Source organism: Sorangium sp. So ce1335 (assembly GCF_051521615.1).
Taxonomy (GTDB): Bacteria; Myxococcota_A; Polyangia; order Polyangiales; family Polyangiaceae; genus Sorangium.
The window spans coordinates 3540172-3597842 of record NZ_CP150363.1 but is presented as its reverse complement, the minus strand read 5'-3'; the positions used below and the strand labels follow the sequence as shown (position 1 = coordinate 3597842).

Genomic DNA, 57671 nt, shown 5'->3' with positions numbered 1-57671 from the left:
CTACGTCACCGGCCTGAGGGGCCGCGGGGTGCAGAAGTTCCGGAGGGCGAGGTGAGCGGGGCGGCGCGCGCGCTCGCGCTGGCAGCGGCCGCGGGCGGCGCGCTGGCCACGGCGCCGAGCTGGGCGCAGGGGGCGGGCGAGATGCCCATGCGGCCGGCGGACCGCGGGTATGTCGCGCTCTACGGCGTCGTCTCGGCGTCGCCGCACGACAGCGAGCAGGCGACGGCGCACGTCGCCCAGCAGGCGGCGGCAGGCGTCCGCCTGAACGGGTGGCTGAGCGCGACCGTGGATGTGACCTCGGCCTTCACCACATTCCAGGTACAGGGCGAGGCGCGGCGCTCGTCGTTCCGGGTCGGCAATCCGTTCGTGACCGTGCAAGCGGCGCTGGTCGAGGAGGGAGAGCGCTCGATCCATGCCGGGCTCGGGGCTGCGCCGCCGCTCGCGACGTTCCCTGGAACGATCCCGGCGAACACGGAGGTCGAGTACAACTACGCGGTCGCGACCGCGGCGCGCGGGTTCGCGGATCCGTGGATGTGGGCGCCGAACGCGATCCCGGTCGCGCTGCTGCTCCGCACCCGGGCGGAGCTTGCGACGCGCGTGGTGGTCGGCGCCGCGCTGGAGCCAGCAGTGCTCGTCTCGGTGAACTCGAATCCGTCGCGCGTCGCGATCGTGGCCGCCGCGCACGGCGGCTTGCGGATCGGGCCGCTGACGCCGGGGCTGCGGGTGCAGATGTTCGCGCAGTCGGCGCCGCTCGCCGGGCGCAACTTCTCGCAGTGGTCGGCGGGCCTCTACGCGAACGCGGAGCTCGGGGTGGTCTTCGTGCGCGCGCAGGGCGTGGTCAACCTGGACGCGCCATTCGGCCTGGCCGGACAGCGAGGGGCGACCGTGTGGGGGGCGTCGCTGGGCGGCGGGGTCCGCCTGTAACGGGGAGCGCACCGCCGCGAGCCACCTCCTGCGGACGGCTCACCGAGGGTCTGCGGTTGATCGATCGATCGCTGGATCGATCGCAACCACGGTCGATCGATCGAACGCTCGAACGCAACCACGGTCGGTACGGCCGGTCCAGTCCCACAGTCCAGTCCGGCGCAACCACGGTCGGTACGGCGACCACGGTCGGTCCGGCGCCGGGGGTGGGTCACAACCACGGTCGCAGTCCGCGGTCGGCAGTCGGTGCCGGAAAGCAACCGACCCATGTTGAGCCCCAGCCCCTCTGCGCCCCAACCCTGGCGCGTTGCGCGACCGGCAAGTGATGGCGGCAGCGTGACGACATTGACTGGCGGAAGTGGCGGATGGGGTGGCGGCCGCCACCCGTGCGAACGCTATGAGCGCGTCAAGATCCCAGGAAATCAACATCCCTTCTCTCTGGCACGGGGCTTGGAACTCCTCCGACCATGAGTCAGCCCCGCGCAATCGTCCCCGGCGCTACCTACCTCCTCACGCGCCGCGTCCTGCGAAGGCACTTCCTCTTGCGTCCCGATTCAGCCACAACAAGGCTCATAATTTACACCCTGGCCATATCAGCTCGCCGCCATGGAATTCTCGTGCACGCGCTGTGCGTGATGTCCACGCACCTTCATCTCGTTGTCACTGACACCCGTGGCCAGCTACCACGATTTCTCCAACAGTTTCATCGACTTGTCGCGCTCGGCATCAAGGTTCTGCGCGCGTGGGAGGGCCCAGTGTGGGATCACGGGGCGACGAGCGTGGTACACCTGACAACAAGGGACGCCCTGGTGGAGAAGATAGCTTACACCCTCGCAAATCCAGCGATCGCTGGCCTCGTACAGCACGCACACGAATGGCCAGGAGCGAAGGTGCTCGTAGACGAGATCGGCAGCGGCACGCTGCGTGCAGAACGCCCCGGAACATATTTCAACCCGAAGAATCCCCAGTGGCCGGAGAGTGCCGCACTTCCGATCTCACTTCCGCCATCCGTACAGACCAGTGACGCCGACGAATTTCGCCGTGAGGTCGCGCGCATCTTGAAGCAGCACGAGGACCAGGCTCGCGCAAATGCACGCCGAAAGAAACGCGACTTCCTCGGTGCCGCTCGCGCGCGCGAGGTTTCACCCTACGAGCGCGCGACGAGCATCGAGCCGCTTCGTGAGCTCAATCCAACGTTCGCGGTGGGCCGAGGGCGCACAGAGGCACACAAGCATGCGATTGCCGCCCTGCGTGCCTTTCGTGCCGCCTACAGGCAATCACTAGAGCATTGGCGGGCAGGCGTACGTAGCGCAGTCTTTCCTGCTGGAACTTGGTGGATGCGTGTGTTTCACGGAGTTGCCGTCAATGGCGGAGAGCTCGAAGCGGCGTAGGCGCATCGCGAGCACTCGCGGCGATGATGGGCGCAAATCAGGCCAAGCTAACGCCTGGTTGAGTCTTGACATCGTCACGTTCTGGGCCGCGGAGCGGAGGGCCACGGTGTGGAGGTCTGGCTGGTCCGGTGCGCGGTCGCGGAGGTCGGTCAGCGGCCAGCGCAACCAGGGTCCGGTCTCCGCGGTGGGGTATCCGGCGCAACCAGGGTCCGGTCTCCGCGGGTCTCCGCGCGGTCTCCGCGGTCGGGTATCCGGCGGGTCGAAGGGTCTTGGCCCCCCTGGGCCCCACCTGCCTCCCGGTCCTGCCGGGGCGCGGCCCTGCGGGCGTGCGGGCGCCTTGACCAGGTCCGGCCCCTATTCGCTCCGCTCGTCCGCGCGCGTTCCACCACGGTCGGCTCGCGCCGCGCATGCTAGACCGCGCTCCGTCGATGCCTCCCGACCGCCCTCTCCTCGCCGCCTCGAGCCCCCCGCTGACCGCCACCATGGGCGAGCTCGCGGGCAACCTCGAAGAGCTCGCCTCGAACGACACTGCCGCCGACGCCCCTGCGTCCGCGCCGGCCGACCACGAGCCGCTCCCGTCGTTCGACCTGCCCACGGACCGCCGCGTCGTCACGCCCAGGGACGTCGCCGCAGAGCTGGCCGCTTCGCCGCCTCGCACGCTCCACGTGACGGGCGCGGCAGGCTCGGCCGGCGCCCTCGTGGTCCGTCGCCTCATCGCCGCCGCCCCCGGTCGCCGCGTCGTCGCCATCACCGCCGACGTCGACAGCGCCCGCGCCCTGGCCGCCGATGCCTCGTTCCTGCTCGCCGACCGGGACGCCGACGACGCCGAGGCCGCCGGCGCCACCGCCGCCGGCCGCGTCCTTCTCTACATACCCAACGAGGCCAGCCCCTACGCCGACGTCAACCCGGACCGCCGCGGTGCCCAGACCCGCCTCGCCACGCTTTTCCACCTCGGCATGGACCTACCGTGGTTGGTCCTGGTCTGCCCCATCGCCGCGCTCGCCCGCAAGGTCGTGCCGAGGGACGAGGTCACCGAGCACGCCGAGCTCGTCATCGCCGAGCAGGAGATGGACCGCGACGCGCTCTCCGCCCGCCTCGGCGCCGCCGGCTACGTCCGCAGCCCTCTCGTCGAGGATCCGGGGTCGTTCGCCGTCCGCGGCGCCCTCCTCGACGTTTGGGCGCCGTCCGCCGAGCTGCCAGTGCGCATCGACTTTTACGGGGACATCATCGCGTCCATCAAGACCTTCAACCCCGACGACCAGCGCACGGTCGCCGACGTCAAGGAGGTCTGGCTCCCGCCGGCGCGCGAGGCGATCCTCACCTCGGACAACGTCGAGCGCGCCCGCCAGCGCGTCCGCGCCGCCTGCGACGCCATCGACTTCCCCTCGTCGAAGGCGCGCGCCCTGGTCGACGACGTCGCGAGCGGTCGCGCCTTCTTCGGGGCCGAGGGCTACCTGCCGGCATACGTCGACCTCGCCTCCTTCACGGCGTACCTGCCCGACGACGTGCTCGTCCTGCTCGAGGATCCGGCCTCCCTCACCGCCGCCCTGCGCGACGAGCTCGGCCGCGCCGCTGCCGACCGGAACCACAAAGACCGCGAGCCGCACTTCCCGCTCGACGCCTTCTACGAAGAGGAAGCGCGCGTCGCCTCGTGGCTCGGGGCCCGCACCGTGGTTGCGCTGCACCGGACCGGGGTCGAGGGCGCCGTGGAAAATCAGGACTCGCTGGAGCGCTTCGAGGTCGTCCCCGAAGACGCCCCCTCGCTCGCCACGCGCGACCAGTCGGACCTCGAGCGCGCCATCAAGGCGGCCCGCACGTCACGCGGAAAGCACGGCGCCCTTGACCCGTTGGTGCGACGCGTCATCGCGTGGCAGGAAGCGGGCCTGCGCGTACTCATCGCTGCGCGCGCACAGACCCAGGTTGAGCGTCTCGTCACCCTGCTTCGCCACCGCGAGGTGCGCGTGAAAGCCAACCTGGGTACGTTCGACCCCGCCTTCCTCGACGGCGGCAGCTCGGCCGCCCCGCGCGACACCGCCCTCGTCGTCGCCGGCTCGCTCGCACGCGGCGTCATCGCGCCGGCCGAGGGGCTCGCGCTCGTCACCGAGGAGGAGATCTTCGGCGCACGCGCCCACCGCCGCGCCGCCCGCGCCGCCGCGTCCTCCACGAAGCCCTCGCAGGCCTTCCTCGAGGACCTCCGCAACCTCGGTGTCGGCGACTACGTCGTCCACGTCGACCACGGCATTGGCCGGTACCTCGGCCTCGTCCACAAGCAGGTCGGCTCAACCACGGTCGATCTGATCGCCGTCGAGTACGCCGGCGGCGACAAGCTCTACCTCCCCGTCTACCGCCTCAATCAGATTCAAAAATTCAGCGGCGGTGAGGGCGCCCCCAAGCTCGACCGGCTCGGCGGGCAGACGTTCGCCAAGACGAAGGCGCGGGTCGAGAAGAGCGTCCGCAAGATGGCCGACGAGCTCCTGCGCCTCTACGCCGAGCGCCGCGCCGCAACGGCCGAGCCCATCGCGCCCCCGGACGACGACTACCGCGCCTTCGAGGCCACCTTCCCCTTCGACGAGACCCCCGACCAGGCCCGGGCCATCACCGAGGTCGCGGCCGACCTCGAGTCCGGCCGCCCCATGGACCGCCTCGTCTGCGGCGACGTCGGGTTCGGAAAGACCGAGGTTGCCATCCGCGCCGCCTTCCGCGCCGCGAACGCCGGTCGGCAGGTCGCCGTCCTCTGCCCAACCACGGTGCTCGCGCAGCAGCACTACCTCAGCTTCAAGTCCCGCATGGCCTCCTACCCCATCGAGGTCCGCGCCATGTCCCGCTTCCAGACGAAGCAGGAGCAGGACGAGGTCTCCCGCGGCCTCCGGGACGGCAGCGTCGACGTCGTGATCGGCACCCACCGCCTCCTCTCCAAGGACATCCACTTCAAGCGCCTCGGCCTCCTCGTCGTCGACGAGGAGCAGCGCTTCGGCGTCACCCACAAGGAGCGCATCAAGGCCCTCAAGACCAACGTCGACGTCCTCACGCTCTCGGCCACCCCCATCCCCCGCACCCTCCAGATGGCGGTCTCCGGCCTGCGCGACATGTCGATCATCACCACCCCCCCGGTCGACCGCCGCGCCATCCGCACCGTGGTTACGCGCCACGACGAGGCCGTCCTCCGCGAGGCCGTCCTCCGCGAGCTCGGCCGTGGCGGCCAGGTCTTCTACGTCTACAACCGCGTCGAGGGCCTCTACGAGCGCGCCGCCCGCCTCGCCGAGCTCGTCCCGACCGCCCGCATCTGCGTCGCCCACGGCCAGATGAGCGAGCAGAACCTCGAGCAGGCCATGCTCGACTTCGTCGAGGGGCGCTACGACGTCCTCTGCGCCACCGCCATCATCGAGAGCGGCCTCGACATCCCCCGCGCCAACACCATCCTCATCGACCGCGCCGACATGTTCGGCCTCTCGCAGCTCTACCAGCTCCGCGGCCGCGTCGGCCGCTCCAAGGAGCGCGCCTACTGCTACCTCATCGTCCCGCCCCCCAACGCCATGACCGACGAGGCCCGCGCCCGCATCGAGGCCCTCGAGCGCCACACCGAGCTCGGCTCCGGCTTCCAGATCGCCTCGCTCGACCTGGAGCTCCGCGGCTCCGGCGACCTCCTCGGCGCCGAGCAGAGCGGCACCGTCGCCCAGGTCGGCTTCGAGCTCTTCTGCCAGATGCTCGACGAGGCCGTCCACGAGCTGCGCGGCGAGCCCGTCGTCCACGACGTCGATCCCGAGCTCTCGTTCGACACCGATGCCCTTCTGCCAGAGGAGTATATTTCCGATGTCGGCGTACGCCTCTCGCTCTACAAGCGGCTCGCCGGCGCGGGCACGGCCGAGGACGTCCAGGATCTCGCCGTCGAGATGGAGGACCGCTTCGGCCCGCCGCCCATCGAGGCGCGGCGGTTCGTGCACCTCATGCGGCTCAAGACCGAGCTGCGCCGGCTGAAGGCGCTCGCGTGCGAGGCGAGCGCCAAGGGGGTCACGCTGCACCTGCGCGAGGACACCCCGCTCGATCACGCCAAGGTGCTGCGGCTGGTGCAGCCCAAGGCCTCGCCCTACCGGCTCTCGCCCGACATGCGGCTCACCCGCCGCGCGAGGGACGGCGAGGCGTTCACGAGCGGGCTGGAGGCCACCGACAAGCTCCTCAGCGAGCTCGCCGGCTGCCTCAAGGACGGCGCGTGAGCGCGGCCCCTCAGGGCCCCGGCGTGATCACGACCGACGCCGCCGACCGCTGCGACGGCCCATGGTGGACGGCCTCGATGTTGTTCCCGTCCGGATCGAGCACGAACGCCGCGTAATACCCCGGGTGGTACTGCCGCTCCCCGGGAGCGCCGTTGTCGCGGCCTCCCGCGGCGAGCGCCGCCTCGTGGAAGCGGTGCACCTGCTCCCGATCCGCCGTCTGGAAGGCGAGGTGCACGCGCGACACCGGCTCGCCGTCGCTCGGCGAGACGAACAGCTCGTCCGCGGAAAAGTACCCCGGCCCCTCCCGGCTCAGGTCGCGCCCGAGCGCCTGCAGCACCGCGCGGTAGAAACGCTTGCTCCGCTCCAGGTCGGCGACGCGGAGATGAACATGATCGATCAACCTGCCCACGTGGAATTGCATGGAGAGAGTGCCTACTACGGCGCCTCGCACGGTGAAAGTCCACCGGGCCGAGGCGACGCGGCGCTCGAGCGGTGATAACCTTGCGTGACGGGAGGGAATGGATGACCGATCGGAGGACCGACCGCTCGGCGCGTGAGCGGCTCGAGGCGCTCCAGCAGAACATCATGACGTGCTGGTACAGCCCGTTCCAGCTCGCCCGCACCGCGCTCGACATGACCGTCTCCCGCCTGATGGGCGCGCGCGGCGACTTCCGGCTCCTCGAGGCGATCGCCGGGCCCCAGCCGCCCTTCGACTATGCCGTCCTCAACGGCGCCGCGCGCGACGAGCTCTGGCTCGACTACGTGGCGGACACGGGCGACGGCTTCAACCCGACGTACGCGATCGCGAGCCTGCTCGCCCGGCCGTCGCTCTCGCTCGGCGGGCGGGAGACGAGGCGCGGAGAGGTGCTGATCATGGGCGGGGACCAGGTGTACCCCTCGGCCACGCGGCAGGCGTACTGGACGCGCCTCGTGGAGCCTTATGCGGCCGCGCTCCCGAAGGCCGAGCTGAAGGACGTCCCGCACCTGTTCGCGATCCCCGGCAACCACGACTGGTACGACGGGCTGACGAGCTTCATGCGCCTGTTCGGCCAGAAGCGCACGCTCGGCGCGTGGAAGACGCACCAGTCGCGGAGCTACTTCGCGCTGAAGCTCCCCCACGGCTTCTGGCTGCTCGGCGTGGACATCCACCTCGAGGCCGACATCGACCAGCCGCAGATCGAGTATTTCTGCAGGCTGGCGCGGCACGAGATGCGCGACGGCGACCGCGTGGTGCTCTGCACCGCCGAGCCCGACTGGGTGAAGGGCGCCATCTACAACCCCGATCTCCAGAGCAACCTCGCGTTCTTCGAGAAGCAGCTCGCCGACGCGCGGCCCGGGGTCGAGGTCGTCGCGCGCATCGCCGGAGACCTGCACCATTATCGCCGCCACGAGTCGGCGGACGGCCGGCAGAACATCACCGCGGGCGGCGGCGGCGCGTTCCTCCACCCGACCCACGGCGAGCCGGTCGCGGAGGTCCGCTCCGGCGCAGGCGCGGACCAGCGGCCCTACACGCTGAAGGCGTCGTTCCCGTCGGTGTGGGAGTCGCGCCGGCTCGCCTGGCGTAACCTCCTCTTCGCCCGGTACAACCTCGGCTTCTGGCCCGCGGCCGCCTTCGTCTACATGCTCTCTTCCCTGACGCTGCCGCGGCCCGGGCCGGGCGCGGTGGCGTGGGTGCTCGTCGTCCTGCTCCTGTTCATCTTCTTCACCGACACGCACCGGGTCTGGTATCGCCGCCTCGCCGGCTCGCTCCACGCCTCCGCGCACCTCGGGGCCGCGCTGGGGCTCACCTACCTCGGCGGCGCGCTGCTCGACGTCGACGTGCAGAACCTCTCCTGCCTGGGGAGCATCGTCGGCGTGGCGCTCTTCGTCGGCGTGACCGGCGCCGTGGTCGGGTCGACGCTCATGGGCGTCTATCTCCTCCTGTCGCTCAACGTCGCGCGGCGGCACGGCAACGAGGCGTTCTCGGCGCTCCGGATCGAGGACTACAAGAACTTCCTGCGCATCCACGTCCACCCCGGGGGGCTCACGTTCTACCCCGTCGGGCTGAGGAAGGTGCCGCGCGCGTGGAAGGTGGCCGAGGAGCGCAAGCCCGGTGAGCCGTGGTTCGTCCCCGCCGGCGGCGCGCTCGAGCCGGAGCTCATCGAGGAGCCCATCACGATCCCGATCGCGCCGCAGCATCGCCGGCTCGGCCAGCCGGCGACGGGCGCGGCCCTCGCCGGCGCCTGCGAGCGCCCGCCCAGCGAGCCGCTGAGCCGCCCCGCCGCGGCAGGCGCGGCGGCGGCGGAGGCCGGCGCGCCGGATCCGTAGCGGGCGGGTGCGCCGGCGTGGCGGCCGGGGGCGCCGGCGTGGCGGCCGGGGGCGCCGGCGTGGCGGCCGGGGACACCCGGTGCATGCATGAGGCACATCGCCTCATGCCGGGACAATCTGCCTTCCTCGCGCCAGGCGCGACCGCGCCGGCGCCGGAGGGCGTCTCGACTGGCCTGCTCACGAAGCCCCCGAAGGTGTCCATGGCGAGCATGTCCAAGGTGTTCGGGGAGCCGCGCTGTCAGGGCGAGGCGGCGAAATTGGGCATCGTCGGTGCCGGGGGTCGCGGGCAGATGGCGCGCTGCTCTCCTGGGGGCGCGAGCGGATCCTGGCCCTCGCGCGGGCACGAGTCCGGGCCGTTGGCGATGGCGTCCTGCTCGCGGTCCTCGGGGGTCCACTCGCGGTTGATGCTGGGCGCGTTCGCGAGCCCCTCGGCGCACGCCGTGGAGGCGGCGACGAGGAGCAACGCGAGCACGGCGCGGATCGAGGGGCAAAGAGATCGTTTCATGGGCACATCCCATCTCCACCGTGGCGCCGACGCGGGCAGCGCCGGTGCACGGAAGCCGTCAGGGTTTCCCGACGGAGGTTCACGGTCCGTGCCAGGTCGAGGTTGCCGGGCCGTCCGGCAACCCGGGGCCGTCCGGCAACCCGGGACGGCCGCGGCGCCGCGGCCGCCCGCCGCGGCTGCCGGGCTCGGCCCGGCGAGGCGGTCGAGCCGAGCGCGACGAAGGCGGCCGCGGCCGCGGCGTGATGCGTCGCGCATGGCTTGCGTCCCTGCGCAAGGGCCCAAGGTGGTGGGCGCGGGGGTCTGTGCCCAGCGCGACCCCGGAAGGAGTGTCGATATGGCGAGAGACGTCATCGAGGTCCTCAACGACCTCATCCAGCTCGATCGCGACGCGATCGCCTCGTACGACCAGGCCATCGATGCGTGCGAGCACGCTCAGATCAGGGAGATGCTCGGGAGGTTCCGGGACGACCACGCGCGCCACGTGGTGGATCTGAGCGCGCACGTGTCGTCGATCGGCGGCGTCCCGGCGCAGACCCGCGACCTCAAGGGCAAGATCATCGAGGGGTTCACGGCGATCACGAGCATGGGAGACCAGAGCGCGCTCCTCGCGATGCGCGGCAACGAGGAGCTCTCGAACCGGCTTTACCAGGCGGCGTTGAACGAGGGGCTCACGACCGAGGCGCGGGCGATCGTCGAGCGCAACTACGACGACGAGCGGCGGCACCTCGCATGGATCAAGGACGCGCTGACGAGGAAAGTCTGGGATCAGGCCGCGTGAGCGGGCGCTCGGCCCGCGGCGGCGGCGAACACGACCTGAATCAGGTCTCACGGTGGGGGTAATATGAGATCGAGTCGGTACATCCATCTCGCGCTCGCCATGGGCGCGCTCGCGGCCGTGCCTGCGCTGTCGGCCGCGCAAACGGGCAGCACGGGCCAGCCGCAGCAACGAGAGTCGGGCACCCCGGGCGCCGCACAGGGCGGCGGCGCGCAGCAGCGGGGCGCGCACGGCAGCGCGCAGCAGGGCGGCAGCGCGCAGCAGGGCGGCAGCGCGCAGCAGGGCGGCAGCGCGAAGCAGCAGGGCGACCAGGCCAGCGCGAGCGGCGGGCAGCGCGCGCAGCAACAGGGGCAGGGCCAGAAGAAACAGGCCATAAAGCTCCACGAGCAGATCTCGTTTCAGGTCGAGGACGGGTGCACGTACACGGCCTCCGTGAACGGCCGGATCGAGCAGACCGCGGCGGGCAAATCGCAGCAGCCCTCGGGCAGCCAGCCTGGCGGCGGCAGCCAGGGACGCGGCGGCACGGGCGCGCAGGGCCAGACGGGCGGCGCCGCGCAGCAGGGCGGCAGCGACGCGCACGCCCACGCCGGCGGCGCTCAGGGCCGCGGCCAGGACACAGGCGGAAGCCAGGCACAGGCCGGCGGCGCGCAAGCGGGCAGCCACGCCCAGGCCGGAAAGCCCCAGGGCGGCAGCCAGGACCAGGCCGGCAGCCACGCCCAGGCCGGAAAGCCCCAGGGCGGCAGCCAGGATCAGGCCGGCAGCCAGGATCAGGCTGGAAGGACCCAGGGCGGCAGCCAGGACCAGGCCGGCCGCCAGGCACAGGCTGAAAGGACCCAGGGCGACAGCCAGGCCGGGCCAGGGGCCGCCGACAAGGAGAAGGTGAAGCCCAACCTGACGGTGTCCGCCTCGATGAGCTGCCCGAACACGCCGGAGCTGCGGGTCAGCGACACGCTGAAGACGGACTCCGCCGTGTCCCGCTCGGAGCTCGAGGAGATGATCTCGCGCCGCGCGAGCATCGCGACCGAGAAGGGCGGGCGCTTCTGCATGTACGTGCCGCAGTTCGAGCTGACGCGCGAGAAGCTGAGCGGGAAGGGCATCGCCCAGCTCTGCCGCGTGCCCGCGGCGAATCAGAGGCAGGGGATGCGGTAGGTAGCGGGGGTGGGAGAGGGCGGTCCCGAGAGCGCTGGCGCCCTCAGGACCGCCCGGCGACCGCGGCGCCGCGAGCGCGGGCGCCGCTGATGGTCACGGCTCCGGGTGGTCGTCGTGGCCCACAGCGCACTCGGTCGTCGTCAGCCTCGCGACCACGTAGGGCCGCTCCGTCTGCGAGTAGTAGCCGGTCGAGGAGGAGGTGACGCTCCAGGTGTGGCCCAGCAGATTTCCGGAGAGATCGCTGTATACACGCATCCACGCCGTCCCCGGCCCCTGGGTGAACACGCCGTTGACGCACCGGCTGTCGACAAAGCTCGTCGCGGTGCATGAGCCATGCTTCGAGCCGGTGGAGTCGATGATGGGCACCGCCCACTGCCTCGTCTGGGAGAATTTCGGATTCAGCTGCGTCGTGAGCTCCTGCGCCGGGCCGTTGATGATCGCGAGGTGCCCTGAGTACGTCATCGTCTTGTCGAGGACGAGCACGTCACCCGCAGCGAGCTGGGCGACGTTCGAGATGAGCGTTACATCGATGCCACCGGCCGGCGCCTTCGCCGGATCGGTGAATGCGTCATAGTACTGCTCCGAGCTCGGGCTGATCGAGCCCCAGATGAAATCGAGATCGTCCTCGTCCCATTCCTCTTCCACATTCGCGTCCCCGTGATCCCAGAGCTCGTTCTTCTGGACCAGCGAGAAGAGCACGGCGCCGTTCCCCATCGCAGGGTTGCTGGCGACGACGCTGAGCGCGCCGGCATGGATGACGGAGGGGAGATCGAGAGGGAGGTCGTCCTCTCCGCACGTCTCGTCGGCCTCCGCGCGGGTAGCGCCCAGGGCGACGAGAGAAGCAGCAGCAGACACCATCAGGAAACGAGCCACATTGCTGAGCATGAAGTACCTCGGTTGACGGTTACCACGTTGCCGTTCCGCAGGCCGAGCAGATTCGGTTAAGGAGGACGATCGTGTACAGCGAGGGAATCGCACCTGGTCGCGTCGAGCCTAGCATCCGATGTTTACTGTCCATACACGGCTTCCGTCAACACACTTCGAACACGACGCGAGTCAACGATTCATTTTCATGGGGTCATGTGGGACACAAGAGCTCTTCCGACGGCACTGCCGGACAGTGTCCACCGCTCGACGGACGCATCGACTCATCGACTCCGCCGTCACGCGACTCCGCCGTCACGCGACTCCGCCGTCACGCGGCTGACGCCGCGCGCCACGGTCGCCACGGACGACGGATGAGCACGTGGCGCGGTCGTTCCTGGCGACCCGTACTGCTGGAATCCAGCAGCACGCCACACGCTGGGTGCTGGAACGGAGTTGCGCAGCGGGAGCGGGGCCGCGGAGGGCCCGCCCAGAGAGGGCACAGCCGCGCTCAATGCATCGGGAGGAGTGCGGCAACGAGCCGCGCGGTCAGCGAGGGCGGTCGGGGAGAGGGCGCTGCGGCAGATGGCGGCCCCGAGGGGCACGGCCTGGCGCGGGGCGAGTCCCCGGCCGTCGACGCGCCTCGCGACGTGAGCGGCGGCGGGACGCCGGCTCGGGGAGCCCGCGAGGCGGCCTCGGACGGACGCCTCGCACTCCAGCGCTCCTCAATCCGCCTGGCCGCCTCGGTACGGCAGCTCGTCCAGCACGGGCGCCTCCGGAGGCCCCTTCGACGCGCCGTTCTTCCCGAGCTGCGCGGTGCTCGACGCCGCCGCCCGGGTTGCGTCGCCTCGCCGTCGTCCTCCAGCCCCGGCGGCGGCTGGCAGAGCCTCATCGTCGGTCCTCAGTGTCTGTAAACCTCGGCGAAGATCGAGCGACGCATGTCGCTGTCGGTCGTCGTCTCGCGAACCCACGCGGCGATCCCGGTCCCGTTCGGACCGAAGGCCACCGCCGGCTGCCAGTGCTCGGCAGCGTTGTCGTCCTCCAGCGCGTGGGCCTCCGTCCATCCCAGCGCCGGCGACAGCTCGCTGGCAAAGATCGACTGGACGGCGGCGGCGTCCTGTCCCCACACGGCGAGCGCACGCCCGGCCCCATCCACGGCGACATCGGGGCTCGTCACGCTGTCCTCGTCGATCGAGAGCTTGTCGGCTGGCTGGAAGCTCGTCGCCGAGAAGCGCCGCGCCCAGATCGCGCAGGCGGCGCCGCACTGCCGGAACACGACGACCCCCTGCCCCTCCGCGTTCATCGCGACCGAATAGCCGCTCGCGTGCTCGCCCGCGGTATCCACGCCGGTCGCGCCGGTCCACGCGCCCCCTGAATAGCGATTGGCGATCACGTGCGACTCCGAGCCGGTCGAGCCGCGCTGGAGGAAGACGACCATCGCGTTCCCGTTGCCGTCCATCACGACGCGCGGGCTCAGGTGGTCGAGCGTGTCATCAGCCTCCAGCGCCTGCGGGGTCCCCGTACTGCCGTCGTGCGTCGTCAGATCGTGCGTGACCACGTTGCCCATCACGTTGAGGCGCTCGTCGTCCGACTGGAACCACGCTGCCACGGCGCGCAGCGTCGTGCCCACGGTGGAGACGCCGACAGCCATGCTGCTGCAGCTCGTGGTGCTCCCCGACACCTTCACCGGTGTCCGCCAGCCCTGCCCGACCTCGTAGATGGCCACGTAGCCCTCGCTCGTCGCGTGGTCGGCGGTGGACACGTCGATCCCCACGGCGGCATGGCCGGCGGGGGTCATCGCGACCGACGTCGACTGTCGCAACATCCCCGGGGTGCCCGCGGCGACGGTCTCGATGGCGCCCCACCCGGCGGGCCATCCGAGCGACGCGGTGAACCGCCTGGCGAACACGGCGCCGCCCACCGAGTTCGAATACCAGACGACCACCCCGTCGCCGTCGGCGTCGATGGCGACCGTGGCGTTCACGCCGCGCGAGGCCGCGTCGTTGATCTGCACAAGCGAGTCCCAGCTGTCGCTCTCCTTGACATAGCGGCGCGCCCAGACGGTGTCCTGGTCATAGAACACGAGCAGCGCGTCGCCGTTGGCCGAGACAGCGATCTGCGGGAAGAAATTCGAGACCTGATTGGAGAGGTCGTCATGACCGACCCGCTCGAACGTACCCCACTGGGGCGACGTGGCTTCACCCCCGGCACCAGCGCCGCCAGCCCCGCTCCCGCCTGTCGCGCCGCCGCCTCCGCTGCCCTCGGGACCGCCGCCCCCGCCGCTGCCCGGAGCGCCGCCCCCCGTGCCCGTGGCGCTGCTCACGTCTCCGGAGCTCGACGAGGACTCGAAGCTCCGCACCTGCTGACCGCAGGCCGCGACGAGGACGAGCCCCAGAATGAAACCCAGCTTGCGCCCGGCGCCCAAGCCCCCAGCGTGTCCGAACTGTTCGCGCATCATGCGCGAGGATGAGATCCGAACACATCGGAGGTGTCAATCCCAGCGGCGCGACATATCCGTGCTTGGCGAGACGCACTCAGCCGCGTGGTGGTGCGCCGCCGGCGTGCGAAGAAGTGCTCATGGTCACCGGGGTGAACAGAAGCGTTGGCTCCGGTCGAAGAACGGCGTACGATGCTGTGCTCATGTCAACGTTCGGATCGAGACAGGAGGCCTCGCGGCGTCCCTGCAAAGCGTCCGTGGAGGGCGGGCGGCTCTGCGCCGCCGTTCCGCGGCGCGCGGCGAGCTCCTGCGCGATGAGCCGCAGGCCATGACGCGTAGGCGCCCGACAATCGCCCTGTTGATCGACAACATGGCGGGCGACTACCAGTCGGAGGTGCGGTCCGGCATCGAGCGCGCCGCCGAGGCGCACGACGTCAACCTCCTGATCGCGTTCGCGTTCGGAGAGCAGATCCCCCTGCCCGGGTCGACCGATGCGGCCCGGAGGAGCCTCTACCACATCATCGGTTCGGAGATCGTCGACGGCATCATCGTCGCTTCGTCGACCCTTTGCCATCTCGCCAGCATCGACGCCGTGCGGGAGTTCTGCCGGTCTTCGTCGTTGCCGCTCTGCAGCATCGGGATGGCGATAGACGATATCCCGAGCCTCATGGTCGACAACGCCCTCGGGACCGAGATCTCGGTCCTGCACCTGGTCGACGAGCACGGGTGCAGGAGGATCGCGTACATCAGTGGCCCCGCGAACAACGAAGAGGCGCTCCTCCGCGCCGGCGGCTACCGGAGGGCGCTCGCGGCGCGCTCCATTGCTCACGATGAGCGCCTCTTCGTGTCCGGCGCGTTCACGGTGGGCAGCGGGCGCGCCGCGATCCGCGAGCTCCTGGATCGTGGGGTCGATTTCGACGCCATCGTCGCCGCCAACGACTGCATGGCGCTCGGCGCGATCGACCTGCTCAAGGAGCGGGGCATCGACGTGCCCGGCGACGTCCTGGTGTGCGGCTTCGACGACATCCGCACGGCGCGCTTCACCAAGCCGTCGCTCTCCACCGTTCGCCAGCCCACCAAGGAGATCGCGGGGCTCGCCGTGGAGACGGTCCTCCAGATGATCGAGGGCGAGCCTGTCCCGGTGCTCCGGCTGGTGGGCGTAGAGCTGACGCGGCGCGTGTCCTGCGGCTGCGGGCGCCAGGCGGGCCCCCTGCTTCTCCCTCCGGGGGCCGCCGCGTGGAGCGGTCCGAGCTCGCTCGCCGGGCAGCGGGCGTCGCTGGAGCGCGCGCTCGCGCAGGCGGTCACGATCTCGGCCCGCTCGCTCGACGGATGGGCGGACACGTTGCTCTCGGCGCTGGAAGAAGAGCTCGCCGGGGACAGGGGCCGTTTCCTGCGTGGGCTCGAGGAGCTCCTCGACGCGGCCCGGCGCGAGGGGGTGCTCCTCGAGCAGTTCCAGTCCGTGATCTCGCTCCTGCGCGCGCGGCTCCAGAGGGCGGCGGAGCAGGGCGGCGACGCCGCTCTGAACGAGACGCTGGAGCAGATCTGGCACGCTTCCCGGATCGCCATCGGAGGCGCGTCCGTGCATGTCGAGGGGGAGCAGCGGCTCAAGGTGGAGCTCGCCGCGATCGACGTCAACTATGGGATGAGGCACTTCTCCACGTGCCTGAGCCTGCCGGTGCTCCGGTCCACGCTGGCGGCGGATCTGCCGAAGCTCCAGTTCTCGCGCGTCGCCGTGTCGCTCTTCGACGACGCGGCGTGCTCCACCATGAGGCTGTTCTTCTGGATGGAGGACGGCCGCGAGGTGGAGGTGCCGCCCGTGAGCTTCCCGGCGCACCACCTCGCGCCCCCGGGGTTCCTGAGCGGCGAGGAGCGCTGGAGCGTGATCACGTTCCCGATCGCATTCGGCGGGGTCGAGAAGTTCGGCCTCGCGGTGGTCGACGGCCAGCCGAACGAGATGATCTACGACGCGTTGCGCCTCCAGCTCGGCTCGGCGGTGAAGGTGGCGACGCTGCACCGAGAGGTGGTGCGGCAGGTGGAGCTGCGCGAGCGGATCGAGCAGGAGAAGGTCCGCGAGGAGAGCCGCGTGGCGGCGCGCATCCAGACGACGCTGGTGCCAGAGCAGATCTCGGTCGAGGGGCTCGAGCTCTGCGCGATGATGAAGCCGGCCGCCGAGGTCGGCGGCGACTACTACGATGTGATCGCGACGCCGGACGGGGGCTGGATCGGGATCGGCGACGTGGCGGGGCACGGGCTCGCGGCGGGGCTCATCATGCTGATGATCCAGAGCATGGTGTCGGTGATGGCGTCGAGCCCCGCGGCGGCGGGCCCGCGCGGGATCGTGTGCGCGGTCAACCGGGCGGTGTACAAGAACGTCCGCGACCGCATGAAGCGGGACGAGCACGCGACGCTGCTGCTCATGCGGTACACACGCGACGGCCGCGTGACGTTCGCCGGCGCGCACGAGGACATCCTCGTCTGCTCGCCGCGCACGAGGCGCTGCGCGACGATCCCGACGAGCGGGGTGTTCATCGGCGTGCTGCCCGAGATCGACGCGATGACGCGGGACGCCGAGCTCGTGCTGGAGGACGGAGACGTCCTCGTGCTCTACAGCGACGGCGTGACCGAGGCACGCAACGAGCATCACGAGCAGTTCGGGCTGGACCGGCTCTGCGCCACCGTCGAAGCGTCGCAGTCCGCCCCCGTGGAGGTGATCCGCGATCGCATCCTCGGGGCGGTCGAGGGCTGGTGCCCGTGCCTGGACGACGACATCACGATCCTGGTGGCGCGGTACCGCAAGCCCGGGTAGCCGGAGGCCGGCGGGGCCGCGCGAGGGGTCGAGGTCGAACGAGAGGGGAAGCCCGCGTGGCGAGGAAAGCCCGCGCGGCGGGCGCGGCGCGCCGCGAGGCGGGCGCGGCGCGCCGCGAGGCGGCTCCGGGCCGCCGCCTCGCTCGCGCCGGCCTGGCGATCAGTACGGCAGCTCATCCAGCACAGGCACCTCCGGCGGCCGCCCGCGGGCGCCGTTCTTCCCGAGCCGCGCGGTGGTCGGCACCCCCGCCCCGGGCTGCGTCGCCTCGCCGTCGTCCTCCAGCCCCGGCGGCGGCTGCCCGAGGGCGCGGCGCCCGGTGAAGCGGAGATCCCGCGCGATCACCTCGGTGCGGTAGCGGCGGATCCCGTCCTTTTCGTAGCTCGACGTGCGCAGCCCGCCCTCGATGAGCACGCCGTCCCCCTTGGTCAGGACCTTCGCGAGCGCCTCGGCGCGCGGCCCCCAGAACACGATGTTGTGCCACTCGGTGCGCTCCTTGGGCTCCTTGTTCTTGTCGACGAACGACTCGTTCGTCGCCATCCGGAGCTGGAGCACCGGCGTGCCGTTGCCGGTGTAGCGCAGCTCCGGATCGGACCCGAGGTTGCCCATGAGAATCACCTTGTTCAGACCTTCGTTCATGATGTGCTCCCTGCGATGAGTGTCGTCTTCTGTCGTCATTTGCTGTCGTCGGTGTCGTGTGTACCGTCTGCTGTCGTTCGTGCTCTTCTCCAGGTTTGCCTGCTGTGGTGCGTCGCTCCTCGTGAGGCGCCATGTCGTCGTGGAAGACGAGGAGCGGGTCCGGCGGCGCCCCGTCGCCGGACTCGCCCTCTCCCGGCTCTCTCTCAGGAATCCATCGCCGCGCCGCCCCCGGGCCGCGCCGGCGCCGCCGCGTCGACCGCCGCGCGGAGCGACGTGGCGAGCGTCGGCTTGCCGATCAGCGCCTCGCGGGCGCGCTCCCTCCCCTGCCCGATGTGCTCGCCGCCGAACGACAGGTGCGCGCCGCTCTTCTCCACCACGCCGAGCTGGCAGGCGAAGTCGATGAGATCCGCCGCGCTGTCGATGCCCGAGCCCCAGCGGATGTCGAACTCGGCCTCTCGGAAGGGTGGAGCCAGCTTGTTCTTGACCACCTTGACGCGCGTCCTCGACCCTATGGCCTCGTCGCTCACCTTCACCGGCCCCACGCGGCGCACGTCGAGGCGCACGCTCGCGTAGAACTTCAGCGCGTTGCCGCCGGTGGTCACCTCGGGGTTGCCGAAGACGACGCCGATCTTCTGCCGGAGCTGGTTGATGAAGATGAGCGTCGTGTCGGTGCGGTGGCATATCCCCGTGAGCTTGCGGAGCGCCTGGCTCATCAGCCGCGCCTGGAGGCCCATGTGCGACTCGCCCATGTCGCCCTCGATCTCGGCCTTGGGCGTGAGCGCAGCCACCGAGTCGACGACGATCACGTCGACGGCGCTCGAGCGCGCGAGCGTCTCGACGATCTCGAGCGCCTGCTCGCCGTTGTCCGGCTGCGAGACGAGCAGCCGGTCGATGTCGACGCCGATCGAGCGCGCGTACGTGACGTCGAACGCGTGCTCGGCGTCGATGAACGCGGCGACGCCGCCGGTCCGCTGCGCCTCCCGCATCGCGTGGAGCGTCAGCGTCGTCTTGCCCGACGACTCCGGGCCGTAGATCTCCACGATGCGCCCGCGCGGGTAGCCGCCGATCCCGAGCGCCGCGTCGAGCGACAGCGAGCCGCTCCGGATGAGGCCGATGTCCCTCGTCTCGCTCTCGTCATTCAAGGCCATGATCGCCCCTTTCCCGAACTGCTTCTCGATGGTGCCGACAACGGTCTTCACGGTGCGGAGCTTCTCGGCGATCTCGGTCATCATGTTGCATTCTCCTTGTCGAACGTGCCTGTCGTGCGTGCGCGCCCCCGAGCGCGCGAACAGCCTGTCTTGCGCGGCCGTCGGGGCGGCCGCGATCGCGCCCGCGTCGGTGCGGGCGCAATGGTCCTGGGTCGCGCGGCGGGCACGGGCGCCCGCCGCGGCGGTGGCGGGCTCAGACGCCCGCGGCGGCGGCGGGCGGCGGCCCGGCGGCGGCCTCGCGGTCGAAGAGCCGCGCGCCGATCGCCTCGGCCACGTGCGCCGCGCGCACGGCAGAGCTCCCGTCCATGTCGGCGAGCGTCCGGGCGACCCGCAGCACCTTTGTATACGCCCGCGCCGAGAGGCCGAGGCGCTCGACGGCCGACGCGAGCACGCGCGCGCCCGCGGCGTCGGGCATGGCGACGCGCGCGAGATCGCGCGGGCCGAGCTCGGCGTTGCACGCCACGACGACCTCCCCCGCCTCGAAGCGCGCGCGCTGCGCGGCCCGGGCCTCGACGACGCGCGACCGCACCGCCGCGGAGCTCTCGGGCGCGTGGAGCGACGCGCGGCCGTCGCGGCGTTCGCCTTCCGCCGCGCGGAGCGGCGCGCACAGGTGCGCGACGTCGACCGGCGGCAAAGCGATGTGCAGATCGATGCGATCGAGCAGCGGCCCGCTCAGCCGCGCGCGGTAAGCGCGGACGCGGTCGACGGAGCAGACGCAGCGGTTCCCGCGGTCGCCGTGGAAGCCGCACGGACAGGGGTTGATCGCGGCGACGAGGATGGGGCGCGCCGGGAACACGACGCGGGCGCGGGCGCGGCAGAGGGCGACCGTGCCCTCCTCGAGCGGCTCGCGCAGGGCCTCGAGGACGCCGCGGCGGAACTCGAGGAGCTCGTCGAGGAACAGGCATCCATGGTGGGCCAGCGAGACCTCGCCGGGGCGGATGGGATCGCCGCCGCCGACGAGCCCCGCGGCGCTCACCGTGTGGTGCGGGGCGCGGAACGGGCGCGTCGCGACGAGGCCCCTGTCCGGCGAGAGCAGGCCCGCGACCGAGTGAATGGCGGTGACGTCCAGCGCCTCTTCATGGGTCATCGGCGGCAACACCGTGGGGAGTCGGCGAGCGAGCATGGTCTTTCCGCTGCCCGGCGGGCCCATCATGATCAGGTTGTGCGCCCCGGAGGCCGCTATCTCGAGGGCGCGGCGCGCGCCGTGCTGGCCGCGGACCTCGGCGAGGTCCACCGACGCGGCGCCCGGCTCGGCGGCGAGCGGGGCGACGGAGCCGGCGCCGGGAAGGGCCTTGTGGCCGCGCAGGTGGGCGACGACCTGCGCGAGGTGCTCCGCGATGAGGACGTCGACGCCGGCCACGCTCGCGGCCTCGCGCGCGTTGCCCTGGGGCACGATCGCGCGCTCGATGCCCTGCTCCGCCGCGCCGCGCAGCGCCGGCAGGACGCCTCGGACGGGGCGCACGGCGCCGCTCAACGAGAGCTCGCCGAGCAGGCCTATCCGGTCGAGTCCCTCGGAGGGGATCTTGCCGAGCGCCGCGAGCGCGGCGAGCGCGATGGCGAGGTCGTAGGCGCCGCCGCTCTTCTTGAGATCTGCCGGAGCGAGGTTCACGGTGATCACATATTCGTCGAGCTCGACGCCGAGTTGCTGGAGCGCGGCGCGAACGCGCACGCGGCTCTCGCGGACGCTCGCCTCGGCGAGGCCCACCATCTGGAAGAACGACGGTCCGCGGCCCGAGTCGACCTCCACGCGGACGGGGTGCGCGTCGAGCCCGAGCAGAGAGAACGTGAGCGCCGTGGCCTGCATGCCGGAGCCCTTTCGCGAACGGCGTGCCAGGCGGGGATGGCTGTGATTTCAACGGGTTACGCAGCGACCGGGGGTGGCGGATGCGCGGAGGGGGTGGCGGCCGCCAGGGGCCGCGGAGGCGAGGCGTCCGCCGGGGGCCCGCCTCGCCCGCCGCCCTCCCGGAGCCCCTTTCTGGTCCACCTTCCCGGCCCTCCGCCGGGCCCCTTTGCGCTGGGATCGCCAGGCATGTCCTCCGACTGCCCTTCTCCTGGGATCGCGCGCTCTCGTCCTCCCGGCGCGACGACAGGGCGCGCTCTCCAGCACCGTACATGACAGTGACGCACGCCCCGGGCACCCCCGTTGCAATGAGACCACACGAGGTCGCGGGCGCCGCACGGTGCGACGCACACGAGGCCTCCATCGAATCCATCGAAAGGCAGGTACTCATGGACGCACTTCGCACAATCCAGGCAGGGCTCGGGCTCGCGCTCGTGACCGCGCTCGCGCTCGTGACCGCGTCCGCGTCGGCAGAGAGCCCCGACGCCTCCAGGCAAGCAGGGCTCCAGTGCACCATGTCGTCGGGCTCCTCCCTGACGGGCAGGGAATGGGGATGGGTGTCCCCGACGCGGCACCCGGGCATCTGTAAGCGGGTGCGCATGGGTGGGTCCGCGCCGCCGGACTTCCCCTCCTGCCATCAGCGCGCCAGAGAGCTCGGATGCCACACGGTCGTCGACTGATGGACCGCCGAGCGCAGCGCGCGGGCCGGACTGCCATTTCCAGATAGGGATCGCTCGTCGCGCGAGACGAGCGATGGGCCGAGCTCGCCCCGAAGGGCTGGATGGATAAGCTCCGGCCGATCGATCCGATGGCCGCGCAGGCGGTGTTCGACCAGGCCCGGGCGCGCACCGTGCGCCCCCCTACCCGGGCGCGCGGTACCTCGCCACGAGGATCGTGATGTCGTCGTCCGGGCTCGGGCACCAGCCCTCGACCTCCGCCAGGATCCTGTCGCGGATCGCGCCGACGGGCGCCTCCTGGGTCGCCTCGATCGCGGCGCACAGCCGCTCCAGACCGTACTGCTCGTTGTGCGCGTTGCGCGCCTCGGTCACCCCGTCGCTGTAGAGCACGAGCACGTCCCCGTCCTCCAGGACGAGCTCGGAGTCCCGCGTCATCGGGCCGATCTCGGGCAGCGCGCCGATCCAGACGCCGGAGCTCGGGATGCACACGCAGCGCCGCGCGCGCGCCGAGCACACGATGAGGTCGTCGTGCGCGCCGGCGAACGTCACCCGCCCGCCGCGCTCGTACCGGAGCAGCAGGAGCGTCGCGTGCTCGTCGCGCTCCAGGCGGTCGCGGACGTTCTTGTAGATCGCCCGGTTCAGCGCGGAGACGACCCTGGCCGGGCTCGCTGTCGGGTCGTCGGACGTCAGCGCCGCGATCATGCTCTGGATCATCAGCATGATGAGGCCCGCCGCCAGGCCGTGCCCCGCGACGTCGCCGATCCCGAGCCACCCGCCCCACGGCGTCGCGATGACATCGTAGTAGTCGCCGCCGACCTCGGCCGCCGGCTTCATGATCGCGGCGAGCTCGAGCCCCTCGATCGAGAGCTGCCTCGGCACCAGCGTGGTCTGGATGCGCGCCGCGACGCGGCTCTCCTGGCGGACCCGCTCCTGCTCCAGCCGCTCGCGCAGCTCCACCTCGCGCACGACCTGCCGGTGGAGCGACGCCCCCTTGATCGCCGAGCCGAGCTGGAGGCGCAGCACGTCGTAGACCATGCCGCTCGCCCGGTCGTCGAGCACCGCGACGCCGAACACCTCCACGTCGCCGAACGCGACCGGGAAGACGATCATGCTCCAGCGCTCCGCGGCGTCCAGGAACCCGGGGGGCGCGAGGAGCCTCGCCGGGAAGCTCACCGGCGGCGCGTCCACCTCGCGGCCGCCCTCCATCACGAACAGCGGCCTCATCGTCTCGCGCTGGACGTCGTCGTAGAGCGACACGGCGACGCGCGAGAACTGCATCCTCGGCAGCTCCGACGCGAGGAGCCCCTTGAGCACGGGCAGGCTCAGGCACGCAGCGAAGCCCCGCACGCCGTACGTCACGTCGATCGCGGCGAGCTCCACGTTGAGCCGCTGCTCCCCCTCGACGTGCACGGACGCGCTCCCGACCGCGAGGCGCGCAGCGTGCCAGAGCTGCTCCAGCGTCTCCGTCATGGCCTCCTCGTCGCCGTCCTCGGGCGGCGGATGGACGCGCGAGCGCAGCAGCGAGATCACGTTCTGGAACTGGTCGAGCAGCACGCCCTCGCGCCGCGCGCCGTTCAGGATGCCCTGGAGCGCGCGCAGGAAGCGGCCCTTGACGCCCCCGAGCTCGGCCTCGATCGCGGAGAGCAGGTCGCCCGCCCAGCCGTCGAGCGCGCCGGCCGGGATCACGACCGTCCTCATGAGCGCGCGCTCGAGCTGCACCCGCTCCTCGGCGACCGGGACCGGGCGACCCCGCGCCGACGGGGCCGGGGGCGCGAGCGTGTCGCCCGCGCAGTAGCCGCAGCCGCACGACTCGCGCCGCGTGAGCTCGACGCGCACGAGCTGCAGCGCCGGCGCGGGAGCGCCGTCGAGCATGCGCACCATCGTGCTCACCGCGAGCCCGCCGAGCCGCTTGATCGGCTGGCGGACCGTGGTCAGCGACGGCTTCGTGAAGCGCGCGACGCCCACGTCGTCGAACCCGCACACGACGACGTCCTGCGGGATGCGGCGCCCCTCCGCCTTGAGCACCTCGATCGCGCCGAGCGCCATGCGGTCGTTCGCGGCCACGACGGCGTCGAACGCGACCCCGCGCCCCAGGATCTCGCGCATCGCCTCGCGCCCGGTCACGATCGTGAACGCCCCGTGCGCCACGAGGCGCTCGTCCCACGGGATGGCGCGCGCCGCGAGCGCGCTCCGGTACCCGCGGGCGCGGAGCTCCGCCTCCTCGTTGCCCGGGGGCCCGCCGATGTACGCGACCCGCAGGCACCCGTGGTCGTCGACCACGTGGCCGACCGACATCTCGCTCCCGAGCGCGTTGTCGATCATGAAGCTCGGCACGCCCTCGATCATCATCCCGATGCTGCACACAGGCAGCGGCGCGAACGACCTGCAGAACGCCGGCATGCCGTCGACCCCGGCGAGCTGACAGAGGGTCGACGAGGCGACGATGACGCCGTCGACCGTGTCCGCGCCGATGAGGCGACAGAGGTCGGCCCGGTCGACGCCGCCCGGCCGGAGCGCGGCGATCGGCTCGCCGAAGAAGGCGGTCAGGAGGTTGACGTCGTGCGCCTCGGCGGCGCCCTCGACCCCGGCGCGCAGCTCGGCCTGGTAGTCGCCGACGACGTTGTCGATCAGAAACGCGATCGTCCGGCGCTTCCTCGCCATGGCCCCAGTCTGGCGCATCACGCGTCGTCGATCGAGACGAGCCCGGGGCACATGCGGTCGAGGGGCTTCAGGCTCCGCCGCTGCCACGTGAGCTGCGCGTCGGTGACGAACCGTACCCTGCACTTCGGGCCACGGCCGGAGACGCCGCAGATGAAGCCGACGAACGCCTTGATGCAGCTCGAGCTCATGAACCGCACGCCGCGCACGTCGAACTCGACGGAGCCGACGGAGAGCCGCGCCACCTCCCCCTCCAGCTCCTTGACATAGCTCTTGAGCCGCGCGGCCGCCGCCATGTCGCCCGTCCCGGTGAGCGTGACGACGAGCGTGCCGTCGCTCAGGGCGGGCTCGATCCCGAAGCCGTCGGTGACGACGGGCTCAACGCTCAAGCCATTCATCTCTCCTCCCTCTCTCGACTCGCCCACGCAAGGACCTCCACCTCGTCCACCCCTCTGCGGCTGGTCCGGTGACGACAGGAGCGTTCGAGGCTACGGGCTCCTCGGGCCAGATCCAATCCCTTCCTGCACCAGCAGCGTCCGTTCGGCGGTCGTGTGGGTGTCCCTGTCATGATCCACGCAGTGGCGCCACTCACACCTCATGAGGAGCGCCGGCGCCCTCGCCTCCTCGGCGAGCGCAACTCATGACATGTAGTCCACGCAACAGACACAACACACGCGCGCGCGGCCGGTGAACCAGGCGCGCCAGTCGCGCGGCCGGTGAACCAGGCGCGCCAGCAGCGATGACGCGCCGTACCGGACGCCATCGCCGCTCGGCCTACATCCGTGGTGCAAACGAGGAATCGTGGGTTTGCGGAAAATCACATCGACTCTCATTGCATGCTTGAACAATCATTTCGTCCGGCCTTACAATCCTGATTTGTGCGTTGTGTGGCCGCGGAGCTAACGCCACATCCACGGAGGCATCCATGATTCGATTGCCTGGTTCACGGTGGGCGACGTTGGGCGCTCTCGTCGCATCCCTGACTGCAATATCGCTCTCCGGCGCTCCGGCGCAGGCGGCGCCGTCGTTCACCGCCTTCGAGAGCGGCCAGGTCCGCCCGCTGGCCATGTCACCCGACGGAAAGCTGCTCTTCGCCGTCAACACGCCTGACAACCGCCTCGAGGTGTTCCGTATCGGGAGCGGCGGCCTGGAGCACCGCGCGTCGATATCGGTCGGCATGGAGCCCGTGGCCGTGGCCGCGCGCACCAACAACGAGGTCTGGGTCGTCAACCACCTGTCGGACAGCGTGAGCGTCGTCCAGATCGGCCTCGGCGGTTACACCGGGCGCGTCGAGCGCACGCTCCTCGTCGGCGACGAGCCGCGCGATATCGTGTTCGCCGGCCCGGGGCGGAAGCGCGCCTTCATCACGACCGCCCACCGCGGCCAGAACAGCCCCATCGATCCGCAGTTCACGACGCCCGGCGTCGGCCGCGCCGACGTGTGGGTGTTCGACGCGAGCCAGCTCGGCCAGTCGCTCGGGGGCAATCCGCTCAACATCATCACCCTCTTCAGCGACACGCCGCGCGCCCTCGCCGTGACCCCGGACGGCAGCAAGGTGTATGCGGCGGCGTTCCACTCCGGAAACCGCACCGGCACCGTCAACGAGGCGCTGGTCCCCGACGGCTTCGGGCCGAACGGCGCGCCCGGGCCGAGCACCAACTTCCAGGGCGTGCCGGCGCCGGAGGTCTCCGTCATCGTGAAGTACGACGGAGGACACTGGTACGACGAGCGGGGCAACCTCTGGGACGACCAGATGAGGTTCTCGCTGCCCGACAAGGACGTCTTCGTCATCGACGCCACGGCGAACCCGCCGGCGCAGCTCAGCGGAGAGCAGGGCTACTTCTCCGACGTCGGGACGATCCTCTTCAACATGGCCGTCAACCCGGTGAACGGGAAGGTGTACGTCGCCAACACCGAGGCATTCAACCAGCAGAACTTCGAGGGGCCCGGCATCTTCGCCGGCGAGACCGTGCGCGGCCACCTGCACGAGAGCCGGATCACCGTCCTCAGCCCGGGGAACGTCGCGCCGCGCCACCTCAACAAGCACATCGACTACAGCACGTGCTGCGCCCCGATCCCCAACGCGGAGAACGCGAAGAGCCTCGCCTTCCCGCAGGAGATGGCCGTGACGAGCAACGGCGCGACGCTCTACGTCGCCGCGCTCGGATCGAGCAAGATCGGCGTCTTCAGCACCGCGGCGCTCGAGAACGACACGTTCGTGCCGAGCACGGCGAACCAGATCCCGGTGAGCGGCGGCGGGCCGACCGGGCTCGTGCTCGACGAGAGCAGGAATCGCCTCTACGTGCTGACGCGCTTCGACAACTCCATCTCGATCATCAACACATCGACGAAGACCGAGGTGGGACACGTCCCGATGTACAACCCGGAGCCGCCCAGCATCGTGAACGGCCGCCGCTTCCTCTACGACGCCTCGCTCACGTCGAGCCACGGCGACTCGGCCTGCGCGAGCTGCCACGTCTTCGGCGATCTCGACGACCTGGCCTGGAACCTCGGCAACCCCGATGCCCCCGTCGTGACGGACCCGGGCCCCTTCCCGTTCGGCCTCTACGACGTCATCTTCAACCAGCCCATCACGGACCCGATCTTCCACCCGATGAAGGGGCCGATGATGACGCAGAGCCTGCGCGGCCTCGCCAACCACGGGCCGATGCACTGGCGCGGCGACCGCACCGGCGGCAACCTCGAGCCGAGCGCCCAGCCGGACGACGGGGCGTTCGACGAGCGCGAGGCCTTCCGGCAGTTCCAGGGGGCGTTCTCCGACCTGATGGGACGGCACGAGCCCCTCCCCGCGCAGGACATGGAGGCGTTCACCGACTTCATGCTCCAGGTCACCTACCCGCCCAACCCGATCAGGAACCTGGACAACTCGCTCACGCCCGATCAACAGGCGGGGAAGGACTTCTACAACGGCGACATCGTCAACTCGATCGCGAGCTGCGGCGGCTGCCACGTGGTCGACCCCGACGCCAACCCGGGCGACGACTTCCCCGGCTTCTTCGGGACCGACGGCAGCTCCGTCTTCGACTTCCAGACGCAGCTCTTCAAGATACCGCAGCTCCGCAATGTCTACACGAAGGTCGGCGCCTTCGGCCTCCCGGACATCCCGTTCGTCTTCCTGTCGCGCGACAACCAGCACATGGGCGACCAGATCCGCGGGTACGGCATCCTGAACAACGGCACCGTCGACACGATGTACCGGTTCTTCTCCGCGATCGGGTTCTCCGACCAGTTCCCGAACAACCCCGACGCCATCCCCTTCACCCCCGCGGGTGACGTGATTCGCCGGCAGCTCGAGTCCTACGTGCTCGCCATCGAGAGCAACATGGCGCCCATCGTGGGCCAGCAGATCACGCTCAACCATTCGAACAGCACGGTGGTCGGGCCGCGCATCGACCTGCTGATGGACCGCGCCGACGTCGGGGAGTGCGATCTCGTGGCGAAGACGCAGGGGTTCCTGCACGAGATCGGGTTCCTCTACGTGGGAGGTGGCCAGTTCCTCACGGACAGGTACATCGTCCCGCCGATGAGCGACGCGGTGCTCCGGCTCCTCGCCACCCATACGCACCACGATCTGACGTACACGTGCATGCCGCCCGGCTCGGGCGTGCGCGCCGGCATCGATCGCGACAGCGACGGCTTCCTCGACGGCGACGAGCGCGACGCCGGCAGCAATCCCGCCGATCCGAACAGCACGCCCTGAACCAGGCCGCCGGCGAGCGCGGCGTCGGCCGCGCTCGCCGGTACGCTCGGCGACACATCGACACATCACCGGCGCCCGCGCTGCTGCGCGCATCGCGCAGCAGCGCGGCGCGCGTCACGCCGGCCGCGCCGTGCCCGCCCGCCGGCCGAACGCCCCCGAGAGGCCGCCTGGGCCCAGCGCGTACGCGATGCTGCTCTGCAGCGTCCCCATCGTGACGATGGACCCGAGATAGACATTCTGCTCCACGAGCGCGCGGGCCACCTCCGGCCGCATCCCGGAGAGCACCGCCTTGGCCCCGAGGAGCTGCAGCGCCTTTGCCGTCTTGATCAGCGCCTCTGCCACGGCGCCGTCGACCTGCGCCACGCCGGTGATGTCCAGGATCACCACCTTGGCCTGCCGCGCCTGGGACCCGGCCAGCGCCGTCTCGAGCACCTGCTGCGCCCGCGCCCCGTCCATCTGCCCGACGATCGGCATGACGAGCACGTCGTCGGTGATCGGGATGAGCGGCGTCTGCCGGCGCAGCATCTCCTGCTGGAGCAGCTCCCGCTCCGCCTCGGACGCGATGCGCAGCTCGAGCTCGCGCTGGAGCTGCTCGTTCGATCGCTGCAGCGCCTCGGTGCCGCCGCGGATGCTCGCGATGAGCAGCGCGTTCTCGAGCGCGATCGCCGCCTGCGAGGCGAGCAGCCCGCAGACCTCGACCCGCCCCGGCGTGAACGCCCGCGGCGCCACGTTGTTCTCGAGGTACAGGATGCCCGACGAGCGCCCCTGGTGGGTCATGGCGAGGCACAGGATCGAGCGCGGCCGGCGCTCCACGACGTACGGGTCGCTCGCGAAGCGGCTGTCCTGCCGCGCGTCGTTCAGCACCACCGGCTCGCGCGTCCGCGCGACGAGCTGGATGACGCTCGTCGCGACGTCCTCGCTCTCGAGCGCCGGGATCGACAGCCCCGTCTCCACGACGTCGGGGTCGACGCGCATGGAGGCCACGATCACGAGCTTGCCGTCGCGCTCCAGGATGAGCGAGCCCCGCTGCGCCCCCGCGTTCGTCACCACGCTGCGCATCAGCCGGTCGAGGAGCCGGTCGAGCACGTTCTCGCTCGCCACCGCCTGCATCGCCCGGACGACCGTCGCGGCGTCGAACGACTCGGTGCTCCCGCGCCGCGTGACCGTCGTGCCGACGACCCGGGTCTGCTGCGCCTCGCCGATGGCGATCGCGTCGAGCAGCCGCTCGTTCTCCTGCGCGAGGTGCTCCGCCTTGGCCGTCGCCCCCCACCGCACGTACGCCCGGTACGCGTCCGCCATGTGCCACCGCGCGATCCGCTCCCGCCCGCGCTGCAGGTAGAACCGACCGCACAGCTCGTTCGCGAGCGCCTCGTGGTGGGTGAACTGGCTCTCCCGCGCCAGCTCGATCGCCTGATCGTAGAGATCGGCCGCCTCGGCCTCCTTGCCGAGGACGCGCGCCATCTCCGCGCCGATGAGCCGCTCCTTGTGCGCGTAGTTCTCCGGGGCGTGCTGCGCCCAGCCCGCGATCTTCGCCCGGTGCTCCGCCGCGGCCGCGAGGTGCCGCTCGCGCTCCTCGGCAGGCGCCGTCTCGCACAGCCCGAGCAGCGCGAGGCTCACGTAGAACGGGATGTCGTTCAGGAGGAACAGGCCGAGCGCGCTCGCGCTGTGCCGCTCCGCCCGCGCGGCCATCAGGAGCGCGTTCGCGTGATCGCCGTACAGCACCGCGAGCACGAGCCGGCACACGAAGTACCAGCACCGCGGCAGCTCCTGCGCCGGCACGAGCCCCGCGAGGAACGCGCCCTCGTCGAACGCCGCGTCGCTCAGGCTCTGGCGCCCGGCCGTCCTGCCCTCCAGGGCCGCGACCATCTGCTGCGCGACGGAGATCACCGGGAGGCCGAGCGGGTCCTTCGTCCGCTGCAGGAACCGCAGGAAGCCGGTGAGCTCGTCCCGGAGCGGCCCGAGCTCGTGGCCCGACGAGAGCATGATCGTGGCGACGTTCAGGCAGGCGTACGCCCCGAAGCTGAAATCGCCCGAGCTCAGCCCGGCCTGGTACGCCTTCGCGAGGCACGCGACCGAGGCGCGGGTCGACTCGAAGAAGTGCGAGGGCGCGCCGCACACGACGTACGCCTTGCACTGGAGCTCCACGCCGTCGGGCCGCTCGCAGAGCTCCATCGACACCTTCTGGAACTGCCGCGCCTCCTCGTACCTGCCCATCCCGCCCGCGAGCAGCAGGCAGTAGAGGCCGTAGGCGCACGCCGCCGCCGGCGAGTTGCCGTACTTCAGCGAGAGGTTCACCTGCGTGACGCCGATGAGCGCGAGCAGCGTCGGATCGAGCGTGTACGCGCCCGGGATCATCGCCGCGAGCAGGCGCAGCGCGGCGAGCTGGTCCGCGTCGCCGCCCCACGGCGCGTCCGCGAGCTGCTCGACCTGGCGCCCGGCCAGGTGGATCGGCACCTCCGCGAGCGCGGCCCCGAACGCCGCGCCGATCGCCTGCTGCCCCTCCGGCAGCTCGATCCCGAAGAGCGCCACGCCCTCGCGGCCGACGCGCAGCACGTCCGCGAACTCCCCGCGCATCGTGTGCACGAGGATCCGGAGGTTGTACACCTCGGCGCGCTCCAGCCTCGATCGGGCGTGCTCGAGGAGCTCGCGGATCAGCGCCTCGGCCTGCGCCTCGTTGCCGCTCAGCCACTCGCACTCGGCGCGCTCGCGGTGGAGCGCGAAGCAGAGCGCGTAGTCTTCCTCCCACCCCCTCGACCCGAGCAGCGACATCCCCACCTTGAAGTGCTCGGCCGCCGTGCCGTGGGCCATCGACGCCTTGGCCCGCTTCCCGACGCTCAGGTTGAGCCGCGCGAGCTCGAGCTGCTCGGCGCGATCCTCGATGAGCGCCATGCCGAGGTTGCTGTGGCTCACGACCTTGAACAGGTCCTCGTCGCGCGGCTCCCCGTTGAGCTGCGCCCGGATGAGCCGGCCGATGCGGAGGTGCACCTCCTGCCGCTTCGCGCCCTCGATGAGGCTGTAGGCCGCCTGCTGCCCCCGGTCGTGGAGGAAGCGGTACCGCACCTCGAGCGGCTGCTCCGCCGTCACGCCGCCGGACGCGTGGAGCAGCCGGTAGTCGGCGTCGAGCGGCAGCACGATGCCCTCGCGCAGCGCCTCCCAGAGGTCGGCCGCGATCTCCGCCGGCGGCTTCTCGCGCACGGTCGACAGCGTCCTCAGGTCGAACTGGTGGCCGATGCACGCGGCGAGCTGGAGCACGTGCTGCGCCGCCGGCGAGAGCCGCTGCATCTTGTCCACGAGCAGATCGTGGACGTTGAGGGCGCCCCACCGCTGCCGGATCTGCGCCAGATCCCACGTCCACCGCCCCGCCGCCGCGTCGAAGGACAGGAGCTGCGCCGCGAACAGCTCCTTGAGGAGCTGGCTCAGGAAGAAGGGGTTCCCCTGGCAGGTCGCGTAGAGCACCTCGGCGAGCGGCTGCACCTGCTCGCCGCGGGCGCTCAGCGCGTCCGCGATGAGCTGGCGCACGTCGTCGAGCGAGAGCGGCGGGAGCAGGATCTCGCGCCGCGCGACGCCCGCCGCGCGCAGCTCCCCGAGCCAGGTCATGAGCGGCTGCCCGGCGATCGCCTCCTGGTCGCGGTACGCGCCGATGATGAGGAGGTAGGCCCCGCTCGGGTCGGTCAGCACGATCTGCAGCAGCTTGAGCGAGGCCGGGTCGGCCCACTGGAGGTCGTCGAGGAAGAGCACCACCGGGTGCTCGGCCGTCGTGATGACGCGCAGGAAGTCCTGGAACACCAGGTTGAACCGGTTCTGCGCCTCGTTCGGCCCGAGCTCCGCCAGCGCGGGTTGCGGCCCGATGATGAGCTCGATCTCGGGGATGAGGTCGACGAGGATCTGCGCGTTCTTGCCCGCGGCCCGGAGCAGCTTGTCCTTCCACTGCTCGAGCGACTCCACCGGCTCGGTGAGGAGCTGCCGGACGCGCTGGCGCAGCGCGCTCGCCACGGGGGCGTGCGGCATGTTCCGGCTGAGCTGATCGAACTTCCCCTCGATGAAGTATCCGCGCCGCTGCGTCACCTCCTTGTGAATCTCGCTGACGAGCGCCGACTTGCCGATGCCCGCGCCGCCCGCGATGAGGAACAGCTCGCAGTTGCCGGCGCGCGCCCGCTCGAACGCCGCGAGCAGCTCCGCCATCTGCGCGTCGCGTCCATACAGCTTCTGCGGGATCCTGAGCTCGCTCGGGACGTCGTGCGTCCCCAGCTCGAACGGCGCGATCCGGCCGGTCGCCTCGAGCGCCGACAGGCACGCATCCAGATCGGCCTTGAGCCCCGTCCCGCTCTGGTACCGCTCCTCGGCGACCTTCGACATCAGCTTTTGCACGATGTCGGACACCACCTTCGGGATCTCCGGCGAGCGCTCGCAGAGCGGCGTCGCGACCCGCGCGATGTGGCTGTGCATGAGCTCCACCGGGTCGGTCGCCTGGAACGGGAGCGCCCCGGAGAAGAGCTCGTAGAGCGTCACCCCCAGCGAGTAGAGGTCGGTCCGGTAGTCGATGGATCGGTTCATCCGACCGGTCTGCTCCGGCGACATGTAGGCGAGCGTCCCTTCCAGGCGCTCGGGGCTCTCTGCCGCCAGGCTCTCCTCGGAGAGCCGGGTCGAGCTCCCGAAGTCGGTCAGCTTGACCTGCCGCGTCTCCGGGTTGACGAGGATGTTCTGCGGTTTGATGTCCTTGTGGATGACGTGCTTGCCGTGCACCGCCGCCAGCGTCCCGGCCAGCGACGAGGCGATACGCAGCTTCTCCTTCAGATCGAGCCGCGTCGCGCGCGCGAGCGCGTCGAGCGTCACGCCGCCGAAATCCTCCATCACGAGCGCCGCGCCGCCCGGGATCTTCTCCAGCCCGTGGGCCCGGATCACGCCCTCGATCTGGAGGTGGCGAGTGGTCTCGAGCTCGTGCCGGAGCTGCGCCACGTGCCGCTGATCGAGGCGCTCCCCCTTCAACACCTTGATCGTTACCGGAGCACCATCCTTGTCGCGGTGTGCGCGATAGAGGAGGGTGTCGGCGGTCTCGTACATCAGCTCAACCAGTGTGAAAGGGAGCTCGCCGATCCTGGTCTTGCGCATGGTTCGTCGATGCTTGCATAGGGCGAATGCGTAGGGCAAGCCCTCAACACGCAGCGGCGCCGGGTGGGTCATGTGCGCTGTTGTGCGGCCCGGCGATCCACGGCACCGCGACACCGCTGGATGTGCGAAGCGTGGTTGGGGAGCCCGTGGTGGGGAGATGGTTGGTCGGGCAGCGCGACCCCTCGGCGACGGAGGTCGGCCGTCTCGCGCGGCGGGCGCTCGACGACACGGCTCGAGGCGGTCCGGCGCCGCGCTCCGGGGACTCTACGCCTCGCGGCGCGCGGACGCGGACCGGCGGGCTCATCGGGCAAGGGCCTGAGGACCGCCGGGGTGACGCGCCTGGGGCCGTGAGGACCGCCGGGGTGGCGCGCCTGGGGCCGTGAGGACCGCCGGCGTGACGAGCCTGGGCGGTCGCCCGCCGCGGATCGTCGCAACGCCGCGGCCTGTGCGCGCGATCGGCGATGCTAGGCTTCGCGCGCATGGGAGTCCGGATCATTCCTCTCGGCGGCCTCGGCGAGGTCGGCATGAACGCGATGCTCGTCGAGGAGGATGGCCGCCGCGTGCTCATCGACTGCGGCGTGATGTTCCCCAACGACCAGGTGCTCGGCGTCGAGGTCGCGATCCCCGATCTCAGCTATGTGCGCGAGGCGGGCGGGGTCGACGCGGTGATCGTGACGCACGGCCACGAGGACCACATCGGCGGGCTGCCGTCGCTCCTGCGCGAGTTCCCCGTCCCCGTGTACGGCACGCGCTTCACGCTGCGGCTCGTGCGCGAGCGCCTCGTCGAGCACGGCATCGACGTGCCGCTGCGCGAGGTCGAGCCGCAGCAGCACTTCACGGCGGGCCCGTTCCGCGCCGAGCCCCTGCGCGTGACCCACTCCATCCCCGACGCGGTCGGCTACGCGATCGAGACGGGCGAGGGCATCCTCATCCACACGGGCGACTACAAGATCGACCTCACGCCCGTGGGCGGCGAGCGGCTCGATCTCGGCCGCTTCGCCGAGTACGGCCGCGCCGGCGTGGCGGCCCTCCTCTCCGACTCCACGAACTCCGAGCGCGACGGCTGGTCGGTGAGCGAGACGGCGGTGGCCGAGGGGTTCCTGCGGCCCTTCCGCGAGGCGAAGGGGCGCATCCTCGTCGCGCTCTTCGCGTCCAACGTCCACCGGGTCCAGAGCGTGCTCGACATCGCCGCCCAGCTCGGCCGCAAGGTGGTGCTCGCCGGGCGCAGCCTGGCGACCAACACGCGGATCGCCCAGGAGATCGGCATCCTGACCATCCCGCCCGGCGTGATCGTCGACGACGCCACGGCGGCCACGCTCCCGCCCGCTCGCCTCATCGTGCTCGCCTCGGGCGCGCAGGGCGAGCCGAACAGCGCGCTCGCGCGCATGGCGACGGGCGATCACCACCGGCTGCGGGTCGACCCGGGCGACACGGTCATCTTCTCGTCGCGCGCGATCCCTGGCAACGAGATCGCCGTCACCCAGCTCGCGAACCGCCTGGCGAAGCGCGGCGCGGTGGTGCTCGATCGCGGCCTCGAGCCGATCCACGCGAGCGGCCACGCGCAGGCCGAGGAGCAGAAGGTCCTGCTCGACGCGGTGCGGCCAGAGCACTTCGTGCCGATCCACGGCGAGTACCGGATGCTGCTCGCGCACGCGCGCACGGCGCTCCGGATGGGCGTGCCCGCGTCGGGGGTGTTCGTCGTCGAGGACGGCGACTCGCTCGTCATCGAGAGCGGCCAGATGCGCCTCGGCGCCCCGGTGAAGAGCGGGCGGGTGTGGCTCGACGCGCGCGGCGGGCTCGACGTCTCCGAGATGGTGCTCCGCGAGCGCGAGCAGATCTCGGATCAGGGCCTCGTGATGGTGCTCGTCGTGGCTGACCGCAAGACGGGCGAGATCCTGCGCGGCCCCGAGCTCCTCGGCCGCGGCGTGGCGCATTTCGAGGAGGGAGGCCCGCTGTTCGGGGCCGCGCTGGAGAGCGCCCGGAGCGCGCTGTCGGCGCTGTCGCCGGCGGCGCGCACGATGGCCCCGGCGCTGGAGGACGCGCTCAGCCGCGGCGTGCGGCGGGTGTTCCACCGCGAGGCCGCGCGCCGCCCCGCCGTGCTCCCCCTCGCGGTGCTGCTCTGACGGCCGGGCGCGAGCGCCGTGAAGGAACGGGCGCTCTGATGAACGAGCAGCCGCTCTGATGAACGAGCAGCCGCTCTGATGAACGAGCAGCCGGACCTTCGCTCTGATATCCGGAGGAAAACGTCGTCGCCTACGCCCCTTTCCTGAGCGCGGCGAGTGATTACGGTGCATAGACCGGCGGAGCCCCTTTGCTCTGCCGTGGCGTGGCCGACGTGCGTCGTGGTCCATGCTCGGGGCTGGCCTCACGGCTCGTGCTCCGGCGAGCACCCGAGCGGACCCCCCGCGACGCGGCACCATGGTGGAGTAAGCGAAATGAAGGAGAAGCCCATGAGCTCGCTCCTGGTGGGCGAGGCTGACAGGATGATCATCGATGTGGAGGGCGCCCGCGCCGAGGTGCGCCTCGACGCCGATCTCGGCCGTGCCGCGCTGCCTCGGCGGGACACGCCCGCTGGCGACCGAGCTGCGCTGTCGTCGCGGCCGAACGAGGATGTGACCGAGGTCTACCTGCAGGAGATCTCCCGCAGCGCGCCGCTGAGCCGCGATCTCGAGGTGGAGTTCGGCAGGCGGATCGAGGCCGCGGAGCGCGCCGCGATCGAGGCCTGGGTGGCGTCGCCGGTCGCGCTGCGGGAGCTCGCGGCGCTCGCGGACGATCTGGACGCGGGCCGGGCCCCCATCGGCGATCTGCTGCTCAACGCGGACGCGGACGACACGGCGAACGACGCCGCGTCCGTCCGTCTCGCGCGGCTGCTCGGTCTCGCGCGGTCGATGCGGTCGACCCGCCAGACCGAGGCGCGCGCGCGACGCGCCCGGAGCGACCTGGCGGCAGGGCTCACGGACGTGCGCCTCTCGCCCGTCGTCGAGCAGCGGATCGAGCGGGCGCTTGGCGCTGCGGCGGCCGAGGCCAGCGGGCCGGAGCGGCGGGCGATCGAGGCGACGCTCGCGGCGATGCGCGGCGCGCGCGGCGCGGCGGCGGAGGCGCGGGCGGAGATCGTGAAGGCGAACCTGCGGCTCGTGGCGTCGGCCGCCCGGCACCTCAGGCACCGCGGCGTGCCGCTGCTCGATCTCATCCAGGAGGGCAACCTCGGGCTGATGCGCGCGGCGGAGAAGTTCGATTACCGGCGCGGATATCGGTTCAGCACGTACGCCACGTGGTGGATCAAGCAGGCGCTTGCGCGGGCGGTGCTGTACCAGGGCCAGGTCATCAAGATGCCAGTCCACCTCGCCGAGACGCGGCGCCGCGCGCTGCAGGCGCGCAGGGAGCTGGAGCAGGAGAACGCGCGCGAGGCGGCGCCGGAGGAGGTCGCCGAGCGGAGCGGCCTGTCGATGGAGAAGATCGAGACGCTGCGCGAGGTCGGGCTCCCGCCGGTGTACCTGGACGCGCCGGTCGGGGACGACGACGGCGCGCGGCACGGCGACTTCTTCGCGAGCGAGGAGGCGGCGCCGGACGAGCTCCTCGTGCACCGTCGCCTGCACACGCAGGTCCGCTCGCTCCTCGAGTCGCTGACGCCGCGCGAGCGCGAGGTGCTCCGCCTGCGGTTCGGGCTGGACGGCGAGCAGACGCACACGCTCGCCGAGATCGGGGGCATGTTCTCGGTGAGCCGCGAGCGGGTCCGGCAGATCGAGGAGAACGCCCTGAGCAAGCTCCGGACGCTGTCGCGGCGGCAGGCGCTCGAGGTGCCGCTGGAGGGCTGAGAGAGGATGCCGCGGGCGGCGCCGCGCGGTGACGCGAGCGGCGTCGCGCGGCCGTGATGCGAGCGATGTCGATCGCGTGATGCGATGCGAGCGATGTCGCGCGCCGCGGTCGAGCGGCCACGCGGCGGTGCTCCGCTGCACGAACCGCTTGAACAACGGCTCGCCGGCGGACGATCGTAGCGCTCTTCACCCGAGGGACGCCGCTCTCCCGGCGCTCGGGTGACCGGGCTCAATCGATGGCGGGCGGCTGCGGTCCTGGGACGATGCCGGCGATATCGGGATCTTCACCCGGCGCCAGGCCGCCGCTCGATCCCTTGTCATGGCGGCGCTCGAGGCGGTTCGCCGTCTTCTCGCGCTGCTTCTCGATACGGGCGCGCTCTTTCTGGCGCTTCAACGCGGTCTGTCGTTGCATGATGACTCCAGCCTCAGGGCGCCCTTGATCGGGCGTCCTGAAAAGGGCTTCTCCGTGAGATCTGTGGGCGCACGCCCGGACAGACCGACATTGGGTTGCGGTCGTTCCGGAGCGCGTGCCGACACTTTACACGAGCAGCCTGGTTTCTCTGGCACGTTCGACGAGACGAGCACGCGGAGAGGCCTTCTCCCGCGCGCTCGGTAGCCCGCTCGAGCTCGACTGACTCGCACGCAGGCTCACGAGGTGGCAAAAAAAAAGCGGCGAACCTTGGGGGTCCGCCGCCCTCGTTTCGACTGGACGAGCAGCGCGATCAGTAACGACCGCGCCCGCCGCCGCCGAAGCCGCCGCGGGCCGGGCGCTCCTGCGCCTCGTTGACCTTGAGCGCGCGCCCGTCGAGCATCAAGCCGTTGAGCTGCGAGATCGCGCTGTTCGCAGCCTGGGCCGAGCCCATCGTGACGAACGCGAACCCGCGCGGCTGGCCGGTCTCGCGATCGGTCGGCATCGAGATCTCGCGGACCTCGCCGCTGCCGGCGAAGGCGCTCTCGAGGGACTCGCGCGTGGTGTTGTACGAGAGATTGCCGACGTAAAGACGATTACTCATGACACGTTGCTTTCACGGCCTGCAGCTGCGCTCGTGAGCGCTCTTCGCCTGCCATTCGATGAAGCCGTTGCGGATCGAACGGTGACGTGCCTCGCGGCGAATCCCGCGAAGGCACACGGTGCGTCGTCCAGTCATCCGCGCGAGCAACGCCTCCCTCGTGCAGAGGGAGAAAAAGCATCGTGTCGAGAGCCAGTGACGTCGTGAGGAGAGCAAGGTACCCCCGAACGGCGTGGTGCGCAAGGGGTACCACGCTGGATTCTTCTATGCGCGGCGCGTCCCGGAGGATCTGCGAGAAGTCAGGGCAAAGGCGCGGGCGGCCCCAGCAGAAGCCGGCGCCGAGCCGCCGGTGATGAGCCCGCCGCGGCGGCCGGGCTCCAGAAGTACTCCTCCCCTGACGAGCTCACTCTGCTGCAGCCGCGAGGCAGGGCAGTAGTTGCAGTTCTTCGCTCCTCACCGTCCCCCGCTTCCGCGCCATCACCGCGGCGTCTCCCGCCACCCCGACGAGCCCGTGCCAGCGCGCACGCTGGCCCGACGTCGACTGCGCGGCGCGGACCTCGCCGGCGCCCCCCTCTGCGGCGCCATCTTCCACAACGTGGACCTCGAGGGCGCCGCCCTCACCGGCCCTGTGCTCCGCCTGCGGTTCGGGCTCGACGGCGAGCAGAGTCACACGCTCGCCGACATCGGTGGCATGTTCTCGGTGAGCCCCGAGCGCGTCCGGCAGATCGAGGAGAGCGCCCTGAGCGACCTCCGGACGCTCTCGCGGCGGCAGGCGCTCGAGGTGCCGCTGGAGGGCAGAGAGACGGTGCCGATCGCGGCGACGCGGCGCTGCTCCGCTGCATGAGCCGCTTGAACACGGGCTCGCCGGCGGGCGATGGTAGCGTTCTTCACCCGAGGGACGCTCATGAAAGACATCCTCTCTGCTCGCCTGGAATCACGTGCTTTCTCGGCCGACGCGGTCGAGCTCCACGACCTCACAGGGCGCGAGGTCATCTCGCAGCCGTTCGAGTTCCAGCTCCACGTTGTGTGCAAGAGCCCCGAGGGGCTCGACGAGGAGGCGCTCCTCGCCGAGCCCGCCGCGCTGGTCTTCCTGAGGGGCGACCGCGAGGAGCGGCGCATCTTCGGGGTCGTCTCCGTGGTGCGCGACGCGCTCCACACAGAGACACTGCACATGGCGTACACGCTCACCTTCGTGCCGCGCGCGTTCCGCCTGACGCTCACGGAGACGTCGGAGATCTTCATGGACCTCTCCGTCCCGGAGATCATCAAGCGGAAGTTGGAGCGGGCCGGCCTCCACCAGGGCGACGACTTCGAGCTCCGCCTGGTCTCGACGTACCCGCCGCGCGAGTACGTTGTGCAGTACAAGGAGACGGATCTTCAGTTCGTATCGCGCCTGGCCGAGCACCTCGGCATCTCGTTCTTCTTCGAGCACCGCGACGGCCGGGATGTGATCGTCTTCTCCGACGCCAACAGCGGTTTTCAGCCGGTCGCCGGCGACGGGCGCGCGCACTTCTACCCGCGCGGCGATCGCATCGGCGTCTACCGGCTGGAGGGCACGACGCGCACGGTCCCGAGCCGGTACGTGGTCAAGGACTACAACTACCGCACACCGCACGTGCCCCTGATGGCGGCGGCGACGGTCTCGGAGGCTTCCGGCGGCGACATCGTCGAGTACGGCGCGCACTTCAAGACCCCCGACGAGGGCGAGCGCATCGCCGTCATCCGCGCCGAGGAGCTGCGCGCCGGCCGCAGGGTCTTCGAGGGCGCGAGCGACGTGCAGGTCCTCGGCGCCGGGGCGAAGGTCACGCTCGAGGGCCACCCGCGCGGCGACATCGAGCTGCTGCTCGTCGAGGTGCGCCACCGCCTCCAGCAGGCGACGCTCAACATGGGCACCGGCGAGGAGCGCCCCTACGAGAACGAGTTCCGGGCAATACCCTACGCTACGACGTACCGGCCTCCACGCGTGACGCCGAAGCCCAAGGTGCATGGCGTCATCACCGGCGTGATCGACGCCGCCGAGAAGGGCCAGTACGCCGAGGTCGACGAGAGCGGCCGCTACCGCGTCCGCTTCCTGTTCGACACAGCAGCGCCGAGGACGGCAAGGCCTCACGGCTCATCCGCATGGCCCAGCCGCATGCGGGCGCGGGGTACGGGTTCCACTTCCCGCTCCGCAGCGGGGTCGAGGTCATCCTGACCTTCATCGACGGCGATCCAGACCGGCCCATCATCGCCGGCGCGGTGCCGAACCCGCAGACGCCGAGCACCGTCGACGCGAAGAACGCGAAGAGAAACGTCATCCGGACCGGCGGCGGGAACGAGATCAACATCGACGACAACGAGGGCGAAGAGCGGATCAAGCTCTCCACGCCGTACGGCGGGGCGACGTTCCAGCTCGGAGCGCCGAACACGCCGGAAGCGGGCGCAGCCATGACGACCACGGAGGCCTACACCGCGGTCGCCAACGCCGGAGTGAGCACACTCACGTCCGTCAACACCGTCGTATCCGAGGTTGCCTCCGTCCTGGCTTCCGGGAACATTGTCAATCACGCCGGAGCTGCGAGCATCATGTCAGCGCTCACGGGCGAGAAGGGCCAGAAACTGATGGACGGCATGCTGGCCGTCGCCAAGAGCGTCGTCGACGTCAACACGAAACGGCATGCCCTCGAGCACGCCAAGCTCGACGAAGAAGCCGTGAAGGCTCAGGCGCGCGTCGATCAGCTCCAGAACTCGATGACCAGCCGGTGGCAAACCATGAACTACATGACGGCCCCTCCGGGAGAGGACGCCGACGGCAAGCGCCGGCCCATGACACGTCAGGAGTGGGACGCAAACCATCCCGACGACCTCAAGAGAATCGCGAGAGCGACCGAAGAAGCGAAAGCCGCAAAAGAACTGGCCGACTCCTACAAGAAGCTCAACACAGAGAGCGACGATGCAGTCGCATGGCGAGCAGCAGGAGATTGGATCGAGACAGCCAAAGCGGCCAGCGCTCTCGAAAAAGGTAGACGCGATCTTATCAGCTCCACCACAAAGATTGTGCAGCGGAACATGGACCACACCAGCATCCTGGGCCTCAGAGGTATGGCCCTCCTGGCTACCAGCAACGCCTCAGCTGGCCGGCTTCCGTCTCCAGTACCCGCGCCTGGAGCCCCTATCAACTTGAACTCTGCTGCGGTCACCTCTGCCATCACCGGCACCGCGAGCGCCTACGTATGCGGCGGAGCCAATGCTACCCTGTCATCAAGCGGTCAAGCCGTCGTCGTAGGCGGAGCTGCCGCGGTTCTGAAGGCCAGCGGCCATGTAGAGGTCGCAGGTAGAGCAAGCGCCATGGTCACGTCCGATGCACTCGTGGACCTGCTGTCGCTCGGCGTCATGAAGCTGAACAGCGGCCAGGCGATCACCATCGACAGCGGCAACGTTGTTGACGTAGAAGCGGGCACGAGGCTTGCGATGAAAGCCGGCGGCTCGCTCCAGATGAGATCCAGAGGTCCGCTCCTGGCCGAGACCAGCGGTGACGCCAACATAAAATCCAGTGGGACCATGGAGATCAAGAGCGCGGGAAAGGTCGAGATCGAGGGCAATACTGCTCACGTACGAGGCGGCCAGTGGAGCCTGAAAGCGGACGCCGCCACTGTCACCGTTGGGAACGAAGAGGGCCGCCTGGCGGTCACGGGGAGCCAGGTGCGCCTCGTCAAGAGCGCATCGATGTGCACTGTAACCAGCAGCGCTGTCGAACTGTTGGCCGGCTCGGCGAAGGTCACCGTCGGGAAGGGCACAGTAAAAGTCAGGGCACGCAGGATCGATCTTGAATAGCGCTGGATTCACGTAGCGCGCTCAGCCGCACGTCTTATACGCAACGAGCGCACAGAAGAACACGAGCATGAATATCCAAGAAACAATATTTGCTCGGCCCTCTCGCTGCCTCTTCTGCCTCTCTAGCTCCCCATAGACCCGATGCATATTCTCAACTTCCGCCTGGGCCCGCACCTTGAGCATCTCCGTGGTGGTATCCACGTGCTGCTGGACGACCTCGTCCCTGGTCGGGATCTTCGGCCTGGGCTCCTTTTCGCTGGCGAAGAGCAGCCTGCCTCCGGGCGCGAGCTTCCAGGCGAGCCCCTTCTCACCGAATAGCCAGAACGACCCATCTGGACATGCCGCAATGTTCATCCTCGCGCGAGGAAGCGCGTCGCGCTCCACGAGCAGGACGACGCTCTGCCCGCCCCCAGCGCCAACCTGCACCAGTCGATCGCTGCGAATGACATATACATTGCCGGCGGGATCGGCGCCGAGCAAGAGAGCTCTTCGATCAGCGGAATTTCTACCCAGCTCCACACAGTAAACCTTGCGCCCGGTCGCATCGAAGCGGGCGACCATGTTCGCCTCCTGCAAATAGAGCGAACCATCTGGACCGCAATGCATAGCCGTGAGCGAGGAGGGTACGGTCACCGGCCAATCAGCAAGAGAGTTCAGACTCCACGGGGGCTCATCGTCGACCTCATTCCGCGGAGCGCTGTGTGGCCACACGGGCATCTCCGCTCCGCTCTGCGCGACCCTCCGGAGCTTTCCGTTCTTCTCGAACAGCAGCGAGCCATCGGGATAGCAGGCCAGGTGGCGATGTTCGATCTCGGCGAGGTCGATGCTCGGCGCCGCGAAGCCAGCGTCCTCGACGGGATTGCCCGTCGTCGAAGTGAGCCGGAGCGGCGGCGAGCTTCCGGCGCCAACCACGACGAGAGTGTCCTTCACGCAGCCCAGGAAGCGCACCGGCTCCGGTCGATCACGCTGGAGCCATCGGATGCTCAGCGAAGGATCCAACGACCACAGAACATGGTCGATTTTTTCCCGCAGTCTTCCGTTCTCATCAAAGAGCCAGCGTGACTGCGTGGCTGCGCAGTAGAGGTTCCCCTCTGCGTCGACGGCGGCCTCCGGCAGCTCCTCCCAGTCGAACAGGCCGGCGGCGACGGCCTGGGCGGCGGGAGCGCACACAGCGACCGACGGATGAAAACAGAGATACCAGTGCGCCACCACCTTTCGCCGTCCCCGGTAGATGAACTCATCTGGGACGTGCACGCTCGCACCGCAGAAGCGGCACGTGCACGCCCGACTCACACCGTCGAATGCGATGGGCGAGCCACACTGCGGGCACGGAAACGTCGCCGGCTCGGTCTTCGGCGCAGGGGCGCCAGCGAGCCTGGTCGGCGCCTCGCCGACCAGGTGCGTGATGTTCGGGAGCGCTCCTGCCAGCTCCGTGGGGACCGCCCGAACCCAGGTCTGCACTGCGCAGCGATCGCAGCGGAGCATCGCCTGGTCCAGCACCTCTCCTATGCTCGCGGGCGGGATCTCCTTCTCGCAGCTGTTACCGCGCCCTCTCAAAAGTGGAGTTCGCCCCGATCTCGATCCCTATTCGTGATGGGAATCCCCTGATCGGCCGCTGCCCGCCCATCAGCGAGCCGGTGTGGGCCCGAGAGAGGAAGCCAGGGTGGAGGCTGATGCCCCGCCGTCGGCCGGCGTTCGCTGTGCATTCCTAAAACCAACCAAAAAATCTCACACAAACGTCAAGTCGCGCGACTTCGCCGCGCTGAGCGCCCTTGCATTCCCGTTCCACGACCCCAATTACCACTACACTTTGCGACACGTCAGCCCCTCGCTGACGTAAGGCCGGGGCCGAGGGAGCGGAGCATCGGCGCGAGGCCGGCCACAAAATAGGCGACGAGGGGATGCGTGTTGTGGCGACCCGTCTTCCCCTCGTCGTGCTCCGAGCACCGTGCAGGAGCGGAGCTCATGCAGGATCGTTCAAGCCGACGTCGACATCAAGCGCTGGATGACGGTGCTGCCAACGGTTGACCTCGTGCGGCCCGCGCGCTGCCCCTGCTGCGACGCGGCCGGCCGCCCCGTCAACGGCCCGCTGGTGATGCGCGGCCACGGCCTGCGCGAGCGGCTGGTGTGCGGCCCGCTCGAGCCCGGCGGCGCTCCCCAGCAGGTCACGATCCAAGCTCGACGCTACCGCTGCAGCGCCTGCGGCGCGATCGTGGTCGTAGTGCCTCGCGGGTTGCTGCACCGCCGGCGCTACTCCGCGGCGGCGATCGGCTGGGTGCTTGCTCGCATCGGGCTCGACGGCGTGAGCACGCCTGTCGCCCGCGCCGAGGTGTGCCCCTGCGCGACCCTGGGCGTCGCAGCGGCCGAGCGGTGGCTCGCGCCGTCTCGCTGGATCGAGGCCAGCCGCCGTGGACAGCTGTTCCCTCGGCTCGGGCGCCATGGCGCGGAAAGCCCCCGCGCGCAGATCGCCGAGCGCACCGCGATGCAGCTCGTGGGGCTGTCACCTCAGGGCAGCACGCGGGAGCCGGCGCCGCACCTGGCGTTCCGCGGCGCCGTGCTCGCAGCGTGATGCCCATCCGCAGGCCAACGCAAGCTCCGGCGACTCCACCACGCAGGATCGGGCACGGCGGTGCAGGAATGAGGCACTGGGTCCACATGGGTCGTCGAAGACGGACCCGTGGAAAGGACCGCTCGTGGACATCCTCAAACCCAGAGACCACGCGGAGGAGATCGCCATCTTCCGCCACGGCATGATCGGGCAGCTCTGCGCTCGCGATCTCGAGCATGGCGACCTCGTCGAAGCGCTACGCGCCCTCTCGAAGGAGCGCGTGCGACCGCCCGGGAGCTCGTGTACACGCACCTTCGCGGTGCCGACACTCGAGCGCTGGCTCTATGCCTACCGCCAGCGCGGGCTCGAAGGGCTCTGCCCTCGCGCCCGTCGCGACCGCGGGCGCGGCCGCGAGCTCGACCCGGTGCTGAGAAGGCTGCTGTGCGACATCCGCCGGGAGCACCCGGACGCTTCGGTGCCACTCATCCTGCGCACGCTCCGCGCAGACGGACGCCTGAGCGCCACGGTCAGCGCGTCGACCGTGCGTCGCCTCTTCCGTCAAGAGGGGCTCGACAAGATCCCGCAGCGCGACGGGAAAGGGCCGACGACTCGGCTCAAGTGGCAAGCCGAGCGCCCTGATGCGCTCTGGCATGGTGACGTGTGTCACGGCCCGACACTTCATCTCGACGGCCGAAGGGTCACGGTGCGGATCCACGCCCTGCTCGACGATGCCTCGCGCTTCATCGTCATCCTCTCGGTCGAGAGCGACGAGAAGGAAGACACCCTGCTGCGGCTGCTCGTCCGTGCCCTCCGGCTCTACGGAGTCCCCGATGCGCTCTACCTCGACAACGGTGCAACCTACCGTGGCGACGCCTTGCGCCTCTTCTGCTCGCGCCTCGGGATCACCCTGCTTCACGCGCGCCCCTACGACCCGCAGGCGCGTGGTAAGATGGAGCGATTCTGGCGGACGCTTCGAGAGAACGTGCTCGACCACCTGGGCTCGGTCACGTCGCTGCAGGACATCTCCTCTCGCATCCAGGCCTTCCTCGACGTCCACTACCACCCGTCGCCGCACGCCGGGCTGATGGGGCGCGCGCCGGGGCTTGTGTACGCGCCCGGGCAGCGCGAGATCGACGCCCTCTCCGAGGCTCGCCTGCGCGAGGCGCTCACGCTCCGGCAGCGTCGGCGCGTGCGCCGCGACACGACCGTCGCCCTCCGAGGACAGCTCTTCGAGCTTGATCACGGCTACCTCGCCGGCCGTGTCGTGACGGTCGCCTATTGCGTGCTCGACGAGCCTCTCGCCCCGGTCGTCGAGCTGGAGGGGCAGCGGATCCCGCTTCGCCCTGTCGACCCGGTACACAACGCGCACGTCAAGCGGCCAGCGCGCCGAGCCACGAGCGGCGGCGCGTCGGCCGCGGGGCAGCCTGTTGCCTTCGACCCGGGCGGCGCCCTGCTCGTCAAGAGCGCGCGCGACGCGGCCCTGGCGACCGGCGCGGACGAGGCCGATGGGGAGGAGGACCTCGATGCGATCTTCTGAGCTCGGCTTCTTCGGCCTTCGCACGGCCCCCTTCTCCAAGGAGCTCGACGATGCCGAGCTGTGGTTGCCCACGTCCAAGCAGGTGCTCGTCGACGATCTCGAAGCGGCGCTCCTCGAGCGTGCCAGTGTGCTCCTCGTCGGTGAGCCGGGCGTCGGCAAGACGTGTGTGCTACGGGCCTTGCGGCATCGGCTACCCCAGGCCGGATTCCGCCTGACCTACTGCCACAATGCGACGCTCGGCCGGCGCGACTTCTACCGCTATCTCTGCCACGCGCTCGGCCTGCAGCCGACCTCGAGCGCCGCGAACCTGTTCCTCGCCGTCGAGCGGCATGTCCACGAGTTGCGCAGAGATCAGATCCACCCGGTGTTTCTGCTCGACGAGGCCCATCTGCTGCACCCGGACATGATGGCGCACTTGCATATCCTCTTGAATCACGAGTGGGACAGCCGTGCTCTTCTGTCGATCGTCCTTGTTGGCCTCCCGGAGCTCGAGGGCCGCATGGCGCTGCGCTCCCATCGCTCGCTCCTCACGCGCATCCACCACCGCTTCATGATCGAGCCGGCCACGGTGGAGGACACGGCGGAGTACGTGGCCTTCCGACTGAAGGGCGCCGGTGTGGAACACGAGCTCTTCTCGCGCGAGTCGCTCGCCGCGCTGCATGAGCTCGCGTCGGGCTCGCTGCGCGAGATCGACCGCCTCGCCTCGGCGGCGATGCGGGAATCGGCGCGCCGCAAGCGCAAGCTGGTCGACCGCGAAGCGGTGGCCCGCGTCGCCGAGACGCTCACGCTCGCCTCGTCTCTCGGCTGAACGGCGGCGCACAGCCCGCGAGGCTCGTCGGCCTCGCGGGCCGAGGCGCGTCTGATCCAGGATGGCCATCGCCTCGCCGCGAGGGACCGTGGCCGGCACGATGCCCATCGCCGTACAGCGCCGGCGCGACACGCCCGCGATGGGCATCGGCGGCTGGGGAGACCTACCGAGCTGCGGCAAGATGGCCATCATTCAGGCGGGGCGCAGTGCCATCAGCCAGCCGGCTCGGCAACACGCAGCCCTGGCAGGATGGCGCCCGCCGTATGTACGCCACGGAGAGCTTGCCGGCAGAGCTACGTCGCACCTCCTTCGGCAGCAATCTCGGACCGTTGTAGAGCGGATCACGGAGCAGCGCCTGCCAGACATCGGCGCCGATCGACGTCGGCCTACCGCACGTCGGGCAGCTCACCCGACCAGACAGCGTGTTGACCGGCATCGGCATCCGGCACGTGCCACACGCGGTCTCAACCTTCACTGCAACGCTGATCATCGCTCTCCTCACCTCCCCCGCTCCCGCGCCATCACCGCGGCATCCCCCGACACCCCGGCGAGGCCATGCCGGCGCGAACGCTACCTCAGCGACACCCGCCGCGCGATGGCCTGGCCTCGTCCGAACCATGCCCGCGGAGCGCAAACATGGATCGGCCCCGACCGCAGCCGAGCTCTTGCACAAGAGCGGGCGCGGCGAGCTCGCCGGCAGCCACCTCACGGGGCACCGTCGTCGCCGGCATCGATCTCCGCGGCGCCGCTCTCTCCAGGGCCCTCTGGCGCGACGTCGACCTGCGCGGCCCCAGCCTCGCCGGCGCCCCCTCTCCGGTGTCGTCTTCCGCAACGTGAACCTCGAGGTCGCCGACCTCAGGGGCCCGCTCTTCGGCCGCCCTTGCGGCGAGACCTGCCGCCTCGCGGGCGCCGACCTGCGCGACGCCGTCCTCAGCAAGCTCAGGACGCTGTCGCGCCGGCAGGCGCGCGAGGTGTTGCTGGAGGGCTGAGGGGCGGCTGCCAGAGGCGGCGGAGTCGAGCGCGGCGACGCGAGCGTCGGCGAGCGCGACGATGCGAGCGGCGTCGCGCTCGACGACGCGGCGGTGCTCCGCTGCACGAACCGCTTGAACAACGGCTCGCCGGCGGGCGATGGTAGCGTTCTTCACCCGAGGGACGCTCATGAAGGACATCCTCTCTGCTCGCCTGGAATCACGTGCTTTCTCGGCCGACGCGGTCGAGCTCCACGACCTCACAGGGCGCGAGGTCATCTCGCAGCCGTTCGAGTTCCAGCTTCACGTGGTGTGCAAGAGCCCCGAGGGGCTCGACGAGGAGGCGCTCCTCGCCGAGCCCGCCGCGCTCGTCTTCCTGAGGGGCGACCGCGAGGAGCGGCGGCTCTTCGGGGTCATCTCCGTCGTGCGCGACGCGCTCCACACAGAGACGCTTCACATGGCGTACACGCTCACCTTCGTGCCGCGCGCGTTTCGCCTGACGCACACGGAGACGTCGGAGATCTTCATGGACCTCTCCGTCCCGGAGATCATCAAGCGGAAGCTCGAGCGGGCCGGCCTCCACGAGGGCGATGACTTCGAGCTCCGCCTGGTCTCGAACTACCCGCCGCGCGAGTACGTCGTGCAGTACAAGGAGACGGATCTTCAGTTCGTATCCCGCCTCGCCGAGCACCTCGGTATCTCGTTCTTCTTCGAGCACCGCGACGGCCGCGATGTCGTTGTCTTCTCCGACGCCAACAGCGGCTTTCAGCCAGTCGCCGGCGACGGGCGTGCGCACTTCTACCCGCGCGGCGATCGCATCGGCGTCTACCGCCTGGAGGGCACCACGCGCACGGTCCCGAACCGGTACGTCGTGAAGGACTACAACTACCGCACGCCCCACGTGCCCCTGATGGCGGCGGCGACGGTCTCGGAGGCGTCCGGCGGCGACATCGTCGAGTACGGCGCGCACTTCAAGACCCCGGACGAGGGCGAGCGCATCGCCGTCATCCGCGCCGAGGAGCTGCGCGCCGGCCGCAGGGTATTCGAGGGCGCGAGCGACGTCCAGGTCCTCGGCGCAGGGACGAAGCTCACCCTGGAGGGCCATCCGCGCGGCGACATCGAGCTGCTGCTCGTCGAGGTGCGCCACCGCCTTCAGCAGGCGACGCTCAACATGGGCACCGGTGAGGAGCGCGCCTACGAGAACGAGTTCCGGGCGATCCCCTACGCGACCACCTACCGCCCGCCGCGCGTGACGCCGAAGCCCAAGGTGCACGGGGTCATCACCGGCGTCATCGACGCCGCCGAGAAGGGCCAGTACGCCGAGGTCGACGAGAGCGGCCGCTACCGCGTCCGCTTCCTGTTCGACACCAGCAGCGCAGACGACGGCAAGGCCTCGCGGCTTATCCGCATGGCCCAGCCGCACGCCGGCGCGGGCTACGGGTTCCACTTCCCGCTCCGCAGCGGGGTCGAGGTCATCCTGACCTTCATCGACGGCGATCCAGACCGGCCCATCATCGCCGGCGCGGTGCCGAACCCGCAGACGCCGAGCACCGTCGACGCGAAGAACGCGAAGAGAAACGTCATACGGACCGGCGGCGGGAACGAGATCAACATCGACGACAACGAGGGCGAGGAGCGGATCAAGCTCTCGACCCCGTACGGCGGGGCGACGTTCCAGCTGGGAGCGCCGAACACGCCGGAATCAGGCGCTGCACTGACCACCAAGGAGGCTTACAGTGCGATCGCCATCGCTGGATTCAACACGGCCACCAGCGTAATGAACTCCGTTGCGAGCACGATGTCGTGCTTCGCAGCCACAGACATCACCAACTTCGCTGGAGTTCCCAATATACTGAGCAAGCTCGACAAGGTCGAGAAGGTCGCGGAGAGCTATCTCGCAACGGCCAAATCGGCGCTCGACATCCCCAAAAAATACGACGCCTGGCAACAGGCAAAGTTGGATGAGGCGACGGTGATCGCGGAAGAGGCAGCAAAGAGACTGGAGCAGGAGGCGATCCTGTCCGGCCCCGCGTTTCCGTCACCCCCTCCGATGATCCTGGGTTCCGACGGGTTCGAGCGCCCGATGACGCTAGAAGAGTGGAACGAAAGGGTTGCGGCCCCGTATCAGGGCGTCGCCGAAGCACGCTCAGCGGCCCAGGAAGCCAAAAAGGCAGCGGAGACCAGGAAGAAGGAGAGCGAAGCCAACGAGACCAATATCGCGCTGAAGCGAATCGGCATTGCGGTCGAGGGCGCCACCAGCCTTGTTGGATTCGAAAAAGCTGCCCGCCCTCTTCTCATTAGTGCCGCATCAAAATTGATGAAATCCGCCGGAGACAAGTCGGCCACTGCGGTGGCTAGTCTGATGGCCGCCGCTGCAAATGCAGCAGCGAGCCCAGGGCGCATTCCGAGCGCTGTTATGCCCATCGTTTCCCCCAGTTGCATCAACGCGGCCGTCACTACGTCAGCCGTGATCGGGCAGGTGAACGCGTTTGTTAGCGGCGCTGCGAATGCTGCGCTTGCGTCCGAGGGTGTCACCGTCGTAACAGGGGTCGCTGCCGCCGTCCTCAAATCTCCGGCCGCTGTCGAGATGGCGAGCGGAGTCAAGGCACTCATCACATCACCACTAGTTAATATCCTTGCGGCCAAGGACATCTCGATGCGTGCGATCACGGTGGGACTCGAGGCACTCTCACGGACCTTCATCGACACAAAGGACCTTGACATCCTCGCCGCTGGGAAGACCGACATCAGGACCGTCGGAGCTACTGACATCAAGTCAGGAGGAACAGTAAACATTCAGGCCGGCCCCGAACTCAATGGCAATGCATCGAAGGTATCTTTCAAAGGCAGGAGCAGGGCGGCGCTTGAGGTCGGGGCTTGGCACACGATCGTTGGGAAGGAGAAAGTGATGATCGGCGGACCGGGGTCCAATGGCACTTTCACCGGCAACTCTGCCGTCCTCAAATGTGGGTCTGAGATAACGTGTAACAAGAGCAGCGTAACGGTCAAGGCATCTGCCATTGATCTGAAGGGAAGTGGTAGCGTCCGCCTGGGCGGCGCGCGAATTGATCTTGGATAACACAGAGACCTGGTCTCGCACAGGGGCGATCCTTCGTGACTACCCAGCCCCCGGTTCTGCGACGAGCACCAGGTCCACGGCCCGCCCGTACCTCCCCTGCGCCTATGACCGCGCCCGTCGCGTGACGAGCGGAAGCGTCACCGTCAATATCTTTAGTGGAAGGTCTGCTCGTAGCTTTGGCGCGACCACGCCTCGCGAACGCCAACAGGCTCCAGCCGATAACGGGTCACTCAAGGCTGCGCATCGAACCCGAACAGCCACATCATGAACAGGACCAGCGCTACCAATACGAGAACCGCAAACCCGGCGCCAATCCTATCTAGCCGACGCTTCTCATCTACGCTTGTCGCGATCCGCTCGTTTGCCATGCGATAGTACTCGGCCGCGACTGCGCGAGCCTGCTCGGCTTGCTTCTCGAACGCTTCCGCCACTTCGTTGGCCTTCCGATCGATAAGGTCGCTCTGGGTCGGCCTCCGCGGCCTGGGCTCCTTTTCGCTGGCAAAGAGCAGGCTGCCTCCTGCATCGAACTTCCAGGCGAGTCCCTCCTCTCCAAAGAGCCAAAATGAGCCATCGGGGCAGACAGCGATGCTCGTCTTTGACCGGGGCAGCGAGTCGCGCTCTGTCTGCAGGACAGTGCTCTGCGCGCCCGAGGCACCAACCCGCATGAGCCGGCTGGCACGGAGGACGTAGGCGTTGCCGCGGAGGTCGGCGCCGAGTACGTTGTGCTCTCCGTCCGGAGCCTGTTCCGGGAGTTCCACGCGATAAATCATCCGCCCATCTGCGTCGAAGCGGACAAGCACATCGGGCCATAGTTCATTCAGCATGTAAAGCGAGCCATCTGGACCGTAATACAACACATCAACCGAGCGACTTATTGTGACCGGGCGATCGGTCGGTTCGTCCCAGTCCCAGATGGATGCTTCGGCGGGGTAGCCGCGAGAAAGGCTGTCCGGCCACACGGCGATCTCCACACCGTTCGGTGCAATTCGCCGGAGCGTACTGTCTTTCTGGATCAGCAAGGATCCATCGCGGTCGCAGGCCAGGGGACCGTGGTTAGGCAAGTCTAGGTCCTTGACCGGTGCTGTTGCTCCTGGGATGCCAGCGGGTGTCCCCGTCCTGGAAGAAAGCCAGCTCGGCGATGGGCTTGCAGCGCCGATCAATAGGATCCTGCCCCCTACGCAGCACATGAATCGCACAGCATCCACGCGATCTCGTACAAGCCAGCGGATACTCAGCGATGAATCAACAGACCAAAGGAGATTGTCGTCGCTTTTGACCACGTTCTTACCATCGTCGTAGTACCAGCGCACCTGCCTGGCTGCGCAATAAAGGTTCCCCTCTGCGTCGACCGCTGCCACAGGTGGCTCTTCCCAGTCGAACAGTCCAGCGGCGACGGCTCGCGCAGCTGGTGCGCTGTCCGTGACCGAGGTATCGAAGCAGAGAAACCAGTCCGCCGCCAGCCTCCTCCGCCCTCGATAGACAAACTCGTCGGGCACGTGCACGTTGGCAGTACAGAAGCGGCACGAGTACGCTCGGTTCACGCCGTCGAACGCGATCGGTGAGCCGCACTGCGGGCATGGAAACGTCGCCGCGTCGGCAGCATCGGCCTGCGCCATGGCCAGCGGGTCCGGATCTTCGCCCACGAGATGCGTGATGTTCGGAAGGGCTGCCGCGAACTCCGAGGGCACGGTTCGCACCCACGTCTGCCTGGCACATTGATCACAGCGGAGCGCCGCCTGATCTCTCACCTCGACGATGCGCGCGACGGGGATCTCCTTCTCGCATCCTTGGCAGCACGGACCACGCCGCGTGAAGGCGACCGAAATCTTGCCGGCCAGGCGTCGCCGCCCCTCGTTCTGGAGCATCTTCGGCCCCTCGTAAATCGGATCGCGGAACAGCGCTTGCCAGAGATCCCCTTCAATCGCCGTCGGCCTCCCACAGCTCTGGCACCCCACCTCGCGCGCCAGCGTGTTGACAGGCATCGGCATCCGGCATGTGCCGCACTCCGTCTCGACCCTCACCGCAACGCTGATCATCGCTCTCCTCACCTCCCCCGCTCCCGCGCCATCACCGCGGCATCTCCCGCCCCCCGACGAACCCGTGCCGCCGCGCACGCTACCGCAGTGACACCCGCCGCGCGATGGCCTAGCCTCGCCCGAACCATGCCCGCGGAGCGCAACCCCGGATCACCCCCGACCGCAGCCGAGCTCTTGCAGAAGAGCCAGCGCGGCGAGCTCGCCGGCAGCCACATCTCGGGCGCCGTCGCCCCCGGCATCGATCTCCGCGGCGCCGATCTCTCCAACGCCCTCTGGCAGGACGTCGATCTCCACGGCGCCAACCTCGCCGGCGCCTCCCTCTCCGGCGTCATCTTCCGCAACGTGAACCTCGAGGGCGCCGACCTCACCGACGCCGACCTCACAGGCGCCCTCCTCGGCGGCCCTCCCGGCGAGGCCTGCCGCCTCGCAGGCGCCGATCTGCGCGACGCCGTCCTCTCCAGCGCCTCTCTCCACCAGGTCGACCTCACCGGCGCCAAGCTCTCCGGCGCGCTCCTCGAGCGGGCCGATCTCCGCGCCGCCCGCCTCCACAAGGCCGAGCTCCTCGACGCCGTGCTCTCCGGCGCGCGCCTCCAGGGCTGCGACGCCCGGGGCGCCCGCCTCGACCGCGCCGACCTCTCCTCCGCCGATCTCTCCTCCGCCGACCTCACCGGCGCCTCGCTCCGCGACGTCGATCTCCGCGCCGCCACGACGACTGGCCTCCTCCTCGGCGGCGCCGATCTCCTGCGCGCCAGCGCCGCCGGACTCGACCTCTCCGCCTCCGGCCCCCCGGCGTCCCTCGCCGGCGCCGCCCTCGAGTCCTCCCGGCTCGCCGCGCTCGATCTCCGCCGCACCGCCCTCGAGGGCGCGCGCCTCGTCGCGTGCGACCTCGCCCGGGCCGACCTCTCCGGCGCGAGCTGCGACGGGCTCGTCCTCGACGGCTCCTCGCTCCGCGGCGCCCAGCTCCAGCGCTGGCGGGCCCGCGGCGCGTCGCTCGCCGGGGTCGACCTCACCGGCGCCTCCCTCGACGGCGCCGATCTCCGCAACGCCGACCTCGCCGGCGCCACCCTCGACGAGGCCTCTCTCACCGGCGCGAAGCTCGAGGGCTGCTCCCTGGAGGGCGTCCGCCTCGCGGGCGTCGACCTGCGCGGCCTCGACCTCGCGGGCGTGTCCCTCGGCAAGGCGGCCCTCCGCGGCCTCTCGTGGGCCGGCGTGAGCCTCTCCGGCGCCGATCTCGCCGAGGCCGACCTCCGCGACGCCGACCTCGCCGGCGCCGACCTCTCGGACGCCGACCTCTCCGGCGCCTGCCTCGCCGGCGCGAAGCTCGGCGGCGCCACGTTCCGCGGCACGCAGCTCGCCGACGTCGACCTCACCGAGGCCGATCTCTCGGGCGCCGACCTCTCCGAAGCTTCCCTGTCCACCGCCTCCATCACGGGAGCCGACCTCCGCCGGACTCGCCTCTTCGCGGCCGACCTCTCCGGCGCCGATCTCCGCACCATGCAGCTCGCCGGCGCCGTCATCGAGCAATCGCTCCTCTGCGACGCGAACGGCGAGGGCGTCGATCTCCGCGGCTGCGTCCTGACGAACGCCACGCTGTCGGGCGCGAACCTCCGCGGCGCCAACCTCACCTCGGTGGAGGCCTCTCAGGTCAACCTGGAAGGCGCCGATCTGAAGGGCGCCAAGCTCGCGGGCCTGCGCGCCCCCGCCGCGAACGTCAAGAGAGCGATCCTCGACGGCGCCGATCTCTCCCGCGCCGACCTCTCCGACGCCGCGCTCGACGGTGCCCTGCTGCGCCGCGCCCACCTGCGCGAGACGAACCTCGGCGCGGCGAGGCTCCCGGGCGCGGACCTGCGCGACGCGGTGATGGCGAATGCCGATCTCTCGCTGGCCGATCTCTCGCACGCGCGCCTCGAGCGCGCGCACCTCATGAACGCCAACCTCGAGGGCGCCGACCTCCACCGGGCCAGGCTCGATGACGCCGAGCTGCTCGGGGCGCGCACGCGCAACACGAAAGACACCGACCCTGACCGCGCCCGCGCGGAAGACTTCCGGACGGAGACCCGATGATCGCAAACGACGCTGTCGCCCTGGAACACGAGCCCTCCCCGGGAGGCGTGCTCGAGGCCACCCTCGTCGACATCGACGACGCGGCGCGCGCCGTCGTGCGCCTCGTCCGGCCCGGCGCCCCGGGCGGCGAGGGCGCCACGGCGCGCGCGCGGCTCGCCGTCCCCGGCTACCAGGGCACCCCCGGCGACCGGGTGCTCATCGCAAGACACGCAACCACGTCGGATTTTTACATCGTCGGCGTCCTCCTCGCCGCCGCAGCGCCCGTGGTCCGGACGGCCGAGGGGGCCACGGCGTCGGCCGAGGGGAGCACGATCGCCATCCGGGACGCCTCCGGGGCCGTCGCCGTCACGTACGACGCCGCGACGGGCGCGGCGCGCGTCGCCGCCCCCGCGGGGGACCTGACGCTCGCGGCGCCGCGGGGGAAGGTCGTCGTGGAGGCGGCCACGGACGTCGAGCTCCGCGCGCGGCGCGACGTCCGGCACCGGGCGGGCCGGCGCGTGGCGAGCGAGGCCGGCTTCGGCGGCGAGACCGGCAACGGCGGCGAGGCCGGCAGCGGCGGCGAGGCCGTCCATCATGGCGAGGCCGTCGAACCGGGGCTCGTCGTCGAGCGGACGGCCGTGCGCGTGACCGCGGCCGCGGTCGACGTCACCTCGGAGCGGGCGTCGCTCCACGCGACGGAGGCGACCGTGCTCGCCGAGCGGATCGCGACGACCGCCGCGCAGATCGCCGCCACGGCCGGTCGGATGGAGATCCAGGCCGAGCGGCTCATCGAGCGGGCCAAGGACGCCTACCGCGAGGTCGACGGGCTGTTCCAGACCCGGGCGAGGCGCGCGCGCTCGCTCATCCGCGAGGCGTATCAGCTCGTCAGCGAGCGGACATCGCTGGTCTCGAAGAAGGAGACATCGATCGACGGCGAGCGCGTGCTGCTCGGATGAGCCAGCGTGAGAATGGAGGGATCCCGACATGAAGATGCCCGCAGCGACGAAGGCCGGCGGCATGTGCTTCGCCATGCCGGACGTGTGCAAGGTCCCGGCGCCGCCGGCGCCCCCCGTGCCGACGCCGTTCCCGAACATCGGGACGCTGAACGGCTGCGAGTCGACCGTCTCCAAGGTGCTCGTCCAGAAGAAGGAGACGGTGACCGAGGCGTCGAAGATGCCGAGCAGCAAGGGCGATGAGGCCGGCACGCTCGGCGGGATGGTCTCGAACGTGAACCGCGGGCAGGTCACCTTCAAGCGCGCGAGCTCGAAGGTCTACGCCAAGGGGAAGAAGGTCGTCTATCACACGGCGATGTCGGCCCACAACGGCTCGAACGCGAACATGCCCGCCGGCGCCCACGTCGCACCGTCGCAGATGAAGGTGTTCGTGGCGATGTGATCCGCGGCGCGCCGCCTCGAGCGAGAAATGAACCGCCAAGGCGCCAAGATGTCGTCTCCTTCTTGGCATCCTTGGCGCCTTGGCGGTTCGAAATTCTGCTCGTTTCGGGCGGGTTCAACCCGTTTGCTGCTCTGGCGCCTCGCGCCGCCGCGCCCTCAGCGCGTCGCGTCGCCGCGGCGGTACTCGGCGGTCGCCTCGTCGAGGCGGGCCTTGAGCTGCGGATCGAGCGCGAGATCCCCCGCCGCGAGCGTGGCGTCGAGCTGATCGGGCCGGCTCGCCCCGATGATCGCCGACGTGATCGCCGGATGGGCGAGCACCCACGCGACGGCGACGGTCGTGAGCGACAGGCCCGCTCCGGCGACGATGCCTTGCAGCTTCTCGACGGTCGCGAACTCGCGCTCGTGCCAGTAGCGCTGCTGGTAGTTCGCCGCCGCCGCGCCGAGCGTGAAGCGCGTGCCCGGCGTGGGCTCGCCGCGGCGGTGCTTCCCGGTGAGGAGGCCGCCGGCGAGCGGGTTGTACGGGATCACGCCGAGGCCCTCCTCCTGCGCGAGCGGGAGCAGCTCGCGCTCGATCTCGCGGAACAGCAGCGCATACCGCGGCTGCACGGAGACGAACCGCGCGAGGCCGCGCACGTCCGCGCGGCCGAGCGCGCGCGCCAGGCGATACGCCAGGTAGTTGGACACGCCGATGTACCGCGCCTTGCCCGACCGAACCACGCTGTCGAGCGCCTCCAGCGTCTCGTCGATCGGCGTTTCGCGATCATCGGCGTGGAGCTGATACAGGTCCACGTAATCGGTGCCGAGCCGGCGCAGCGAGGCGTCGATCGCGTCCAGGATGTGCTTGCGCGAGGCGCCCTGGTCCCAGGCGTTCGGGCCGACGCGGCCGACGCACTTCGTGGCCACGATGAACCTGTCGCGCTTGCCCTTGAGCCAGCGGCCGACGATCTCCTCGGTACGGCCGACCGTCTGCAGGCCGCCGCCCAGCGGGTAGACGTCGGCCGTGTCGAGGAAGTTGACGCCGGCGTCGGCGGCCTTGTCGAGGATGACGCGGGAGGTCTCCTCGTCCGTCTGGAAGCCGAACGTCATCGTGCCGAGGCACAGGCGGGAAACGTTGAGGCCGGTACGGCCGAGTCGGGTGGTCGGGATGGTCATGTTCTTCCCCTGCGTTCCGTGCGCATTGCGTAGGATCAATAGTAGATCGGCCCGACGCTGCCACCGCCGGCGACGACGGAATCGCCGTTGATGGCGACGCTCCTCGGCGACGCGAGGAACGCGACGACCCACGCGACCTCGCGGGCGTCGACGATGCGGCCGATGCTCACCGAGGCGGCGAGGTCCGTCTCGGGCTCGGGGCGGACGCGCTCGGTGCGCGTCGCGCCGGGGTGCACGACCGTGACGTTGA

The 57671-nt window shown here is 70.2% G+C and carries 39 protein-coding genes (2 of these 39 only partly in view); 23 read left to right on the top strand and 16 right to left on the bottom strand.

Features of this window, described 5'->3' with window-relative positions:
• The 4 genes from WMF24_RS13455 to mfd all read left to right on the top strand — a co-directional run.
• A protein-coding gene (locus WMF24_RS13455) for a hypothetical protein (RefSeq protein WP_437736788.1) crosses the window boundary here: on the top strand, window positions 1-55 show its end. 551 nt of this gene lie to the left of the window's left edge; the window shows 55 of its 606 coding nt (coding positions 552-606); the start codon falls outside the window, past its left edge; the stop codon is at window positions 53-55.
• On the top strand, window positions 52-924 hold the full coding sequence (locus WMF24_RS13450; RefSeq protein ID WP_437736787.1) for a hypothetical protein: 873 nt from the start codon (window positions 52-54) through the stop codon (window positions 922-924). The genes WMF24_RS13455 and WMF24_RS13450 overlap by 4 nt, the downstream gene beginning before the upstream one ends.
• Window positions 925-1814: 890 nt before the next feature.
• Window positions 1815-2315, top strand: a complete 501-nt coding sequence (locus tag WMF24_RS13445) for a hypothetical protein (protein WP_437736786.1) — start codon at window positions 1815-1817, stop codon at window positions 2313-2315.
• 428 nt (window positions 2316-2743) lie between these two features.
• Complete coding sequence (gene mfd / locus WMF24_RS13440; protein WP_437736785.1) at window positions 2744-6526, top strand: transcription-repair coupling factor; 3783 nt, start codon at window positions 2744-2746, stop codon at window positions 6524-6526.
• 10 nt (window positions 6527-6536) lie between these two features.
• On the opposite strand, the gene WMF24_RS13435 is transcribed toward mfd, so the two are convergent.
• Window positions 6537-6947 (bottom strand): VOC family protein, encoded by a 411-nt coding sequence (locus tag WMF24_RS13435; protein WP_437736784.1) that lies wholly within the window; start codon window positions 6945-6947, stop codon window positions 6537-6539.
• Between the two features lie 101 nt (window positions 6948-7048).
• Between WMF24_RS13435 and WMF24_RS13430 the strand changes: the two genes are divergently transcribed.
• Complete coding sequence (locus tag WMF24_RS13430; RefSeq protein WP_437736783.1) at window positions 7049-8833, top strand: metallophosphoesterase; 1785 nt, start codon at window positions 7049-7051, stop codon at window positions 8831-8833.
• Between the two features lie 238 nt (window positions 8834-9071).
• Here the strand turns inward: WMF24_RS13430 and WMF24_RS13425 are convergent, their stop codons facing one another.
• Window positions 9072-9338, bottom strand: a complete 267-nt coding sequence (locus tag WMF24_RS13425; protein WP_437736782.1) for a hypothetical protein — start codon at window positions 9336-9338, stop codon at window positions 9072-9074.
• Between the two features lie 334 nt (window positions 9339-9672).
• On the opposite strand from WMF24_RS13425, the gene WMF24_RS13420 reads away from it, so the two are divergent.
• Together WMF24_RS13420 and WMF24_RS13415 are read left to right on the top strand one after the other, a co-directional pair.
• Complete coding sequence (locus WMF24_RS13420; RefSeq protein WP_437736781.1) at window positions 9673-10116, top strand: PA2169 family four-helix-bundle protein; 444 nt, start codon at window positions 9673-9675, stop codon at window positions 10114-10116.
• 63 nt (window positions 10117-10179) lie between these two features.
• Window positions 10180-11262 carry a hypothetical protein gene (locus WMF24_RS13415; RefSeq protein WP_437736780.1) on the top strand — a complete coding sequence of 361 codons (1083 nt, stop codon included), beginning with the start codon at window positions 10180-10182 and terminating at the stop codon, window positions 11260-11262.
• 93 nt (window positions 11263-11355) lie between these two features.
• Here the strand turns inward: WMF24_RS13415 and WMF24_RS13410 are convergent, their stop codons facing one another.
• Window positions 11356-12147 carry a hypothetical protein gene (locus WMF24_RS13410; protein ID WP_437736779.1) on the bottom strand — a complete coding sequence of 264 codons (792 nt, stop codon included), beginning with the start codon at window positions 12145-12147 and terminating at the stop codon, window positions 11356-11358.
• Between the two features lie 880 nt (window positions 12148-13027).
• On the bottom strand, window positions 13028-14551 hold the full coding sequence (locus tag WMF24_RS13405; protein WP_437736778.1) for a hypothetical protein: 1524 nt from the start codon (window positions 14549-14551) through the stop codon (window positions 13028-13030).
• Between the two features lie 340 nt (window positions 14552-14891).
• Here WMF24_RS13405 and WMF24_RS13400 point away from each other — a divergent pair, with 340 nt between their 5' ends.
• Window positions 14892-17369: a SpoIIE family protein phosphatase gene (locus WMF24_RS13400; RefSeq protein WP_437736777.1), complete on the top strand. Its 2478-nt coding sequence runs from the start codon at window positions 14892-14894 to the stop codon at window positions 17367-17369.
• A gap of 159 nt (window positions 17370-17528) precedes the next feature.
• Here the strand turns inward: WMF24_RS13400 and WMF24_RS13395 are convergent, their stop codons facing one another.
• From WMF24_RS13395 to WMF24_RS13385, 3 genes are all read right to left on the bottom strand, one after another.
• Window positions 17529-18005 (bottom strand): single-stranded DNA-binding protein, encoded by a 477-nt coding sequence (locus tag WMF24_RS13395; RefSeq protein ID WP_437736776.1) that lies wholly within the window; start codon window positions 18003-18005, stop codon window positions 17529-17531.
• Window positions 18006-18208: 203 nt separating this feature from the next.
• Window positions 18209-19237 carry a recombinase RecA gene (gene recA / locus WMF24_RS13390; protein WP_437736775.1) on the bottom strand — a complete coding sequence of 343 codons (1029 nt, stop codon included), beginning with the start codon at window positions 19235-19237 and terminating at the stop codon, window positions 18209-18211.
• Between the two features lie 169 nt (window positions 19238-19406).
• Complete coding sequence (locus tag WMF24_RS13385) at window positions 19407-21017, bottom strand: YifB family Mg chelatase-like AAA ATPase (protein ID WP_437736774.1); 1611 nt, start codon at window positions 21015-21017, stop codon at window positions 19407-19409.
• A 425-nt stretch (window positions 21018-21442) separates the two neighbouring features.
• On the opposite strand from WMF24_RS13385, the gene WMF24_RS13380 reads away from it, so the two are divergent.
• Entirely contained in the window at window positions 21443-21733 is a 291-nt protein-coding gene (locus WMF24_RS13380; RefSeq protein WP_437736773.1) for a hypothetical protein, read from the top strand.
• Window positions 21734-21913: 180 nt separating this feature from the next.
• Here WMF24_RS13380 and WMF24_RS13375 read toward each other — a convergent pair whose 3' ends face one another.
• The gene (locus tag WMF24_RS13375; protein WP_437736772.1) at window positions 21914-24391 is read right to left on the bottom strand and encodes a SpoIIE family protein phosphatase; all 2478 of its coding nucleotides are present in this window, start codon (window positions 24389-24391) and stop codon (window positions 21914-21916) included.
• Between the two features lie 17 nt (window positions 24392-24408).
• Window positions 24409-24786 (bottom strand): STAS domain-containing protein, encoded by a 378-nt coding sequence (locus WMF24_RS13370; RefSeq protein WP_437736771.1) that lies wholly within the window; start codon window positions 24784-24786, stop codon window positions 24409-24411.
• A gap of 527 nt (window positions 24787-25313) precedes the next feature.
• On the opposite strand from WMF24_RS13370, the gene WMF24_RS13365 reads away from it, so the two are divergent.
• Complete coding sequence (locus tag WMF24_RS13365) at window positions 25314-28109, top strand: YncE family protein (protein ID WP_437736770.1); 2796 nt, start codon at window positions 25314-25316, stop codon at window positions 28107-28109.
• A gap of 114 nt (window positions 28110-28223) precedes the next feature.
• Here the strand turns inward: WMF24_RS13365 and WMF24_RS13360 are convergent, their stop codons facing one another.
• Complete coding sequence (locus WMF24_RS13360; RefSeq protein WP_437736769.1) at window positions 28224-33218, bottom strand: AAA family ATPase; 4995 nt, start codon at window positions 33216-33218, stop codon at window positions 28224-28226.
• 479 nt (window positions 33219-33697) lie between these two features.
• Between WMF24_RS13360 and WMF24_RS13355 the strand changes: the two genes are divergently transcribed.
• Together WMF24_RS13355 and WMF24_RS13350 are read left to right on the top strand one after the other, a co-directional pair.
• Window positions 33698-35341: a ribonuclease J gene (locus WMF24_RS13355; RefSeq protein WP_437736768.1), complete on the top strand. Its 1644-nt coding sequence runs from the start codon at window positions 33698-33700 to the stop codon at window positions 35339-35341.
• A 327-nt stretch (window positions 35342-35668) separates the two neighbouring features.
• Window positions 35669-37033: a sigma-70 family RNA polymerase sigma factor gene (locus tag WMF24_RS13350; protein ID WP_437736767.1), complete on the top strand. Its 1365-nt coding sequence runs from the start codon at window positions 35669-35671 to the stop codon at window positions 37031-37033.
• Window positions 37034-37262: 229 nt separating this feature from the next.
• Here WMF24_RS13350 and WMF24_RS13345 read toward each other — a convergent pair whose 3' ends face one another.
• A complete protein-coding gene (locus WMF24_RS13345; protein WP_437736766.1) occupies window positions 37263-37445 on the bottom strand; it encodes a hypothetical protein in 183 nt (60 codons plus the stop codon).
• A gap of 310 nt (window positions 37446-37755) precedes the next feature.
• Entirely contained in the window at window positions 37756-38046 is a 291-nt protein-coding gene (locus WMF24_RS13340; protein ID WP_437736765.1) for an RNA recognition motif domain-containing protein, read from the bottom strand.
• 508 nt (window positions 38047-38554) lie between these two features.
• Here WMF24_RS13340 and WMF24_RS13335 point away from each other — a divergent pair.
• The 3 genes from WMF24_RS13335 to WMF24_RS13325 are packed head-to-tail and all read left to right on the top strand — an operon-like array spanning window position 38555 to window position 41856.
• On the top strand, window positions 38555-38887 hold the full coding sequence (locus tag WMF24_RS13335; RefSeq protein ID WP_437736764.1) for a sigma factor-like helix-turn-helix DNA-binding protein: 333 nt from the start codon (window positions 38555-38557) through the stop codon (window positions 38885-38887).
• Window positions 38888-38947: 60 nt separating this feature from the next.
• Window positions 38948-40237: a type VI secretion system Vgr family protein gene (locus WMF24_RS13330; protein ID WP_437736763.1), complete on the top strand. Its 1290-nt coding sequence runs from the start codon at window positions 38948-38950 to the stop codon at window positions 40235-40237.
• A complete protein-coding gene (locus WMF24_RS13325; RefSeq protein ID WP_437736762.1) occupies window positions 40165-41856 on the top strand; it encodes a phage baseplate assembly protein V in 1692 nt (563 codons plus the stop codon). Before WMF24_RS13330 ends, WMF24_RS13325 begins: the two co-directional genes overlap by 73 nt.
• Window positions 41857-41877: 21 nt before the next feature.
• On the opposite strand, the gene WMF24_RS13320 is transcribed toward WMF24_RS13325, so the two are convergent.
• Window positions 41878-43110: a hypothetical protein gene (locus WMF24_RS13320; RefSeq protein ID WP_437736761.1), complete on the bottom strand. Its 1233-nt coding sequence runs from the start codon at window positions 43108-43110 to the stop codon at window positions 41878-41880.
• A gap of 694 nt (window positions 43111-43804) precedes the next feature.
• Here WMF24_RS13320 and WMF24_RS13315 point away from each other — a divergent pair.
• The 5 genes from WMF24_RS13315 (at window position 43805) to WMF24_RS13295 (ending at window position 50796) form a co-directional block, all read left to right on the top strand.
• A complete protein-coding gene (locus tag WMF24_RS13315; protein WP_437730027.1) occupies window positions 43805-44425 on the top strand; it encodes a hypothetical protein in 621 nt (206 codons plus the stop codon).
• Between the two features lie 124 nt (window positions 44426-44549).
• Window positions 44550-45941: a DDE-type integrase/transposase/recombinase gene (locus WMF24_RS13310; protein WP_437736760.1), complete on the top strand. Its 1392-nt coding sequence runs from the start codon at window positions 44550-44552 to the stop codon at window positions 45939-45941.
• Window positions 45928-46749: an ExeA family protein gene (locus tag WMF24_RS13305; RefSeq protein ID WP_437731295.1), complete on the top strand. Its 822-nt coding sequence runs from the start codon at window positions 45928-45930 to the stop codon at window positions 46747-46749. The genes WMF24_RS13310 and WMF24_RS13305 overlap by 14 nt, the downstream gene beginning before the upstream one ends.
• Before the next feature lie 833 nt (window positions 46750-47582).
• Complete coding sequence (locus WMF24_RS13300; protein WP_437736759.1) at window positions 47583-47738, top strand: hypothetical protein; 156 nt, start codon at window positions 47583-47585, stop codon at window positions 47736-47738.
• A 169-nt stretch (window positions 47739-47907) separates the two neighbouring features.
• Window positions 47908-50796: a type VI secretion system Vgr family protein gene (locus WMF24_RS13295; RefSeq protein ID WP_437736758.1), complete on the top strand. Its 2889-nt coding sequence runs from the start codon at window positions 47908-47910 to the stop codon at window positions 50794-50796.
• 230 nt (window positions 50797-51026) lie between these two features.
• Here the strand turns inward: WMF24_RS13295 and WMF24_RS13290 are convergent, their stop codons facing one another.
• A complete protein-coding gene (locus WMF24_RS13290; protein ID WP_437736757.1) occupies window positions 51027-52832 on the bottom strand; it encodes a hypothetical protein in 1806 nt (601 codons plus the stop codon).
• Window positions 52833-52958: 126 nt separating this feature from the next.
• On the opposite strand from WMF24_RS13290, the gene WMF24_RS13285 reads away from it, so the two are divergent.
• Genes WMF24_RS13285 through WMF24_RS13275 form a run of 3 tightly spaced genes read left to right on the top strand, consistent with a single transcriptional unit; the run spans window position 52959 to window position 56270 of the window.
• Window positions 52959-54896: a pentapeptide repeat-containing protein gene (locus tag WMF24_RS13285; RefSeq protein ID WP_437736756.1), complete on the top strand. Its 1938-nt coding sequence runs from the start codon at window positions 52959-52961 to the stop codon at window positions 54894-54896.
• A complete protein-coding gene (locus WMF24_RS13280) occupies window positions 54893-55831 on the top strand; it encodes a DUF3540 domain-containing protein (protein WP_437736755.1) in 939 nt (312 codons plus the stop codon). Before WMF24_RS13285 ends, WMF24_RS13280 begins: the two co-directional genes overlap by 4 nt.
• A 28-nt stretch (window positions 55832-55859) precedes the next feature.
• Window positions 55860-56270: a PAAR-like domain-containing protein gene (locus WMF24_RS13275; RefSeq protein ID WP_437736754.1), complete on the top strand. Its 411-nt coding sequence runs from the start codon at window positions 55860-55862 to the stop codon at window positions 56268-56270.
• A 155-nt stretch (window positions 56271-56425) separates the two neighbouring features.
• Here the strand turns inward: WMF24_RS13275 and WMF24_RS13270 are convergent, their stop codons facing one another.
• Both WMF24_RS13270 and WMF24_RS13265 read right to left on the bottom strand, forming a co-directional pair.
• Entirely contained in the window at window positions 56426-57421 is a 996-nt protein-coding gene (locus tag WMF24_RS13270) for an aldo/keto reductase (RefSeq protein ID WP_437736753.1), read from the bottom strand.
• Between the two features lie 35 nt (window positions 57422-57456).
• Window positions 57457-57671: the end of an SDR family NAD(P)-dependent oxidoreductase gene (locus WMF24_RS13265; RefSeq protein WP_437736752.1), read on the bottom strand. 544 nt of this gene lie beyond the right edge of the window; the window shows 215 of its 759 coding nt (coding positions 545-759); its start codon lies off the right edge, out of view; it ends in the stop codon at window positions 57457-57459.

Excerpts from the sequence above, each read along its gene's own strand:
- mfd (WP_437736785.1), top strand. The coding sequence starts at position 2,744 with ATGCCTCCCGACCGCCCTCTCCTCGCCGCCTCGAGCCCCCCGCTGACC.
- WMF24_RS13435 (WP_437736784.1), bottom strand. The coding sequence starts at position 6,947 with ATGCAATTCCACGTGGGCAGGTTGATCGATCATGTTCATCTCCGCGTC.
- WMF24_RS13430 (WP_437736783.1), top strand. The coding sequence starts at position 7,049 with ATGACCGATCGGAGGACCGACCGCTCGGCGCGTGAGCGGCTCGAGGCG.
- WMF24_RS13425 (WP_437736782.1), bottom strand. The coding sequence starts at position 9,338 with ATGAAACGATCTCTTTGCCCCTCGATCCGCGCCGTGCTCGCGTTGCTC.
- WMF24_RS13420 (WP_437736781.1), top strand. The coding sequence starts at position 9,673 with ATGGCGAGAGACGTCATCGAGGTCCTCAACGACCTCATCCAGCTCGAT.
- WMF24_RS13415 (WP_437736780.1), top strand. The coding sequence starts at position 10,180 with ATGAGATCGAGTCGGTACATCCATCTCGCGCTCGCCATGGGCGCGCTC.
- WMF24_RS13410 (WP_437736779.1), bottom strand. The coding sequence starts at position 12,147 with ATGCTCAGCAATGTGGCTCGTTTCCTGATGGTGTCTGCTGCTGCTTCT.
- WMF24_RS13400 (WP_437736777.1), top strand. The coding sequence starts at position 14,892 with ATGACGCGTAGGCGCCCGACAATCGCCCTGTTGATCGACAACATGGCG.
- WMF24_RS13395 (WP_437736776.1), bottom strand. The coding sequence starts at position 18,005 with ATGAACGAAGGTCTGAACAAGGTGATTCTCATGGGCAACCTCGGGTCC.
- recA (WP_437736775.1), bottom strand. The coding sequence starts at position 19,237 with ATGATGACCGAGATCGCCGAGAAGCTCCGCACCGTGAAGACCGTTGTC.
- WMF24_RS13385 (WP_437736774.1), bottom strand. The coding sequence starts at position 21,017 with ATGCAGGCCACGGCGCTCACGTTCTCTCTGCTCGGGCTCGACGCGCAC.
- WMF24_RS13380 (WP_437736773.1), top strand. The coding sequence starts at position 21,443 with ATGGACGCACTTCGCACAATCCAGGCAGGGCTCGGGCTCGCGCTCGTG.
- WMF24_RS13375 (WP_437736772.1), bottom strand. The coding sequence starts at position 24,391 with ATGGCGAGGAAGCGCCGGACGATCGCGTTTCTGATCGACAACGTCGTC.
- WMF24_RS13370 (WP_437736771.1), bottom strand. The coding sequence starts at position 24,786 with ATGAATGGCTTGAGCGTTGAGCCCGTCGTCACCGACGGCTTCGGGATC.
- WMF24_RS13365 (WP_437736770.1), top strand. The coding sequence starts at position 25,314 with ATGATTCGATTGCCTGGTTCACGGTGGGCGACGTTGGGCGCTCTCGTC.
- WMF24_RS13360 (WP_437736769.1), bottom strand. The coding sequence starts at position 33,218 with ATGCGCAAGACCAGGATCGGCGAGCTCCCTTTCACACTGGTTGAGCTG.
- WMF24_RS13355 (WP_437736768.1), top strand. The coding sequence starts at position 33,698 with ATGGGAGTCCGGATCATTCCTCTCGGCGGCCTCGGCGAGGTCGGCATG.
- WMF24_RS13350 (WP_437736767.1), top strand. The coding sequence starts at position 35,669 with ATGAGCTCGCTCCTGGTGGGCGAGGCTGACAGGATGATCATCGATGTG.
- WMF24_RS13345 (WP_437736766.1), bottom strand. The coding sequence starts at position 37,445 with ATGCAACGACAGACCGCGTTGAAGCGCCAGAAAGAGCGCGCCCGTATC.
- WMF24_RS13340 (WP_437736765.1), bottom strand. The coding sequence starts at position 38,046 with ATGAGTAATCGTCTTTACGTCGGCAATCTCTCGTACAACACCACGCGC.
- WMF24_RS13330 (WP_437736763.1), top strand. The coding sequence starts at position 38,948 with ATGAAAGACATCCTCTCTGCTCGCCTGGAATCACGTGCTTTCTCGGCC.
- WMF24_RS13325 (WP_437736762.1), top strand. The coding sequence starts at position 40,165 with ATGGCCCAGCCGCATGCGGGCGCGGGGTACGGGTTCCACTTCCCGCTC.
- WMF24_RS13305 (WP_437731295.1), top strand. The coding sequence starts at position 45,928 with ATGCGATCTTCTGAGCTCGGCTTCTTCGGCCTTCGCACGGCCCCCTTC.
- WMF24_RS13295 (WP_437736758.1), top strand. The coding sequence starts at position 47,908 with ATGAAGGACATCCTCTCTGCTCGCCTGGAATCACGTGCTTTCTCGGCC.
- WMF24_RS13290 (WP_437736757.1), bottom strand. The coding sequence starts at position 52,832 with ATGATCAGCGTTGCGGTGAGGGTCGAGACGGAGTGCGGCACATGCCGG.
- WMF24_RS13285 (WP_437736756.1), top strand. The coding sequence starts at position 52,959 with ATGCCCGCGGAGCGCAACCCCGGATCACCCCCGACCGCAGCCGAGCTC.
- WMF24_RS13280 (WP_437736755.1), top strand. The coding sequence starts at position 54,893 with ATGATCGCAAACGACGCTGTCGCCCTGGAACACGAGCCCTCCCCGGGA.
- WMF24_RS13275 (WP_437736754.1), top strand. The coding sequence starts at position 55,860 with ATGAAGATGCCCGCAGCGACGAAGGCCGGCGGCATGTGCTTCGCCATG.
- WMF24_RS13270 (WP_437736753.1), bottom strand. The coding sequence starts at position 57,421 with ATGACCATCCCGACCACCCGACTCGGCCGTACCGGCCTCAACGTTTCC.